At 49.3% G+C, this 56,509-nt stretch carries 56 protein-coding genes (2 of these 56 only partly in view); 15 read left to right on the forward strand and 41 right to left on the reverse strand.

Features of this window, described 5'->3' with window-relative positions; genetic code table 11:
• The 16 genes from AC1XUF_RS00550 to AC1XUF_RS00625 form a co-directional block, all read right to left on the reverse strand.
• On the reverse strand, window positions 1–569 hold the beginning of the coding sequence (locus AC1XUF_RS00550; RefSeq protein WP_483339602.1) for an NAD(P)/FAD-dependent oxidoreductase. The gene continues 679 nt to the left of window position 1, outside the view; only the first 569 of its 1,248 coding nucleotides appear in the window; it begins with the start codon at window positions 567–569; its stop codon lies beyond the left edge, outside the window.
• Between the two features lie 8 nt (window positions 570–577).
• Window positions 578–1,225 (reverse strand): flavin reductase family protein, encoded by a 648-nt coding sequence (locus tag AC1XUF_RS00555; protein ID WP_483339603.1) that lies wholly within the window; start codon window positions 1,223–1,225, stop codon window positions 578–580.
• Window position 1,226: 1 nt separating this feature from the next.
• Window positions 1,227–1,946 carry an SDR family NAD(P)-dependent oxidoreductase gene (locus AC1XUF_RS00560; protein ID WP_483339604.1) on the reverse strand — a complete coding sequence of 240 codons (720 nt, stop codon included), beginning with the start codon at window positions 1,944–1,946 and terminating at the stop codon, window positions 1,227–1,229.
• Entirely contained in the window at window positions 1,943–2,623 is a 681-nt protein-coding gene (gene folE / locus AC1XUF_RS00565) for a GTP cyclohydrolase I FolE (protein WP_483339605.1), read from the reverse strand. The genes AC1XUF_RS00560 and folE overlap by 4 nt, the downstream gene beginning before the upstream one ends.
• Window positions 2,624–2,987: 364 nt before the next feature.
• A complete protein-coding gene (locus AC1XUF_RS00570) occupies window positions 2,988–4,556 on the reverse strand; it encodes an ArnT family glycosyltransferase (RefSeq protein ID WP_483339606.1) in 1,569 nt (522 codons plus the stop codon).
• Entirely contained in the window at window positions 4,553–4,924 is a 372-nt protein-coding gene (locus tag AC1XUF_RS00575; protein ID WP_483339607.1) for a hypothetical protein, read from the reverse strand. The genes AC1XUF_RS00570 and AC1XUF_RS00575 overlap by 4 nt, the downstream gene beginning before the upstream one ends.
• Before the next feature lie 402 nt (window positions 4,925–5,326).
• Window positions 5,327–7,828 (reverse strand): cation-translocating P-type ATPase, encoded by a 2,502-nt coding sequence (locus tag AC1XUF_RS00580; protein ID WP_483339608.1) that lies wholly within the window; start codon window positions 7,826–7,828, stop codon window positions 5,327–5,329.
• A gap of 43 nt (window positions 7,829–7,871) precedes the next feature.
• Window positions 7,872–8,366 carry a DUF6790 family protein gene (locus AC1XUF_RS00585; RefSeq protein ID WP_483339609.1) on the reverse strand — a complete coding sequence of 165 codons (495 nt, stop codon included), beginning with the start codon at window positions 8,364–8,366 and terminating at the stop codon, window positions 7,872–7,874.
• Between the two features lie 57 nt (window positions 8,367–8,423).
• Entirely contained in the window at window positions 8,424–9,293 is an 870-nt protein-coding gene (locus AC1XUF_RS00590) for a HEPN domain-containing protein (protein WP_483339610.1), read from the reverse strand.
• A 20-nt stretch (window positions 9,294–9,313) separates the two neighbouring features.
• Window positions 9,314–9,634 carry a helix-turn-helix domain-containing protein gene (locus AC1XUF_RS00595; RefSeq protein ID WP_483339611.1) on the reverse strand — a complete coding sequence of 107 codons (321 nt, stop codon included), beginning with the start codon at window positions 9,632–9,634 and terminating at the stop codon, window positions 9,314–9,316.
• Window positions 9,635–9,636: 2 nt separating this feature from the next.
• Window positions 9,637–9,984: a type II toxin-antitoxin system RelE/ParE family toxin gene (locus AC1XUF_RS00600; protein WP_483339612.1), complete on the reverse strand. Its 348-nt coding sequence runs from the start codon at window positions 9,982–9,984 to the stop codon at window positions 9,637–9,639.
• Window positions 9,985–10,096: 112 nt separating this feature from the next.
• Window positions 10,097–10,321 (reverse strand): hypothetical protein, encoded by a 225-nt coding sequence (locus tag AC1XUF_RS00605; RefSeq protein WP_483339613.1) that lies wholly within the window; start codon window positions 10,319–10,321, stop codon window positions 10,097–10,099.
• Window positions 10,322–10,395: 74 nt separating this feature from the next.
• On the reverse strand, window positions 10,396–10,707 hold the full coding sequence (locus AC1XUF_RS00610; protein ID WP_483339614.1) for a helix-turn-helix domain-containing protein: 312 nt from the start codon (window positions 10,705–10,707) through the stop codon (window positions 10,396–10,398).
• Window positions 10,685–10,828, reverse strand: a complete 144-nt coding sequence (locus tag AC1XUF_RS00615; protein WP_483339615.1) for a type II toxin-antitoxin system RelE/ParE family toxin — start codon at window positions 10,826–10,828, stop codon at window positions 10,685–10,687. The genes AC1XUF_RS00610 and AC1XUF_RS00615 overlap by 23 nt, the downstream gene beginning before the upstream one ends.
• On the reverse strand, window positions 10,798–11,040 hold the full coding sequence (locus tag AC1XUF_RS00620) for a hypothetical protein (protein WP_483339616.1): 243 nt from the start codon (window positions 11,038–11,040) through the stop codon (window positions 10,798–10,800). Before AC1XUF_RS00620 ends, AC1XUF_RS00615 begins: the two co-directional genes overlap by 31 nt.
• A 133-nt stretch (window positions 11,041–11,173) precedes the next feature.
• Window positions 11,174–11,386: a hypothetical protein gene (locus AC1XUF_RS00625; RefSeq protein ID WP_483339617.1), complete on the reverse strand. Its 213-nt coding sequence runs from the start codon at window positions 11,384–11,386 to the stop codon at window positions 11,174–11,176.
• An 80-nt stretch (window positions 11,387–11,466) separates the two neighbouring features.
• Here AC1XUF_RS00625 and AC1XUF_RS00630 point away from each other — a divergent pair, with 80 nt between their 5' ends.
• Window positions 11,467–12,213, forward strand: coding sequence for an SDR family NAD(P)-dependent oxidoreductase (locus tag AC1XUF_RS00630; protein WP_483339618.1), 747 nt, complete (start codon window positions 11,467–11,469; stop codon window positions 12,211–12,213).
• Window positions 12,214–12,431: 218 nt separating this feature from the next.
• Here AC1XUF_RS00630 and AC1XUF_RS00635 read toward each other — a convergent pair whose 3' ends face one another.
• Entirely contained in the window at window positions 12,432–14,855 is a 2,424-nt protein-coding gene (locus tag AC1XUF_RS00635) for an outer membrane beta-barrel protein (protein ID WP_483339619.1), read from the reverse strand.
• 186 nt (window positions 14,856–15,041) lie between these two features.
• Between AC1XUF_RS00635 and AC1XUF_RS00640 the strand changes: the two genes are divergently transcribed.
• Window positions 15,042–16,112: a sensor histidine kinase gene (locus tag AC1XUF_RS00640; protein WP_483339620.1), complete on the forward strand. Its 1,071-nt coding sequence runs from the start codon at window positions 15,042–15,044 to the stop codon at window positions 16,110–16,112.
• A complete protein-coding gene (locus AC1XUF_RS00645) occupies window positions 16,109–16,813 on the forward strand; it encodes a LytR/AlgR family response regulator transcription factor (protein ID WP_483339621.1) in 705 nt (234 codons plus the stop codon). The genes AC1XUF_RS00640 and AC1XUF_RS00645 overlap by 4 nt, the downstream gene beginning before the upstream one ends.
• Before the next feature lie 54 nt (window positions 16,814–16,867).
• Here AC1XUF_RS00645 and AC1XUF_RS00650 read toward each other — a convergent pair whose 3' ends face one another.
• The 3 genes from AC1XUF_RS00650 to AC1XUF_RS00660 form a co-directional block, all read right to left on the reverse strand.
• On the reverse strand, window positions 16,868–17,281 hold the full coding sequence (locus AC1XUF_RS00650) for an EamA family transporter (RefSeq protein WP_483339622.1): 414 nt from the start codon (window positions 17,279–17,281) through the stop codon (window positions 16,868–16,870).
• A gap of 181 nt (window positions 17,282–17,462) precedes the next feature.
• Window positions 17,463–18,095, reverse strand: coding sequence for a class I SAM-dependent methyltransferase (locus tag AC1XUF_RS00655; RefSeq protein WP_483339623.1), 633 nt, complete (start codon window positions 18,093–18,095; stop codon window positions 17,463–17,465).
• A 387-nt stretch (window positions 18,096–18,482) separates the two neighbouring features.
• Entirely contained in the window at window positions 18,483–19,346 is an 864-nt protein-coding gene (locus AC1XUF_RS00660; RefSeq protein ID WP_483339624.1) for a helix-turn-helix transcriptional regulator, read from the reverse strand.
• A gap of 5 nt (window positions 19,347–19,351) precedes the next feature.
• Between AC1XUF_RS00660 and AC1XUF_RS00665 the strand changes: the two genes are divergently transcribed.
• Window positions 19,352–19,570 carry a hypothetical protein gene (locus AC1XUF_RS00665; RefSeq protein ID WP_483339625.1) on the forward strand — a complete coding sequence of 73 codons (219 nt, stop codon included), beginning with the start codon at window positions 19,352–19,354 and terminating at the stop codon, window positions 19,568–19,570.
• Window positions 19,571–19,722: 152 nt separating this feature from the next.
• On the opposite strand, the gene AC1XUF_RS00670 is transcribed toward AC1XUF_RS00665, so the two are convergent.
• Window positions 19,723–21,195, reverse strand: a complete 1,473-nt coding sequence (locus AC1XUF_RS00670; protein WP_483339626.1) for a porin family protein — start codon at window positions 21,193–21,195, stop codon at window positions 19,723–19,725.
• Window positions 21,196–21,369: 174 nt separating this feature from the next.
• Here AC1XUF_RS00670 and AC1XUF_RS00675 point away from each other — a divergent pair, with 174 nt between their 5' ends.
• Entirely contained in the window at window positions 21,370–21,843 is a 474-nt protein-coding gene (locus AC1XUF_RS00675; protein WP_483339627.1) for a hypothetical protein, read from the forward strand.
• 77 nt (window positions 21,844–21,920) lie between these two features.
• Here the strand turns inward: AC1XUF_RS00675 and AC1XUF_RS00680 are convergent, their stop codons facing one another.
• The 14 genes from AC1XUF_RS00680 to AC1XUF_RS00745 all read right to left on the reverse strand — a co-directional run bounded on the left by AC1XUF_RS00680 (window position 21,921) and on the right by AC1XUF_RS00745 (window position 38,981).
• Window positions 21,921–23,036, reverse strand: coding sequence for an AI-2E family transporter (locus AC1XUF_RS00680; RefSeq protein ID WP_483339628.1), 1,116 nt, complete (start codon window positions 23,034–23,036; stop codon window positions 21,921–21,923).
• A gap of 62 nt (window positions 23,037–23,098) precedes the next feature.
• The gene (locus tag AC1XUF_RS00685; RefSeq protein ID WP_483339629.1) at window positions 23,099–24,424 is read right to left on the reverse strand and encodes a HAMP domain-containing sensor histidine kinase; all 1,326 of its coding nucleotides are present in this window, start codon (window positions 24,422–24,424) and stop codon (window positions 23,099–23,101) included.
• Window positions 24,421–25,104, reverse strand: a complete 684-nt coding sequence (locus tag AC1XUF_RS00690) for a response regulator transcription factor (protein ID WP_483339630.1) — start codon at window positions 25,102–25,104, stop codon at window positions 24,421–24,423. Before AC1XUF_RS00690 ends, AC1XUF_RS00685 begins: the two co-directional genes overlap by 4 nt.
• A 22-nt stretch (window positions 25,105–25,126) precedes the next feature.
• Window positions 25,127–25,831, reverse strand: a complete 705-nt coding sequence (locus AC1XUF_RS00695; RefSeq protein ID WP_483339631.1) for a hypothetical protein — start codon at window positions 25,829–25,831, stop codon at window positions 25,127–25,129.
• Window positions 25,828–27,033, reverse strand: a complete 1,206-nt coding sequence (locus AC1XUF_RS00700; RefSeq protein ID WP_483339632.1) for an MFS transporter — start codon at window positions 27,031–27,033, stop codon at window positions 25,828–25,830. The genes AC1XUF_RS00695 and AC1XUF_RS00700 overlap by 4 nt, the downstream gene beginning before the upstream one ends.
• Complete coding sequence (locus AC1XUF_RS00705) at window positions 27,033–27,407, reverse strand: DMT family protein (protein ID WP_483339633.1); 375 nt, start codon at window positions 27,405–27,407, stop codon at window positions 27,033–27,035. The genes AC1XUF_RS00700 and AC1XUF_RS00705 overlap by 1 nt, the downstream gene beginning before the upstream one ends.
• Window positions 27,408–27,461: 54 nt before the next feature.
• Entirely contained in the window at window positions 27,462–28,175 is a 714-nt protein-coding gene (locus tag AC1XUF_RS00710; protein ID WP_483339634.1) for a hypothetical protein, read from the reverse strand.
• A 129-nt stretch (window positions 28,176–28,304) separates the two neighbouring features.
• Complete coding sequence (locus AC1XUF_RS00715) at window positions 28,305–28,622, reverse strand: hypothetical protein (RefSeq protein WP_483339635.1); 318 nt, start codon at window positions 28,620–28,622, stop codon at window positions 28,305–28,307.
• A gap of 24 nt (window positions 28,623–28,646) precedes the next feature.
• Complete coding sequence (locus AC1XUF_RS00720) at window positions 28,647–31,145, reverse strand: hypothetical protein (RefSeq protein WP_483339636.1); 2,499 nt, start codon at window positions 31,143–31,145, stop codon at window positions 28,647–28,649.
• A 34-nt stretch (window positions 31,146–31,179) separates the two neighbouring features.
• On the reverse strand, window positions 31,180–32,886 hold the full coding sequence (locus tag AC1XUF_RS00725; RefSeq protein ID WP_483339637.1) for a RagB/SusD family nutrient uptake outer membrane protein: 1,707 nt from the start codon (window positions 32,884–32,886) through the stop codon (window positions 31,180–31,182).
• Between the two features lie 9 nt (window positions 32,887–32,895).
• Entirely contained in the window at window positions 32,896–36,357 is a 3,462-nt protein-coding gene (locus AC1XUF_RS00730) for a TonB-dependent receptor (protein ID WP_483339639.1), read from the reverse strand.
• A 184-nt stretch (window positions 36,358–36,541) separates the two neighbouring features.
• Window positions 36,542–37,663, reverse strand: a complete 1,122-nt coding sequence (locus AC1XUF_RS00735; protein ID WP_483339640.1) for a FecR family protein — start codon at window positions 37,661–37,663, stop codon at window positions 36,542–36,544.
• A gap of 80 nt (window positions 37,664–37,743) precedes the next feature.
• Entirely contained in the window at window positions 37,744–38,301 is a 558-nt protein-coding gene (locus tag AC1XUF_RS00740) for an RNA polymerase sigma factor (RefSeq protein WP_483339641.1), read from the reverse strand.
• A 299-nt stretch (window positions 38,302–38,600) separates the two neighbouring features.
• Window positions 38,601–38,981 carry a winged helix-turn-helix transcriptional regulator gene (locus tag AC1XUF_RS00745; RefSeq protein WP_483339642.1) on the reverse strand — a complete coding sequence of 127 codons (381 nt, stop codon included), beginning with the start codon at window positions 38,979–38,981 and terminating at the stop codon, window positions 38,601–38,603.
• 136 nt (window positions 38,982–39,117) lie between these two features.
• Between AC1XUF_RS00745 and AC1XUF_RS00750 the strand changes: the two genes are divergently transcribed.
• A complete protein-coding gene (locus AC1XUF_RS00750) occupies window positions 39,118–39,915 on the forward strand; it encodes an SDR family NAD(P)-dependent oxidoreductase (RefSeq protein ID WP_483339643.1) in 798 nt (265 codons plus the stop codon).
• 142 nt (window positions 39,916–40,057) lie between these two features.
• Here AC1XUF_RS00750 and AC1XUF_RS00755 read toward each other — a convergent pair whose 3' ends face one another.
• The 3 genes from AC1XUF_RS00755 to AC1XUF_RS00765 form a co-directional block, all read right to left on the reverse strand.
• Window positions 40,058–40,840, reverse strand: coding sequence for a helix-turn-helix domain-containing protein (locus AC1XUF_RS00755; protein ID WP_483339644.1), 783 nt, complete (start codon window positions 40,838–40,840; stop codon window positions 40,058–40,060).
• A 17-nt stretch (window positions 40,841–40,857) separates the two neighbouring features.
• Complete coding sequence (locus AC1XUF_RS00760; RefSeq protein WP_483339645.1) at window positions 40,858–41,898, reverse strand: SDR family oxidoreductase; 1,041 nt, start codon at window positions 41,896–41,898, stop codon at window positions 40,858–40,860.
• Window positions 41,899–42,024: 126 nt separating this feature from the next.
• Window positions 42,025–42,282: a hypothetical protein gene (locus tag AC1XUF_RS00765; protein ID WP_483339647.1), complete on the reverse strand. Its 258-nt coding sequence runs from the start codon at window positions 42,280–42,282 to the stop codon at window positions 42,025–42,027.
• Window positions 42,283–42,415: 133 nt separating this feature from the next.
• Here AC1XUF_RS00765 and AC1XUF_RS00770 point away from each other — a divergent pair, with 133 nt between their 5' ends.
• Window positions 42,416–43,366: a DUF2268 domain-containing putative Zn-dependent protease gene (locus AC1XUF_RS00770; protein ID WP_483339648.1), complete on the forward strand. Its 951-nt coding sequence runs from the start codon at window positions 42,416–42,418 to the stop codon at window positions 43,364–43,366.
• Between the two features lie 69 nt (window positions 43,367–43,435).
• Here the strand turns inward: AC1XUF_RS00770 and AC1XUF_RS00775 are convergent, their stop codons facing one another.
• Together AC1XUF_RS00775 and AC1XUF_RS00780 are read right to left on the reverse strand one after the other, a co-directional pair.
• Complete coding sequence (locus tag AC1XUF_RS00775; protein WP_483339649.1) at window positions 43,436–44,125, reverse strand: LytR/AlgR family response regulator transcription factor; 690 nt, start codon at window positions 44,123–44,125, stop codon at window positions 43,436–43,438.
• On the reverse strand, window positions 44,122–45,267 hold the full coding sequence (locus AC1XUF_RS00780; protein ID WP_483339650.1) for a sensor histidine kinase: 1,146 nt from the start codon (window positions 45,265–45,267) through the stop codon (window positions 44,122–44,124). The genes AC1XUF_RS00775 and AC1XUF_RS00780 overlap by 4 nt, the downstream gene beginning before the upstream one ends.
• A gap of 194 nt (window positions 45,268–45,461) precedes the next feature.
• Between AC1XUF_RS00780 and AC1XUF_RS00785 the strand changes: the two genes are divergently transcribed.
• Window positions 45,462–47,933, forward strand: coding sequence for an ABC transporter permease (locus tag AC1XUF_RS00785; protein ID WP_483339651.1), 2,472 nt, complete (start codon window positions 45,462–45,464; stop codon window positions 47,931–47,933).
• 346 nt (window positions 47,934–48,279) lie between these two features.
• Window positions 48,280–49,431: a M57 family metalloprotease gene (locus AC1XUF_RS00790; protein WP_483339652.1), complete on the forward strand. Its 1,152-nt coding sequence runs from the start codon at window positions 48,280–48,282 to the stop codon at window positions 49,429–49,431.
• A gap of 279 nt (window positions 49,432–49,710) precedes the next feature.
• On the opposite strand, the gene AC1XUF_RS00795 is transcribed toward AC1XUF_RS00790, so the two are convergent.
• A complete protein-coding gene (locus tag AC1XUF_RS00795) occupies window positions 49,711–50,952 on the reverse strand; it encodes a sensor histidine kinase (protein WP_483339653.1) in 1,242 nt (413 codons plus the stop codon).
• 501 nt (window positions 50,953–51,453) lie between these two features.
• On the opposite strand from AC1XUF_RS00795, the gene AC1XUF_RS00800 reads away from it, so the two are divergent.
• The 6 genes from AC1XUF_RS00800 to AC1XUF_RS00825 form a co-directional block, all read left to right on the forward strand.
• Complete coding sequence (locus AC1XUF_RS00800) at window positions 51,454–52,476, forward strand: sensor histidine kinase (RefSeq protein ID WP_483339654.1); 1,023 nt, start codon at window positions 51,454–51,456, stop codon at window positions 52,474–52,476.
• Entirely contained in the window at window positions 52,473–53,249 is a 777-nt protein-coding gene (locus AC1XUF_RS00805; RefSeq protein ID WP_483339655.1) for a LytR/AlgR family response regulator transcription factor, read from the forward strand. The genes AC1XUF_RS00800 and AC1XUF_RS00805 overlap by 4 nt, the downstream gene beginning before the upstream one ends.
• 113 nt (window positions 53,250–53,362) lie before the next feature.
• On the forward strand, window positions 53,363–54,178 hold the full coding sequence (locus AC1XUF_RS00810) for a sterol desaturase family protein (protein ID WP_483339656.1): 816 nt from the start codon (window positions 53,363–53,365) through the stop codon (window positions 54,176–54,178).
• Window positions 54,179–54,538: 360 nt separating this feature from the next.
• Window positions 54,539–54,937, forward strand: coding sequence for a hypothetical protein (locus AC1XUF_RS00815; RefSeq protein WP_483339657.1), 399 nt, complete (start codon window positions 54,539–54,541; stop codon window positions 54,935–54,937).
• Window positions 54,938–54,975: 38 nt separating this feature from the next.
• The gene (locus AC1XUF_RS00820) at window positions 54,976–56,025 is read left to right on the forward strand and encodes an alpha/beta hydrolase (protein ID WP_483339659.1); all 1,050 of its coding nucleotides are present in this window, start codon (window positions 54,976–54,978) and stop codon (window positions 56,023–56,025) included.
• A 13-nt stretch (window positions 56,026–56,038) separates the two neighbouring features.
• A protein-coding gene (locus tag AC1XUF_RS00825; RefSeq protein WP_483339660.1) for a serine hydrolase domain-containing protein crosses the window boundary here: on the forward strand, window positions 56,039–56,509 show its 5' portion. It continues 594 nt past the right edge of the window; 471 of the gene's 1,065 nt are visible here — the first part of the coding sequence; its start codon is at window positions 56,039–56,041; the stop codon falls past the right edge of the window.

The following is a 56,509-nucleotide window of genomic DNA, read 5'->3' on the forward strand; positions in this document are numbered from 1 at the left end:
ATTTTGAAAACAAACTCAAACATCCGGCTGGACGTGCTCAGTTGATCTTCCAGAAAAATCCCGGTCATGAAAGGTTTGAAAAACTGGCTGATGATCCGCTGGCTAAATCCGGCATCTTCCAGATAGGCTATCGTGGTCGATTCATTGCTGGCAAAAATCTCGTCAATGCTTTTAGCAGTCAACTTTAACTTTAATCCAAGCATCCGGATTTTATCGGCGAATGTGCCGGCGGGGGAGGTTAAAGTGCTCATTAAGGCACCGGGCTGCCTGAGCGGGTCGCCGATTTTTGTGATGCCCTCCCGATTTAGGATCAACGCGCCGGGATCGAATCTGTGCAGGTCCAGCGCATGATAATCTAAAAACCGTTGTGTTTCTGGATAGGCCGTCAATAAAACCTGGAATCCTCTGTCCAGCAGGAAGCCGTCTACTTCCTCCGTTCTCACCCTGCCCCCTGGCTGGTCAGAAGCTTCCAGTACCTTTACTGATTTTCCAGCTGCTTTTAAGACTTTTGCAGCCGTTAAACCTGCTAGTCCTGCACCGATAATGATGACGTCCGAGTGATCTTCCATCGCGTTTTTTAGCTGGTCTGGTTTAGTTCGTGTGGCTCAATCCCTGGTTTGGCGTAGGCCAGCCGAGCGATAGCTTGCGGAAGAAAATAGGCGTCCAGACCTGCTACGGTCATTGTTTTGGCTGCGACATGGTCTATGGTACCGTCTTTGCCAACAAGCAAATCATTCACGATCACTTCAACAATTTCCCCGATGACGATGCTGGTATGATTGATTTCCATAGGAATAATCTCTCGAAGCCTTAAGCCGATCCGGACGGTTGACTGTTCAACGAAAGGGGCATCGAATCCAGCGACATAGTGTTCATCAAACCCACAGGTCTCAAATTCTGAAACGCCCGAAGGATAGCTGGCGCTGGTTTGGTGTGCCTGTTTATACCAATCGGGCAATACGTTGTTCAGGGTGAATTGCCCGGTTGCCCGTATGTTCCGGAGCGTGTCGTTATGCTCGCGCCCGGGGCGCATGACCAGTCCTACCAGCGGGGGATTGGCCCCCAGGTGAAAAGCTGAACTGATTACACAAAGATTGGTCGTTCCGGCTTCACTGACTGTGCCTAACAGGTTAAGGGATTTGTAGCCAACCAGGCTGTTGATGAAACATATACGGTATTGCTTCTCCAGTGCGGCAATGTGCCCGCTTTTGATATTTGTTGTCATATTAAGCTGTTTTCAACTTGCCCAGACCACCATCTATTCCCAGTACCTGCCCGGTGATCCAGCTGCTGCCGTCCGAGAGCAGAAATGCAATCGCGCTGCTGATATCTTCTGGTTGTCCATATTTTGCGAGAGGGTGCCTTTTGGTCGAGGCTTCCCGTTTTTCCGGCGAGCTAAGCAGATTCTTTGCCATCGGCGTATCGGTTAGTGAGGGCGCAACGACGTTGACCCTGATCTGCTGCCCGGCCAGCTCTGCTGCCAGCGATATAGCCAAACCCTGCACGGCGCCTTTCGCCGCCGACACACTTGCATGATAGGGCAGGCCGGTATTAGCGGCAACAGAACTGATCAAAACCACGGAAGCACCTTCCGCATTCTTCAATTGCTTGTGCGACTGCTGAATAACTTTGGCGGCCCCCAGCACATTGAGATGGTAATCGGTTAAGAAGTCATCCGCAGAAAGCCGGGTGAACGGTTTTAGATTGATGCTGCCCACTGCGTAAACCAGGCCGTGCAGCTTGTCGGGCAAAAATGCGGGGACCCAATCCAGGCTGCCCGTCACATCGGCCTGCAGGTGGTTGACGTCCCCGGGAAAATCAATCGGTTTGGTACGGGAAATCACGTAAACCGTCGCGCCCGCCTGCCGCAATTGTTTAACCAGCGATAAACCGATACCGGTACTTCCGCCCACTACCAGGATGTTCTTCCCACTGAAATTCATCATTGGAGGTATTTTAGAAATTCATTTTTAGTTTCGGCATTCAAAAATCTTCCGGAGTACTGGGCTGTGAGCGTAGTACTGCCGATATCCCTGACCCCACGGCTGGAGACACAGAGGTGATGTGCGTCGACAATCACCGCCACGTCTTCGGTCCCGAGCGCCTCTTTCATCAAATCTGCTATTTGTACGGTCAGCCGTTCCTGTACCTGAGGCCTTTGAGAGCAGTATTTTACGATCCGGTTGAGTTTTGACAGGCCGATCACCTGCCCGTTGCTGATATAGGCTACGTGCGCTTTACCGACAATGGGTACAAAATGATGTTCGCAGTTGCTGAATACCGCGATATTCCGCTCGACAAGCATTTGATTGTAGCTGAATGTGTTGTTAAAAAGGGTTGGCTCTGGCTTGTTGGCAGGATTCAGCCCGCTAAAAATTTCTTTCACATACATTTTAGCCACGCGCCTGGGCGTATCCCTCAGGCTGTCGTCTTGCAGGTCCATCCCCAGTACCTGCATGATACTGGCAAAATGTCCTGCAATCAAATCCATTTTTTCGTCCTCGTCCGGCTCGGGTTCAAGTGCGACAACCGGCGTACTGCTTAATGACTTTTGCTGGTACTCCGTGTGGCCTGCTCTGACTTGTTCCTCTTGTTGTTGACTTTCAATATCGTTTTTTGACATGAATTTAGGTTGCATTGCTTGATGTAGACCGGAGTGGTTTCTTTCATTTACCTACGATCACCCTTCAAATATAATACGATATCATATCAAAAATACAGTTATAGAATAAAATTGTATTAAATGAAAAGAGGGAATTTTGGCCCTCGGCTGGCGAGGCTTTACAATTAGCAGGCACAGCTTTTTATGATCATCCGTGTCCTCTGCATTTCCGATCAGCTTAGGCGGCGAAAGGATCGGGAAATGGTGTTTCTGAAAGGGTCAGCGTTCCTGGGCCCGGGGCGCCTGCCCGGCGGTAAAAGCGACGATTTTGTTCGATTTGATTGTGTTAAGCTCGCCGCAGCAGGCTGCAGTTTGCCCATCTTATTCAAAAAGGAGCGGTAGCACCCTTGAGACGATAGACATACCAGTACCTCGCGATTTTCCCGCCACGCTTTTGCGGAATGGTCCCCACTTGTTCAATGCTGGTAAAACGGGCGGAGAAAATTTCGGAAGGATCTGTAAAGTTGTTTGAGGGAGTGATGTAATAAGCATTGCTTCCGACAGGAAAGCTGGCGGTCATCTTGTTCATCCATTGGAATTGATGCAAATCGAGCAGGCTTCCAATGGCACGTACCGGAATTTGCAGAGGGTACGCGACATAGTAATAAATATGGCCTGCGGGAAACCATTTATGCACAACAATCGGCGCATTGGCCGGCATACGGTTTTGTGCGATCTCTTCATTCCTCAATACTTCGAAGCCGTCACGCAGCTCTTCCCAGCGATACATATCCAGTGTAACATCTCCTTTGCCTGTTTGCTGCCCCGATTTTTCAGATAGCGTGCCGGGAAAATGAAGGATCATCATTAATCCCGCAACAAAAACCACTAAGATCAATGCGAGACTGGCGTTGGCGAACCCTTGAAAAAAATGCCTTTGCTCCCATTTCGGGTCACTGACAAAAATTGCTGAGAGCAGTATGATTGCAATGTACCCCGGCCCGCTCCAATGCGGTAATGTCGGGCGGAACAGCGATACAATGATGGTAGCCGCAATGATCGGGCAACCCATCCAAAGCAATAGACGAAGCGCGTCATTTTTGATGGCATGCCATTGCTTTTTGATCCCGATCAGGCAAAATGTTGCGAGCATAAACAAAATCGGATTGAAATATAGTATTTGCCCGACCAGGTTGACGAGCAGCGGTTTCAATTGAATCCCCTGGTTGATTTCCACCCTTTCGCTATGAAATTGCCAGGAAATAAAGTCATTGTTGACGTTCCAGATCAGGATAGGAGAAGCGATGAGCCCTGTGATCGCGCATGCCAGGTAGAGTATTGGATTTTTTAGCCAACTTTTTTTTCTTAAAATCACAAAGCCTGCAAAGCCAAACCATAGAAAAATGCCGTGAACCTTACACATCATCGCGAGGCCGGCCCAGATGCCAAACCATAGCAAATTGGCACGCTGGCTTTTTACGTGCTCAGCAGAAATGGCGGTCAACGCTGTCTGTACAGCCAAGATCCAAAATGTTAACTGGATCGAGTCGGGCAGGATAAAAGCGCCCGAGATGATGCTTGTGTAAATGCTGACATTGTAAAACAGCGCCGCTTTCAATCCGGCGCGGGTGCCTGCGATTCCCCTTGCGCAGCGCGCCATGAGGAACGTATTCAAAGCTGCGCCCGCCAAAGCCGGCATTCTTAATGTTACTTCATTGATCCACTGTAAATTAATTGTAAAAAGCCTTATAAAAACACCTACCAGCGGCGGATGGTCGAAATGGTTCCAGTCGGGCTGGACGGCGTAAGTGAAGTAGTAAACTTCGTCATTTCCCAAGCTGGTCAGCGAGGCGACGGCAAATCTGAGCATGCTAAACCCGGCGATAAGTATTGCCATGCGGATGTGGTAACTGCGTTCCTGATCAGCATCAGGCAGTTTTGTGGTGATGATCATTTGAAAGCCGGCCTCCACCGACGATATCGCTGTTGCCTGTTGCCGCCAAAGAGTTCACATACCAATCCTAACCAATGGCTTATGGGCGCAATGCCCGGAAGGTGGTGGGGCTGGCCCGTGTGGTAACCATGCTCATATACAGGGCGGTACTCACAGTCGGCCTCCTCGCTGGCGTCGATATAAGGATAATGTGAGACGCAGCGGATGCCGTACCGGACCGACTCATATGCGCAATGCATATCGCGCGCAGCGCCCTTTCCATTAGCTAATTTGTTCCATGCCCGGGCATGCGCGTAAAAGGCACATTCGCCCCAGCCCGAGTGAGTGAGTAAATCGTCAGGATTGAAAGCAGCAAAGACGGAGTTCATGCCGGCAGACGGTTTAGGAATTTCATACGCAGCTAACGGTATTTGATATATTCATCAGAAAATGAACCCGGTGGTCGGGTTCCAGGTAATCATCAGCACGCATTTCCATTCTTTTCTAAAATGGATACGCTCAGCTTTTGCCGTCAGAAAGATAATCGCTCTCTGAGTTTTTTCCGAATATAGCACACCGTAGCCATCAAGCGCATCATGACATTCGTCGTATCAGATCGCGCCTTTGCTGAAAGAGAAAAATGAAGACCTGTCTGGTGGGGCTGTCACAGCGTGGGAGGTGGCCAATAATGACACAGCGTGCACTATATCTTTGTTAAATTTCATTTACTAAAATCCTTCTAAATCTGCCCAAGGCAGGGAGAGATTTTGTACTGACGGTTACTTTGTCGATTAAGTTTTGCCGCGTTTGCGATTATAAAATTTAACCCCTTCATACCAAACTGTAAATACAAACCCGGCACTGATACTGATCAGCAGCTGCGCCAGATTCACAGCTTCCAGACTAAAAAACCGGGTCACACCCGGAATCAGGAAGATGAGCGTCGAGAGGAATACCGTGACGCCAATAATCATCGGGACCAGGTTGTTTTTGTAACGTAAAGTGGTGAAAATGGAGTGGGAAAACGACCGGTTCACCAGTGTCAGACAGATATTGGCAGACAATAACCCAATAAAAACCATAGACCTCGTAAGCGCCTCATCATAAGACTGCATTACTGAGTACTGATAAAGCACCAGCATTCCAATTGTAATGACCATACCCTGCAAAATACTCACCGACAGCTCCTTTAAGCTAAAAAATGTGGAGGTGAAAGGCCTTGGTTTTTGTAATAACAAATCCTTTTCCATCGGCTCGTTTTCATAGATGATCGAGCAGGTCGGGCCCATGATCAGCTCGAAAAAGATAATATGTACGGGTGTGAAAATGTTCGGATAGATCCAGCCCAGCGCCAAAGGAATAAAGACCGTCAGAATGATCGGTATGTGGATGGAAATGATGTAACGGATCGCGTTTTTTAGGCTGACATATATTTTGCGGCCCATCGCCACGGCGTCCACCATTCTGGCCAGGTCGTCGTCTGCCAAAATCAATGATGAAGCCTGCTTTGCTATTTCCGTGCCTTTTTTGCCCATGGCAATCCCGATGTGCGCAGCTTTCAGTGCGGGGCCGTCATTGACGCCGTCGCCGGTCATAGCCACAACCTGTCCCTGTGCTTTGAGTGCATTGACGACTTTTAACTTGGCTTCCGGGAACATCCTGGCAAAAATGCCCGTCTGCATCACCTTTTGCTGCAATGTCTTATCGTCCATCGCCACCAGTTCGTCGCCCAGCAAAACAGTTTCAGCTTCTTTGAACCCAATTTGCCTGGCAATGTTCTGCGTCGTGGCCGCATTATCCCCTGTTATGATCTTTACCTGGATGCCTGCCTTGTAAAATGATTCAAAAACAGACCAGATGTTTGCTTTCGGAGGATCATAAAAGGCGACCAAACCAAGAAATTGAAACGAAAGCTCCTGCTGCTTTTCGGGGAATGTGTCTCCCGAAAATGTACTTTGGCCCACGCCCAATATCCGGTACCCTTTGGCGGTCAGCTCATTGATTGCATTTGCTATCTCGCTTTTCTGGCTTTCCGATAACCCTGAAAGAGCCATCAGCGCTTCCGGTGCCCCTTTGGCTGCCATAATGCGCACCCCAGCTGCATTTTCAAACACATGCGTCATCATGGGCGGCTTTCCTTCCAGCGGATATTCATGGACCAGCTTGAATTCGGGCCGTCTGTCGGTCCTGATCAGTTTGCCGTACGCTTCATGCAATGCCGTTTCCATGGGATCGAAGGGCTCCGGCTCGCTCGACCACATCGCAATCGCGAGCAGCGCTTTGCCATCGTCGCCCAATGCGCTGTCGGGTAGCTGGATCGCGTTTTGGGCCTCGACATATAAATTAACCAGCTGCATTTTATTCTCGGTGATCGTTCCCGTTTTGTCGGTACAAATCACCGTCGCGCTGCCCAGGGTTTCGATGGTCTGCGTTCTTTTGACGATGATCCCCATTTTCATCAGCCGCCACGCACCCAAAGCCATAAACGTTGTAAAAGCCACCGGGATTTCTTCCGGCAAAATGCTCATGGCGAGTGTTAATGCTTTTAACAGGCTGTCTAAAAACTGCCGGGTATGCATGTAGTTGATCCCCCAGACGATCAGGAAAACCACACCACCCACGATCGCCATTTTCTTTACAAAATTGGTGATCTGTATCTGGAGTGGCGTAGGCTCCTGCTCAATGGATTCCAGGCTTTTGCCGATCAGCCCCAGTTTTGTTTTGTTACCAATCGCATTGATTTCCACAACTGCCCTGCCGCTGGTGACGAGCGTTCCCTGAAAAACCTCGCTGGCGGGGTCATTTTTGGCAACCGCCATGGACTCGCCCGTCAGGATGGATTCGTTCACCGAGAAATCATGTGCTTCCAGAATAGCGCCGTCCGCAGGGATTTTATTTCCTTCTTCCAATATCAGGTAATCGCCGATCACGATCTCCTCCCTGAGAATTTCGATTTCGATGCCGTTGCGCACGACTTTACATTTGGGCTGCGTCAGTGTTTTCAACTCGGCCAGCGCATTCCGGCTTTTGTTATCCTGGTAGATCGAAATGGCGGAAATGACAATAATGGCACCCAGCATAAACAAACCCTCTCCCTGCGAGCCTGTCAGGAAATAAATGGCGGAGGCCGCGATCAGCAGGATCAGCATCGGTTCTTTTACCAAGCCCAACATGGCCGCCAAAAGGCCGTTTTGGCTGGTATCTTCCATTTTGTTCTCGCCGTGAGTGGCGCGGGATTGTTCGACCTGGTCGGTATTGAGGCCCTGGTGGAGGGTGGCTGGGGAGGTGGGCATCAGGGTAGATTTACAAATCTTGAAGTCTCTTGTCGTATGATGTTCACAGGGCTTTTATAAAGTAGGCTGAGAGTAAAACAAAGATCAGTAAGTCAGTCCACATCGCAAACTGTTCATTGATGCCGGATTTTTTTTTCAGTGCATGTTGAACGCCTGCAATGCCGTAATAAAGTCCGCTTGCAAATGCACTTACCATTCTCCATTCAGGCCTGAATAAAGAAACAATGCCTACCAATCCAAAACAAATGTTGGCGAAACCCAGCTCCCGAAGAATTGGAAAACTGTCGGGGCTGTCGATGTGAAAAATTTGTTTTGCTGTGAACTCCGGGTTTTTCACTTGCTTGATACCTGCTAAAAACAAACGAAGCCCGACGGCCGAAAAAATAAACCACTTGCCAAACAGCTCAAAAGTCAACGCCGTGCTGGCTGCGAAATGTTCTCCCAAACAACCGATTGTCGGCACAACAAAAGTCAAAGCCGTGACACTGATGATGTAAAACCGGTTCGGTTTGTCTTCGATGTGGTTTGTCGTCGCCATTCTTTATGGTCTGTTTGTTTTATGCAGTCAATTTAAAGTTTGTAGTTTTTCTCTGTCTCATCCTTTCCCAAATTGTGCAATCCGCTCTTTACAAATGCTTTCCGTCAGGTCTCTTAGAAGTTTAACCCGTTCACCCAGGTATTCCAATTCTTCTTTTTCGATTTTGTAATTCATTTCATATCTCGCGTCGATGTATGCTTTTCGCAGGAGTTGAAATAGCCGCTCTTCGTCGGGTGTATTTCTTGGAAAAACGGTACCAAAATCAGGGTGAAATTTTTCAGCTTGATTTCCCAGTTCCTCGATGTCGTGAATTTTTGGTTTGTAGTCGGTGAAAACAAGAAGGATAACGGTATAATATCTTTCAGTCGCTTGGTGAAGCTCAAACGCCGCATTTGTGTAAAAGCCTGAATCTTCCTCTCCCTGTTCCCAATAAAGTTTAAAGCCTACCAAAAATTGATTTGCCGATTTGAACCAATGCGTAAATGCATCATTTGCTTTTTTCTGCCTTTCTCCCGGATTCATGGATTTCGGTTCCGACAAGCTGAAATTTCCAGAGTCAAATAACAAAATCCCCTCTTTCAAAATGTCCACAAAAAAATAGTAATTCCGTTCAATTTTATCGTTCACAAAACCAATGCTATGCGCGATAATGCTGGTTCTGGTAATGTCTTTATTGGCAGCCAATTCCTTGTCCAGCTCTTTCCATTTTTTATCTCGTTTGGCGGAAATTCTGTCTTTGGTAATAACGAGAATGTCGTAATCGCTTACATATTCGGTGTGCTCCTGAAAATCCTCCACCCAATCGCCACGGGCATGACTGCCGAAAAGGATGATCATTTCGGCTTGGACTTTGGATAGAATGATTTCGGTGAGGGTTTGTAGTTCTTCCTGTTTGTCGTCGGGGAGGTGGGAGAGGGTTGATTTCATGCGTGTGTAAATGTGTGATTTCAGGAGGCCAATTTTTTATGATTGAGTTCTACGTTAAAATTAACTTTTGCTCCTAATGCGTCAAATACTTTTAGAATGGTTTCAAATCTTGCATTTTTTACACTATTCTCAATTTTGGAAATCTGAGCTTTCTGCACGCCTACAAGTTCGCCCAATTGTTCCTGTGTTAAGTTGCGTTCTTGTCTTGCCTGTTTAATTGCGTGTCCCAATAAGTCAATTCTCAGCTCATTTTCAAAAGCTTCCCGTTTTTCTGTTCCAGGCTTGCCAATATGCTTGTCAATCATGGTATCAAGCGAAACTGTTTTGAATTTATCATCCATAATTATTTCCTTTTTGCTTTGTTCTCCAGATATTGTTTCCTTATCTCTTCCGCTTTTTTTATTTCTTTAAGTGGTGTTTTCTGCGTCTTTTTTAGGATACCGTGTGTCGCCACAACCAATGTTTCTTTACCATCAATTTTATCCCAAAACGAAAAAAGCCGATAAGCCCTGCTTTTGTATAGCGTCCTAAATTCCCATATGTAGTCATTCAGTTTTTTAAAAAGCTCATTGTCGTTCACAAATTGAGATTTCTTGATGTTGTAATAGATTTTCTCTCTTGTTTTTTCGTCGACGGTTTCTAAAAACTCGACAGCTTCGGGCAAAAATGCTATCTCAAAGTTCGGCTTCATTCACAAATTTGTCAAAGGTATGAAATTTCCCAATTGGGAAACCGTGTGTGGTTTTGAAAATTTAGTTTTGTCTCCTGCAGAGTCCCCAAAAAAGGCTGGTGGAAAGGTTTCTCTAGCGTGTCTCGTCGTCAATTGCGTCGAAATCAGCATGAACTTCACGAATGTCGGCAAGAAACAATGGATCCTTTGCAGCCATTTTCAACGCGTCAAGTTTCTGAGATTTAACATCGATCTGATCATCAACATATACCGTCACCTCCTTTTTATCCCGAAAGTCAGGCGGAAGGGTCAGGATGACCTGGTTGTTTTTTACCGGACAAACGATTTTATAAGTCATCGCAAAGAATTTTTAGTCATGTACAAAATTTCGAGTTTGGTAGGATAATGCTGGCATTTTGCCACCAGCAGTCCTCAGTGGGTCACACTCAATTTCAAATTCCCACCCAAACCTTCTCTAACAATCCGCATCAAAGTGGAAAGCCTGATGTCGCTTGCATTGTTCTCAATACGAGATATATAGGTTTTTGTCGTGCCGCATTTGTCAGCAAGTTGTTCTTGTGTCAAACCCTGCTTTTTACGCAACTCCTGGATCATAGCCCCCAATTTGAAGGCTTCAAATTCTTCTTCGTATTGCTCTCTTGTTGCTGTTCCCGGCTTTCCGTACTGGTCGTCCAAATGCGAAGTAAAGGAGGTTGACTTTTTATTTACTGTTTCGTTGCTCATCGAAGTATTGTTTTTTTAGTTTTTCTGCGAGGTCTAGTTCGCTTTTAGGTGTCTTCTGCGTTTTCTTTTGAAATCCATTTACCAGTATAATCAGGTTCCCTTTGTCAAAAAAGCTGAACACACGGTAAATGTCAGACCCAACTTCAACTCTGACTTCATAAATCCTGTCGAGTCAGTCATATGCTTGAAATATTTTTCAGGCACTCTGTCCATCGTGGCAATGAGCTGTAATGTCCAGTTGAACTTCTTTCTTACTTCGGGTTTCAACTCCTCAAAAAAGTCGAGATAGTGGTTCTCGTAATAGAAAATGTCCCTGATAAACCTTTTGCTCATTGATGTTTAGTGTGTTAATTTTTCATAAAGTTAGCTAAATAGGTAACAAATGTGAAATCATAGGTAGACTTTTTATGACTGAGCAAATAGCCATAGCATCGCCTTCCATCATGCTGTTTATGTCACGATTCCCCTACACCTTCCCAAAAACCAACAAAGGCACCGTCGGATGGTACGAATACTCCGCCGATTTACTGGACGGAAATGCCTCCTCGAACAAACTCGTAAGGTGCTCTGTAGACATCACCAAAATTTCGGGCATATCTTCCCCGTGAATGTCAATGTGTGGGGCGAGGCCTTGAACATGGAAGTGATGATCGTCACCATATAAACTTATGGAAATCATTAAAATCGACTAAGATTGCTTCTACCTTAGACCCATCTTTACCGGACGTTCGGTGGATTCATTTTAATGGCCAGAAGTTTATGGAACTATTTAAAAAAGTAGCAATCGTTACCGGGGCAGCATCCGGTATAGGAAGGAGCGTGGCCCTGGCCTACGCCGCCGCCGGAGCACGCGTTGTGGTGTCCGATGTTCAGGAACATGACGCCCTCGAAACCGTCGACCTGATTGCAAAAGCGGGTGGGGAGTCATTCTTTTTTAAAGCCGATGTTTCTTCTCCGGCTGATAACGAAGCACTGGTAGACGCGGCGGTCCGGACTTATGGCGGGCTGCACATTGCCTGTAACAATGCAGGTATCGGAGGCACAGCGGCCCCGACGGGCGAGTATCCGCCAGCCATGTGGGACAAGGTAATCGGGATCAATCTCTCCGGAGTATTCTACGGCATGCATTACCAGATTCCCGCCATGCTCAAATCCGGCGGGGGCAGTATTGTGAATATGGCCTCCATTTTAGGCAGCGTGGGTTTTGCCAACAGCCCCGCCTATGTCGCCGCCAAGCACGGGGTGGTTGGGCTTACAAAAAACATCGCCCTCGAATATGGTTCACAGGGTATTCGCGCCAATGCGGTGGGGCCTGCATTTATTAAAACACCACTTCTGAAAGACATGGACACAGCCACGATCGACTGGCTTGTAACCAAACATCCCATCGGCCGGTTAGGCGAACCAGAGGAAGTTGCCGAGCTGGTTTTGTGGCTAAGCGGCTCCAAGTCATCATTTGTAACGGGTTCCTATTATCCAATAGATGGCGGTTATCTGTCCCAGTAGCCTGAGCTCCATGTTCCGGATCACTTAGGCTTCGGCATATCCGATTGCATTCCGGTGCCTGTATTCCCATAAAGTGTCCGTAGCGTACTTTCCAGGATGCAAAATGCCGGATAACCATCATCCCGCCCGGATTGCAAGCCGGATACCTGTATCGCCGAAACGACCATCAAACATAACAGCCGGCTTAGTCGACCAAACCATAATAAAGTCGGTCGCTGTCACATTGCAGCCCGTTTTTGCTCGTCCGATGTGTCGTTTCTTTTTGGCTTATCCGGCTTTCCCGAGCCAAACCTATAGGAGAAATTCAGACCGATGCGCCTTGAATACCGTTTGAAATACGTCTGCTGGTACAGGCCCAGGTTAAGGTCGGTCACACCATAATTTTCGCTTTGCAGCAGGTTGTTCATGTTGAGGGATACCGAAGCCTTCTCACGCAAAAATGGATATTTAATTCCCAGGTTCAGCGTGTAATAGCTGCCAAAAGTGGAGGTTGCAAACTTCCTTTTGGAACTGTATTGAAGCTCAGCCTCCGCGGAGAACCTGCTGCCGAGCTGAAAATTGTTGCCGGCTGTCACGTCTGCCGAAACCATGCCAGGGTTATTTAAGCTATATCCGTTCGCCTCGCCGCGGAATGTGGTCCGGTAAATCACAATGGTGTTATTGGTAGTCCACCAGCCGGTGAGTTTTCTGGTATAAACCCAGTCCGTTTCCCAGGTACGGGCGCCCTGTATGTTGATCGGCCTGCGGGTGAGGGTGGTTTGGTTACTGTCCAGAAACGGCAGTGTCCGGATGTAATTGGTGTAGGAATCGTAATTCACAGTGACGGTCAATGTGCTTTTCCACGACCACGAAAATTCGCCGTGCCAGGAAGTTTGCGGCCTGAGGAACGGGTTGCCCTGAAAAAACAATGTTGCGGATTGCGGTCTTCTGAAAGGTACCAGCTCACGGTAATCAGGTCTTTCGGTGCGCCGGCCCAGGCGGGCGATCAGGGTCTGTTCGTCCCGGAGTTCTTTGCGCAGGAATAAGGTGGGGAATAGTTGTACGTAATTCCGGTGTACCAGCATGCCAGTCAGGCGCTCTTTTCCTTTCATCACCGTTTGTTCGGCGCGCAACCCTGTTTGGATGGTCAGCTTGCTGAAAGTTTTGTTCAGATTGAGATAGGCAGCATTGATATTTTCGGAATTAAATGTGCGGTCGCTTTGCGACGGATCGGGTACCTGTCTATCCCCGTCTATGTGAAAAAATAAATTATCATTATCCGCTTTGACATAACTGGTTTTCACACCTGCCTCGAAACTTCCCTGCTCACTGAGCGGCCGGGTGTAGTCAATTCTTGAGCCGTAAATATCCAGGCGCCTGCGCTGGTTGAGCAGGTTGTCCGTTTCACTTTGGAAACGGCCTGCCGCATCCTGCTGTGTGCTCCGATTAGTCTGCATCGGGACATTGCGATACATTGAATAGTCAAGATCGAAACGCACGGAAGCGCCTGTCGTATCGAGCTGATGCACCAGTTGCATTCCCGCACTGGAATTGAACGGACGGTCTTTTAGCTGGCTCTTAAATCTGATTTGATTGATCTTGGTCTGCGTGCTGTCCAATACGTCCATTTTGGACAGCACTTCATTGCCGGAAGTGCCTGTACCGACATTGCCCGACCATGTCCATGTTGTTCTTTTGGAGAGATAGAGGTCAATGCCCCATGTCGGCCGGTAGCTCCGCGAGATGCCCGACCGGTCATTTTCCGAAACCTGTACATTCACCAGGTTATTGTTTGCGTCACTCATGCGGCTGTTCAATGCGCTGGTCAGAAAATCGCGGCTTGCGACGTAGGTATGGTTTGTAAAAAAATTGTAATGCTGATTTTTAAAGCCCATCGAAAAGCCGCCATGATAACCACTGTAATAACTTTGGGCAAAACTGCCATTCACCGCGCCGCTGAGGCCCTCCTTCTGGTTTTTCTTTTTGACAATGTTGATCATGCCGCCTGTCCCCGCAGCATCATATTTGGAAGAAGGGTTGCTCATCAGCTCGATCTTCTGGACGGTGGAGGCGGACATGCTGCTCGGCAGGCTGCTCAGGTCGTCGGAGGACAGGTATGTCGGTTTGCCGTCGATCAGGACATTGACGCCCTGCTTACCGTTCATCGTGATCCGCCCGTCCGGTCCAATGCGGATGCCGGGCAGTTTTTTCATGAGTTCCAATACCGTAGCTCCTTCGCTGGTTATGCTGCGCGACAGGTTGATCACCGTTTTATCGGTCTGCCGGTCAATCAAAGGCGCATTTGCTCTGATGGTTATGTCTTTGAGCTGCGTGACGGCATCTTGCAATGTTAAGGTGCCGAGGTCCAAATCTCCCGGCGCGGTATCCACTTGTTTTATGAATTTTTCAAATCCCACCCTACTGATTTCCAACTGATAGCTGCCCGCTGTTACCGGTGTAAATCGAAAATGCCCGTTCTCATCGCTCAATGTGGTGATGTAACGGGTGGAATCCGGTTTTTTCAGCATTACCGTAGCAAAGGGTACCGGCAGGCGCTGCGGGTCTTCCAGTTTTCCACTGATTGACGGGCCGGTTTGCGCCCAAAGTGTCGCCGATAAAAGTACCGGCAGCAGGATTGAAAAAAGGTGTCTGAAATGTTGCATGACCAATGATAGCGGGCCCGCAGATGCGAAAAATGGCTGGTGCTTTTAAAGGTAGCTACGACAGCCGGAAGGACGACTTTGCCCTTCAAACCCTGTTTGGGATAGCCGGGTGGCCTGTTCAGGGGTCGAACCCGCCGGTTGGTCGACAGGGGTGCTGGGAAATGCTTTTTAAACGTATTTTTGTTGATGAGCCTTTCCGAAAAGCTGCTGGAATTCAATACCCGTCACCGGCTGGTCAGCCACGTGGTGTTCTGGGTAATTCTTTTGTCGTTGCAACTCAGCTCCAGCAGCTACTTCAATGCGGGCGAGGTGCCATTTACCAGCAACCTTTTGGGCGACGGTACCAATCTGCTGGCGCAGGTACCCGCCGCCTATTTCCTGGCCTACCTCATCGTGCCGCGGTTCATTTACAGGGAGCGGTACCTGTCGGCAATCATTTGGTTCATGCTGTTCGCCTATGTGATCTGCGTGCTTTCCAGGCTTTCGGTGGTTTATATTGAAGAACCCTGGTACGGCACCAAGCCCAAGCCCAAGGAAACGCCGACGGAGATTTTCACCAACATTCCCAAGCTGATCTATGTGTACTTTTTTCGGATCTTCTCGGTATCGTTTGTTTTTATGCTGCTCAAATTGCTCAAAGACCAGCTTATCATTCAAAAACGGACCCTTTTACTGGAAAAAGAAAAGGCGCAGACCGAGCTTAAACTCCTTAAAACACAGCTGAACCCGCATTTTCTGTTCAATACCCTCAACAACATTTATTCGCTTTCGCTCTCCGGCTCACCTGTCACTTCCAGCTCTATCGGCCGGCTGTCCGAAATCCTGGATTATCTGCTGTATCGCTGCGACAGTCCGTTTGTCCCTTTGCAGGGCGAGGTTACTTTGCTGAAAAATTACATTGGTCTGGAAAAGCTACGCTATGATGAAAGGCTGCGGGTGAATTTTGATTGTCAGGTTGCGGCTCATGTTGAAATAGCGCCCATGATCCTGCTGTCGATCGTGGAAAATGCTTTCAAACACGGTGCAGGCAATGATGCGGGAAACCCGGAGATCAGGATAGACCTGCTGGCTGAGCGAACATTGTTGACATTCAAAGTCAGCAATACTTTTCAGCCCGCCGGCGCCAAAGATTCGGGGAACATTGGCCTTAATAACTTAAACAGGCAGCTCAACCTGCTATATCCGCAAAAACATAAGCTGGAAATACGGCAGACAGAAAGCTTATTTACCGTAGAACTTCAACTCTATTTCACATGAAGATCAGGTGTGTCATCGTGGACGACGAGCCGCTGGCGATCAATTTGCTGCAAAAGCACCTGGCCCAGCTGGATTTTTTTGAAGTTGTCGGCACGGCCAATCATGCGGTCAAAGCACTTGAAATGCTCCGGAGGCAACCAGTTGATCTTTTATTTCTGGACATTAAGATGCCGCAGATCTCCGGGCTTGATTTCCTGAAAAACCTGCAACATCCCCCCAAAACCATTTTAACAACCGCCTACCGGGAATTCGCACTGGACGGTTTTGAGCTTGGCGTGATCGATTATTTGCTCAAACCCATCACATTCGACCGTTTTTTCAAGGCCATCGAGCGTTACCTGAGCTCAGTCCAGCACGCCATGCCCGAGGTGCTTTCGTCTTCCGAACCCCAATCGATCTATCTGAAATCGGGTCACAAGTTTTTCAAAGTAGATACCCGTGACATTTTATATGCGGAAAGCCTGAAAGATTACGTGCATGTCCACACGGTGGACAACCTCATCATTTCCAAATACAAGATCAGCGACCTGGAAAATAACCTCCGGGACAAGGGCTTTTTACGCATTCACCGCAGTTTTCTGGTTAACCTCCGGCACGTCACCGCTTTCACCGCCCATGATGTCGAAATCGGGAAAACAGAGCTGCCGGTAGGGGATACCTACAAACGGATTCTGGCAGGGGCTTTAAAGGGTTTGTTTTGACAGCGGATCTTTTTGATTTCGGGTCCGGCTCAATCCGCGCGGGCGCGGTCGGTGCTACCAGATGATCACGATCGTACCGCCGACGATCATCACCGCACCGAGGATTGTTTTCAGGTCAACCGATTCTTTCAGGATCAAAACGGATAGTCCGATGGCGATCGCGACACTCAGCTTATCGATCGGCGCTACTTTCGAAACATCACCGGTCTCCAGAGCTTTGAAATAGAATATCCATGAAAGCCCGGTGGCGATCCCGGAAAGCAAAAGAAAGACCAGGTTATTCCGGCTGATCTCTTTCAATTCCTTCATTTGCCCGCTGAAAAGTACGATTCCCCAGGCGATAAAAACGATCACGACGGTCCGGACGGCAGTGGCCACATTGCCGCCAATCCCTTTCATTCCGACTTTCGCCAGGATGGAAGTCAATGCTGCGAAAATGGCAGAAAGTAATGCGTAGTATTTCCACATAGGTTGTTAGCGGTTGGTTATCAATCACAAAGTCCTGAATGCTCGCTTTTGAACAAAATTCTGATTTTCTCTTTTTTGTTCAGGAAGCCGATGGTCAACAGGAAAAATTCAGAAGGGGAATGTACTAGGATTGAACCCCAAAAACTAAGTCGGACCCGAAAGGAATTGATAAGCAACATTCCTACCATTTTTGCGCCACAAACCTGACTACTGCGCCCGTGCCGTTATGGTAAAGACCTTCTTTTAATTCGGTTTCAGTTTCTTCCAGTAATTGAATGTCAAACCCTGGGAAATCCGCTTTGAGCTCTTCGGTCGAAAACAACATTCTTTCGTCCATCGTACCGCCCACTTTCGGGTTGGCCTGCACCAGGGGCAGATGTCCTTTGCCGAAGGCTTCAAAAATGATGACGCCGCCTTTTTTAAGGTATGTACTTAACTTTTCAAGCACCGCAGATTTTTGGTCTGCCAGAAAATGTGCATAAATGAGACCGACTGCATCAAAGCTTTCTTCTTTAAAATGAAGCTGCCCCGCATCACCAACCAGATAGTGGATTGCAACACCGTATTCAGCAGCTAATTGCGAAGCTTTTTCTTTACCGCTTTCGCTAAGGTCAAAAGCCGTAACGTTCCAGCCTTTGGTAGCCGCGTAAACGGCGTTCCTTCCCTCGCCTTCTGCGGGCAAAAGGATATTTCCGGCGGGTAGCCTGTCAAGCTGCTTTTTGAAAAAGAAGTTGGGGGATTTGCCGTAGGCATATTCGGGATTGGCATACCGGCTATCCCATAGCCGTTTGTATGCTTCGTTTGCTAGGTTCATAAAGTAGGGTATCTGATGGGTTGATGGTCCGAGTTTTCAATTCGATCGAGATCCTTCCGGGGATCTTTGGTAAGGCACTTTTGGTCAATGGTTTGATGACGTTAACCTTTCTGTCATATCCAGGTGGTGCCTGGTGTACCCGTATGCCAACTTCCCGGCAATGATCCCAGAAACTGTCATGCCCGGAAGGTAAGCGGTCACTGCCGCCGCACCGTCTGAAAGTCCGCGTAAAAAGGAGTCTTGAAAGAAGGAAAGGCCACAGTCAGTTCCCGCGATGCCGTCAGCCGTGTTTTAGATATAATTCCCATATGCTTTTGTCTGATTGTATCGCAAAGGTATTACCGCGTATTGCCTCTCCGACAGGACAAAAATGAGCTTGTGTGGGACTTATTTGAAATAATTCCGGAAAGCTTCGGGCGAATAGCCGGTGTGCTTTTTGAAGAAGCGGATAAAGTAGGAAACGTCCTCGTAGCCAAGGTGCCAGGATATTTGGTTCACCTGGCTGGCAGTAGCCAGCAGGTAGCGTTTGGCTTCCAGCAAAATGTAGTCGTTAATCAGCGCAGCGCTGGATTTACCTAAAAGTGTTTTCGCGATCGTATTCAACTGGTAGCTGGTCAGGTGCATTTGCTCTGCATACCAACGTACCTGCTTGTGGCTGGCAAAATGCTCCGCTATCAACTCCCGGAATACTTCCAGACGCTCCAGCTGATAGGACGTTTTCTCGTCAGACGTCCCTGCGATCGTATACGCTTGCCGCAATAATTCAATGAAGAACAACTGAAGGTTCACCTGGATAACGTATTCGTATTGTTCTTTTTTCTCCGAAGTTTCCTGAAATATTGTCTTCATGAAGGACAGTATTTTTTCTGAGGCGGCAGGATCTGGCAGGTAATAATTTTTCTGACTGACCTTTTTCAGGATCCGTTTTGCAGTGTTGTCGCCATTCCAATAAAATTCGTCTGTAAATTGTAGCAGATAGCCTTTGCAATCGGACATCAGCCTTAGTTCGTGGACCTGACCGGGACGCATGATGTAAACGCTTCGGTCGACCATCGGATAAGACGTAAAATCGATAATGTGTTCACCCGTTCCTTTTTCGATCACGAGCATGAAGTAGAAACTATGTCTGTGAAGTTCCTGCTCCATATCGTTGCCAGACAACAATTCGCTCAAATTCCAGACCACAAGATGGCCCGAAGAGTCAGGCTCTTTCAGGCCAGCTGCAAGATGCCTTACGGGGATTGTTTGCATTATTAATGAGAATATCAGACACAAATTTAGCCAATACACAGGCGGTTTATGATATGGCGTCTACTTTATCGCTTCGGCAAGGAGACACGCTGTACCAGGAACGTTTTATTTTGCCTTCCGGAGAGAAGGTAAAAATTGAGGCCGCAGCAGGGAGGACATGCGGGGTGAACTCTGATGCAAATGATGCGACAACCCAAGGATACGACGCCTGGCTGATTAAGTAATTTACACATACCGCCGGATAGCCTGGCGGTCACGGCGCTGAGCCGATTAGAAATTTCAAGGCTCTTGATCTGTACAAAAAAAGGCGTGACCGTTTTAATGAACGATCACGCCTTTTTATACAAAGTATTTCAAACCGGGCTATCTGGTCCGACTATAGTTTTAAGCCTACAGTCGCCCTTAACACGTTGTTTTTGATATTATTCTCCTTGAACAAGGCACTCATTCCCCATTCATGGGAAATGTCAAATGTGATCAGCCCGAATTCCAGGCCCAGGCCTGCATTCAAGCCATAAGAATACTCCTCGATGTTATCTTTTGAAAATTGGGCGAGGTTACTTTTATCCACGGCGATCACATAAGTACCCGTCGCGCCGCCTTTGATGTTCATTTTGAAAAAACCTTTGTTGGCCCTTGTCAGATAAAGACCCAGTAACACAGGAACTTTCAGTGAGTGGATTCTCGGGCCGGTGAGCAACGGCGCATCGGCCAGACTGTCTTCGCTGCTCACACGCATGGACGAACTAAAATAATGTGCGCCCGGCTGTATAAAAAACCGTTTTGCGTGGATCCGGAAATCCAATCCAGCGTTCCAGCCGGTCCGGCCCTCTGCTTTTCCCTTGCTGACGTCCGCGTTAAAGTTCGAAGCATGCACCCCCACCATTGGGATCACCCACAGGCCGGAATTGCGAGCAGGCTTTTCACCAAAACGCTGGCGGAAAGTCATTCTTTCCGAAGAAGCTTGTTGATCGTCATTTATGATCTGGTCTTGCTCGCGTACACGATTTTGCGATGGGTTATTTTGATTTCCATTAAACCGGCCGCTAGCCTGGTTTTGTCTTTTCCAGGCCTTAAAATCTTCAAAGTCCTGTCTGTCCTGCTGGCTTAAAGTAGCGTTTTCTCTGTCCGGGCTACCCACCGGCGCATTCACTTTTTCGTAACCTGGGCTGATGATATTGTTGATAATGATCGTGGGCTGACCGGCTTGTTGCGGATAACTGCGATAGGTAGATTCGATTATTTTCTGTGCCATCCCGGGTGACATCACATGAACCTGACCATTGCTTTCGGAAGCCGGAACGTTATTTACTGTACCCTGCGAAGAGGTGCTAACCATTGTTTCAGGTGCCTGCACAGGTTGGGGTTCCACTGAGGCGGGTTGCGCAAAGGAGATGGGCGCTTGCACGCTCACGATACCTGCTTCTGACTGATCTTTTGTAATTTCTTCTTTCAGGGACGCAATTTCTTTTTTAAGATCTTCCGTTTGTTCCTCCGCTTTCCGGGCTGACTTCGCACTGCGTTCGGCAGCCCGCGCTGATTTTGAAGCCTGGCCGGACAGTTTCTTGTTCTGAGGATCGCTTTGAAGTTTTTCAGCTAAACTTTGATTTTCATTCGCCATCTTTTGCGCTTCTCCTGCTTTCTTTTCGGCGTCGGCAATTTTTTCGACCAGCTCATTTTCGAGTTTCGCAAGCTCGATCTTGCGCTCGTTTAATTTTTTCCCGGCCTCAATCTGCTCTTGCTGCTTTTTAAGCAGATCGATGGAATCTTTGGATACCTGCTGGGCACTCAGTGGCAATGTTAAAAGTAGGATGGCACACGCGTGTGCCAACACGATTTGAATTTTCATGATTTGGTTTTTAGAATTGTATTTTCTCTATTCACCTATTTAAATAACCATGCCCCGGAGCGTGCCAATTTGTACTTTTGCGGCTTTGGACAGTGTACGCACCGGAAGTTTGGCGCGGTATTAATAAGATGCTTTTAACCACAATCCCCGACTTGAAGAATCCAGACCAGATAAATGATGAAACTTTGTGTCACCTTGCTATTTTTTGTTGCCTGCTATGTGCAGCAAACCGGACCAACTGTCGGCCAGCTTCGTAAGTCTTATCAGGAGGCATCGACAGACAAACAGGCTGCCGAAAATTTGAACGACCTTGCGGCAACCATCGATGCCGATGGACCGGCCACGCTTGTTTGTTATAAGGGCGTGGCAAGTATGCTGATGGCAAAATACGGCAGCAACCCGATATCGAAATACCGGCTATTCAGCGCTGGAAAAGCTTTGATCGACCGGGCCGTTGACAGAGACACTTCAAATATCGAAACCCGGTTGTTGCGCTTTACCATGCAGTATCATGCGCCCGCTTTTTTGGGGTATAATTCAGATCTGAAAGCCGACCGGTACTTTCTGGCTAAAAACCTGGTGCAGATTAAAGACACTGAACTTAAAAAAATGGTCGAGAAAATGCTGTCGCTGAGTGCCTCAGAATGATTAACTGAATGTTTAAATGGTTTTCCGATTTTGAGGAGCCGGGAGTGGTTTTCCGCTTTTCGGTCACGTTGAAACGATTATGGCTTACGGCCCTGATTGTGCTCATCCTCGATCACTTCCCGGACTGCAGGTTTTGACCCCGGCTCACTGTCATCTTCTCCCAGTAAAATACCCCAGGAATTAAGACCATTGACCCTGTCGAAGATCACCTTGAAGATAGCAATGACCGGAATCGAGAGGAACATGCCCGTAATTCCCCAGATCATTTCCCCAAGTACCAGCCCGATCAGCGCGACAAGCGTATTGATTTTTACTTTGGAACCCACAATTTTTGGCATGATGTAGTTGCTGTCGACCAGGTGAATGGCCACGATGGCTACTGCAACGAAAATCAGCTGGCTGGTCCCGGCTGTTGCGAAGGTGATCAGGCTGGCCAGCAGCAGGGCGGTGAGAATACCGATATAAGGGATCAGGTTCAGGATCCCGGTGATCAGCCCGAGCAGTAGCCCGTATTTAACACCCAGCAACCAGAACGCGATACAGGCAAGGCCTGTCACCAGAAGCATTTGCAAAAAAAGACCTACAATGTACTTTTTGACAATGTACTGGATCTGGCTCACGATGTCGTAAACGATCACACTATGCTCCTGGTCAAAAACCGAGACGATGAAGCGCAGCAGTAACCGCCTGTGCAGGAGTACAAAAAATGTGTATAAGAATGTAAAAAGCAGAAATAACAGAATAGACGACACGGAAAGGATCGTATGTCCCAGAATGCTGGTGCCGGTGTTCACTGCTTTTGACGCGGAGTCATTGATATAATTCATCTGCTCCTGGCTATCGACATGAAAGGTTACCTCGATCCATTTTTGGAGATCAGTGGTGGTATCCAGCACCTGTTGTTTGAATGCCGGCCAGTCCTGGGCCAGGGCGGTAAGTTGTGAGCCCAGGAGTATAAATATCCCCGCAATTGCGCCGATCAGGGTAAACAACGAAACCATGGAAGACAATGCCCTGGGGAAATGAAACCGGTATTCCAGAAAACCGGCGAAAGGCAGCAGCAGCAGTGAAAACAGCAGCGCAAAGATCAATGGGGCCAGAAGTGTCTGACCAATGATGGCAATATAAACGAGACAAATGATGCTGATCAGGACCTGAGCGAGCCGTGTGTAAAAAGGGGTAGAGATAACCATAGCGGATTACTTTTTAATTTATCTATCGATACTACATTTATAATCGTGCCCGATAAAAAGGGTCAGTGAGCCGGAAAGGAAATTTGGGAGATAAAACAGGGTTGGGTAAAATGAACCTCAAACTTTGCGCCGACCGTCCCGGCAAGCCTGGATACAATCCAGAGCCCAAGTCCAAACCCGTCGGTCGACAAATCCTGTCTGTTGAATTCCAGCAAAAGCTGAGACGGATCTTCAATATAGGTCTTCGAGATATTTCTGACCGTCAGCGATATCTGGCCGTGTAACTTCTCAATGCCGATATCCACGGTTGAACCGGGCTGTCCATGTTTGACAACGTTTTCCAATAGATTCAGAAGCATCGTAACCAGATGGGACCTGTCGGTGTAAATTTCAAATTCGCCGTCTTCGGGCAGTAATTCTATTTTGAAAACCTGCGCATTTTCGAGTGCCCGTGAGGTAAAACGTTCCAGCAATTCTATCGTCATTTCTGCCAGGTTGACATTCATTTTGCTCAGGACCAACGCTCCTGATTTGAGCTGGCTGAGCAGCAGAAATTCATTGACGAGCTTGTTCAGGCGCTGCACCTCGCCGATCTGATTTGCAATAACCGGCTTAATGTTCGGAGGAATTTGGTCGTTCTGAAGCGTCTGCAGCTCGGTGAGCATGACACTCAGCGGGGTCCTGAGCTCGTGCGATGCCGACGCGAAAAATGCATTCTGATTTTGCGCCTGTTTTTGGATCTGGTTCAGCATCCGGTTTAAAGATACTGCCAACTGGTGCAGCTCGTCGCGTACGGCAGGCTCTTCGAGCAAATGGATCTGGCCTTGCAGGCTGATGTCGTTGGCTTTTTTTACAATGCTTTCGATCGGGCGCAGCAGAAAACCGGAAAGCAGATAACCAGCAGCCAAAGCCGCGATAAAGGCAAGCGGAAAATAGAGGAACAGAATGGTCTGCAACCTGTTGATATCGCCAATCAGCTCAGTGGCAGGCAATACGTAAAGTATGTTGATCGTCCCGCCGGTTTCCAGATTTCTTGCCAGAAATGCGCTCCGCCAGCGCGATGTGTCTGCCATGATCTGTGCCCCCCGGAGGTCGGCAGGCAGGTTGTTGAAGAGGGTATCCTGATTGTGATTGGCATGATAAATCAGGCGAAAATATTCTCCCGAGGCCGGAAAAGGAATGGTGAGCGGGTTGATTTCGGTTTCCTGAAGAATCAGGTTGCCTTGTGTTTTTAGCCGGGCGGCAAAACTTTTCTCGAACTGCGCTTTGACATTGGAATAAAGAATAACCCCGATGATCAACAGAAAACACAGGAATGTAAACCCAAAAATAAGCCCGAACCGGAACCTGAGACTGGTATAAAAAGGGTAGGAGGCCAGCGTTTTCACAGTGAAGATTTTGTGCCTTTCAATTTATAGCCCACCCCGATAATGGTTTCGACAACCGGCTTATCAAAACCTTTGTCAATCTTTTTGCGCAACTGGTGCATATACACTTCCACAATGTTGCTCTCAGGATCGAAATCCATATTCCAGACATTTTCAAGAATCTGGTTTTTGCTGACCACCCGGTTTGCATTGCGGACCAGATATTCGAGCAATGCAAATTCTTTTGCGGTAAGCTGAACTGCCTGTCCGCCCCGGGAAACTTCCCGCGTCATCAGGTCCAATACCAGATCGTCAATGCTGATCCGGGTACTTTCGCTTGCAAAAACCTTCCGCTGCAAAATGCGGATCCTGGCCAGCAGTTCCTCCCATTCAAACGGTTTTTTAATGTAGTCGACCGCGCCGAGGTCAAGTCCTTCCACAACCTGGGAAGTTCCGCTCAATGCACTTACAATGATCACGGGAGCAGGAATGTGGTACGCACGCAGGTTTTTCAGTACGTCAATACCCGTCATGCCCGGCAGCATCAGATCGAGCAGGATCAGGTCGAATGTTTCGGATGCGGCTTTGTGAAGTGCATCTGATCCGTTACCAGACCATTGGACCAGATATCCGGCTTGCTGCAGGCCCTTCTGTATAAAACCCGCCAGTTTTTGCTCATCTTCAACAACAAGTATCTTCATAAAGTCGGTGTGCTGGTGTGCATTATCGTATTTTAAAGGTTGTGCCGTCAAGCTGTATGGAACTGGCTCTTACCACCGGCAAACCCGAAGCGGATACAAAACCGTCGACGGAGTCGCGAAGGAATCCTTTTACCAGGACCGTTTTGGCCTGGCTGACTAAGGGAAATAATGTATGTGCCATGTGAGGCGGGACTGAGATGAATTTCCCTGATAAAATAAAATGGTGGGCCGGCGCTTGCCCGATTTTTAGATCCTGTGGGGCGTTTCCTGTAACCTCAACTTCAACCCCTTTCCGGGGAAGTGGGGTGGGGATGCCTGTCAGGTCAATGCTTGCCTTGCCGCCCGGACCGGCTACCTGTTTTAATTCAAAAACAGGATCGAGATGGTCATGAACAGCAGGCCCTCGCCGATCCACCATTGCTTCAATGACGCTGTTAACCGGTGCGGTCGCTTTTATGGATCGCGCCGCATGGGGAGGAAAGTGCAGCCAGAACTTTTCTTCGCTTGTTGCTAAAAGCATTTTGTCAATGTCACCGTCCGGATTGCTGCCATATTCCAGCACGGTGCCTTTTAGCTTGGATTGATCCTGTGCAGGCGGTCCAAAATGCGCAGGTCTCGCGGGGCCCAACCCTGATTCCTTCGCCCCTGTTTTGTAAAAAAACCAGCCTGCCGCGATCAAAATCAGCAGCAGGATAATTCCGCTCCAAACCGGGGTTATACTTTTCACCGTGAGTCAGGGTTATAAGTTTCTTTCATCAACAGCAGGCAAATTACAAATGCCAGACCAGCCGTAGCACTCAGGAATAAAAATGCATACCTGAAAGAATACAAATTCGCGATATACCCGGCTACCACGTTGCTTAATGAAGCCCCAAGCCCGACCGCGGTGATCAGGATCCCGTTAGCCAAATTGAAGTGCCCCGAACCTTTAGTAAGGTCAGCAATGATCAGAATGCTGACGACACCGAAAATACCCGCGGAAAGCCCGTCCAGGATTTGGACAGAGGTAATGAAATACGGATTCGGGCTTAATGTGTAGAGTACCCCGCGGATAGGCAAAGCCGCAAAACAAACTAGCATCAACCATTTTCGCCCGTTTGTGGACTTGTGGCTGCACCACGCGGCGGTGGGTACCATGACTAGCTGGGCAATCACAATGCAGGCTGACATATATACTGAAGCATCCACTTTGTTGGCTGAAACAATATACTGCCCTGCCAGCGGCAGCATCGCAGCATTGGCAAAATGGTATAGCACGCAGCAGGTGGTAAAAATCAGGAAAAGCGGATTTGAAATGATGCCGCCCGCAGATTTGATATCTTCATTTTTGTTGTCGGACAAACTGCCTCTCGAAAGTTGATAATCAATCTGTTCGTGGTCGATAAAACGCAGGAAAATCACACTGGCAAAGGAGAGCAGGAATGTGAAAATGAAGATCGCTTTCAGGCCCAGGTAGTAGCCGATGATGCCGGAAATGAGCGCCGAGGCCACATTGCCGCCGTGGTTAAACATTTCATTGCGTCCGGTGCGTGCTTCCAGTTTGCCGTATCCGACCAATCCCAGCGTCATGGCGGCAATGGATGGGCCGATGAAGGTGGCGGCTATCCCCACGATTACCTGACTGGCAATGACAACGGTGTGGCTGGGCTGGATCAGGATCAGTAATGTCCCAAAACCGACCAGCAGGCTGGCAATGGCTACGATGATCTTTTTATTCTTAAAACGGTCAACAAATGCGCCGGCGGGTGTTTGTACGACCACGCCCGCAAATGTGGCCAGCGAAGTGGCGATGCCAATATCTTTCAAATTCCAATGCTGGGACGAGAGCAGGAAAATGCCCAGAAACGGGCCGATGCCGTCGCGTACGTCAGCGAGCGTGAAGTTGATCAGGTCCAGTCCCCGTAAGGACCGGGCTTTCAAGGCATGCATCAGGGCTTAAAAATAAAGTAAACCGCGCCCACCAGCAGCCCGAAGCCAATCAAATGATTGGTCGTAAACTGGGTGTTTTTAAAGACCGTGACGGAAAAGATCATGAAGATCACGAGTGTAATGACCTCCTGGATGATTTTCAACTGGACCAGCGAAAATGGGCCGCCCATTTCGGAAGAGCCGATACGGTTGGCCGGGACCTGAAAGCAGTATTCAAAGAAAGCCAGTCCCCAGCTGAGCAGTATAATCATCCACAGCGGTGTGGAAGCATGACCACCATCTTTACTGAAAAATTTGAGGTGGCCATACCAGGCCATCGTCATGAAAGCATTGGAAAGGACCAGCAGTCCGATTGTTGAAATGTATTTGCTCATAAAAAGGAAGAAATAATATGGCAGCAAAAAGCTGCTGCCATATGGTACTATCAATTATTTTACCAGATACTGCTGACCGTTGACGGTGATCGTATTGCATCGGACGATCTTATAATCTTCCAGCTGGACTTCTCCCTGCGCTTTGCTCTTCTGAATGCCTGAGTAGGAGATTGTACTGCCTTTTGCGGTCAGATTTCCCAGCTGCGATCCAATGTGCGGCGGGAAGCGGAGCAAGGTTTTATTGTCTGTGAAAATGCCGGTAACAATTCCTTCCTGGTTGGTTTGCAGCGCGCTGACCTTACCTGAGCCGGTTAGTGCATTTTCCTGCGGAGCGGCGGTCGGTATGGCAGGAGAGGTCTCTGTCCATGTTTTATCTCCAGCCGTCAGGTTTACCATTTTCAGCTCCCTTGTGCCGGAAGGAGTATTTTCCATAACTCCGGAAACTGAAATCTGTGATCCTGTTTTCGCCGCAGGCATGATCTGCGAACCCATGTGTGCCGGAAATTTTACCAGTAAACTGTCACTTCCGGTGAGCAGGTAGAATCCGTCGAATGTAAAATCATCGTTCGCCTTTAATTTGACAACTTTCCCCTGAATGGTCGTGACCGGCCGCAGACCTTGTTCACGTGGAGCAGCAGGGCCGCCAAAAGGAGGCCGCGGGCCCGGGCCTGGAATACCTGCTGCCAAAGGTGCTGGTTGCTGGGCAAATACATTTGCACTGAATGTCAATGCCGTCGTGATCACAACAGCTAATGCTAATTTTTTCATAATTTGTTAATAGTTTGATCCGTGTTTGAATGGATCAAAACTATCGCTGCCAGATAAGGCATGTATGAAGGAGAAATTAATTTTTCCTTATCCCGGATTTCACCGGCAGCAAAAATTACAGACTGATAATTACAGAAGGGAAATCACTGGCTTACCGAAACCTTGAAGCCAGTGACCCGACATAAAACCCATCGTGGGTTTTAAATTAAAGTAATACCGTGATATAGCTGATTCTCCAATCGGAACGCGTGCCTTCCTTCTGTCCATTTGCAGGACCGACCCGTATTCCGCCATTATTTCTTCCTGGCGTATTCCCCGGTGCCCTACTTTACCGGGCATGGAGTCGGCAATGTGGCTGGCGGCATCGATGCCATGCGTGTTCTCTTCTGCAATGGGATAACCTCGGCAACATTTCCGTAAATATTCATACCGGTTTGAGTAAGGCATATGCTACAATGTTTCGAACCAGGATCAAAGCCCTGCCATTTTTAATACCTCCGCATGGCCCATGGATTTAAACTCAAATTTCAAAACCGGCGATTGGCTATCGGAAAAATTGCTTTTAACACTGATTTCATTTGCCCCCTGGCGCCATATCGGCAATTTTACGCCACCCAGCTCCTTGATCGTCTTCCAGTTACGGTCGCAAAGTAAGATCTTCGTTCCGTCGCACACCACTTTGCTTCCCGCTTTCAGCGGCTCCGTGAGCTCGACCGTCTCCTGGTTGATTTCTATGGAAATTTGCGATGCTTCCGCGGTTGTATTGCCTTCTACGGCCTCAGCGGTCATGTAAAAACGTGCAGGTTGGGCCGCGTAGTCGTTTTTGAAAGTGAAGCGGCTGATGATCGGCTCGCCCGTCTGCACTTGCCGGTATTTGTGTTCAAATGTGCCCGACAACGTCAACGGTATCAGGTCCCAGGTTTTATCGGAGGTTTTCTGGAGATGGAATTCATTGAGCGGACTTTTCATGCGCTCTTTCTGCTCCTTGCTGAAAACGCCTGCCTTGCGCGCTTTCTGCCACTCCCTGATTGCCTCGAACAATGCGTCTTTATACCCGTTGCTTTCTATCGATTCGTCTACCCGCAATAAGTATCCGGCATCAAAGCCGGTGCTCCGGGCCTGGATCCACTCTATTTCTTCCGGGCGGTAGGTTTCTTCCAGCTTGAACCAGCCGAGCATACCTGGCATCAGGTTTCTTTCGAAATATCGCTGGTTTTCAATGCGATAGTTAACCTGACTTTTTCGCAACGCGCTGTACCAGGGTTCTCCCCAGTTCATAAATGTATACACATGCCAATAGTAATGGGACGTGTTGGAACCGCAGGTCATGCGGTAACGGTCGAGGTTTTTATACCAAAGGTCGATAAACTTGTTTTCCGCAAATGTGCCGTGGCCTGTCGCGTCCAGCGCCTCGAAACCGTCGAAATCCATCAGGTCGATGCCGGTTTCATTGCTGACCTGCGCCAGGCGTTTCGCGTATTGGTCTTGCAGGTAGATATCCGGCAGGAAGCCGCCGTATCCGTTGTTCATCAGCTTGTCCACCACCTCGCCGGCCTTGTGCGCTGCTATTTGTGTCTTAAACTGCCCCCTTACGCAGCCAGTCAGTTGCCAGGGGCCTGTTCCTGAGACACTTTTGTAAGCGATGAGCTCCTTTCCGATCTTAATGGTGCGGGTAGACGCAGGGTTTTGAAAAAAAGCGGCGTCTTTGATCACGATCACATCGTCATTTTCGCTCACGTCTGCAGCCAATACGGTACTACCCGCTTTTTGCAGGCTATCGCTCGGAACCGGTGTTACATACGAATCATTGGTGCCTGTAAAAGTTGTGAGCGTGTGGATCCCGATGGAGATGCCATCCTTCCTGGCTTTGTCGGTAAAGGCTTTGATGGCTCCGGCACCGTGAAAGCGATCCGTATCGAGCCCGAAATGGCCCCAGCTTTTGAAAACATCCCCCATGTGTACGAGCTTAAAATTCAGCTGTTTGGCGTATTCGAGGCTTTGTTCTGCGTTCTTGCCCTCATACAACATGTAGGGGTCGGCTGTTCGGGGCGATTTTTTTACCCATACACCGTCGAGCATGGGATGCGGCAATCCCTCTCCTAATTCGATCTTTTCGATCAGGTTAAGTGTTTCGGGCTCGGGACAGCCGAAGACTGCGATCGCCGAGCCGGATAAGTCGGAGTCCAAAGGCTTTATTTCCTGCAATATTCCGCCCGACCGGACCGTCCTGGGTATGCGGCGGTCGCGCGCATAAAAACGCAGCTCGCTGCCGTAGTCTTTCTTCACTGCGGCAGTGCCACGATAGAGTCTGACATAGTCGGGCATGTCGCCATCCTTATTGACATCCGTTGTCACCGGCTTTCCAGCCATATCTTTCAGGTCATCCGGGAGCTTCTGCCCGGGCAAGGGATCAAAGAACGAGCCGCCTCCCGCGTTATCGCCGTCGTCGGGGATCCCTTCAATGGTATTGATCTTAAGACTTTGAATACCTATCGCAAATTGATCGTCGCGTACGATACCTACCGTTTCGCCGATCAGCTTGCCGATCGCAACCGGGTACGGCCCCCAGACCGCAGCTTCCACACCGTTACGGGGGGAGAGAGAGACCAGCTCAAATCGCAGGTACGGGCCTTTGGTTTCCAGTTTCAATGTAGCTACCTGGCCACCTTCGAACCGTAATGCGGCTGTTTTCTTTTTGCTGTCGAAAGCCATAGACACAGGCTTCATGTAGTCGCCGTTTTTATACAACGAAAGCAAGGGGCCGGCCTGTCCGGCCGGGACGTACTCCTTACCGGTTCTTTTGTCTTTTATGCTGGCGACAGTCCCGCTTTTCTCAATTCTAAATTCGATGTAGGTGGTAGTCAGCGTGGTTTGGGCTGCCAGGCGGACCGAAAGCGACAGCATGGCAGCCACCGACCAGATTTTGAAAACTGGTCGGTGGGCCACATTGCTGAAAAGAAAGCGTTTCATTATAGATTATAAAGGGTTTAGGAATATTCAAATATCAATGCAAAGTCGGGTCGAAGGTGCCGCCCCAGTCCTTATTCTGTTGCAGGCTTGGGTTCTTTTCTATCTCTCCCTGTGAAATCGGGAAAAAATAGTAGCTGTCGGGTGTGACCATATTTTTGGGCCCGTTAATGATCAGCTCGCTTACGGTGTAAGTGAAGTCCGACGGCAGGAAAGTCCTGGTGTGGTCTGTTGGGTCGAGGCCCGGCTTCAGTTGAGCGAGAAGGCCATGTTTGGCCTTTCCGTTGATCTGGCCCAGTCTCCGTGCGCGTCTCAAGTCCCAGAACCGCTTTCCTTCAAATGTAAATTCAAGATATCTTTCGTTATAAATGGCATCACGGAGCTGATCCCTGGTCATGCCTGTGTCGAGTCCATACATCCCGTCGGTTCCTGCTTCGATTTTGGCACGCTGGCGGATCTGTTTCAACACCGCAAGAGCTTCATCAGGATGGCCGGTTTCATTGGCGGCTTCGGCGAAATTGAGCAATACTTCCGAGAAACGGATTTCCACCCAATCTACCGCATTAAGATCGACCTGGGCCTGTGACAGCGAGTTGTCGACGCCTTTTCTGGTGTAAAAACCCGATCTTGTGAAGGTCTGTCCTACGCCGAAACCGTCGTCGATCGCGCCCACTTTGAGGTCGGTATACTGGCGGTGGTCGGCGCTTACGCCCAGCGGAAAGATCGAGCCGTTATAAGCGATCGTCGCGTCGAAACGGGGGTCGCGGTTTTCCCAGAATGTTTGCAGATCGTAGGCGTATCTCGATTTTCCAGCGGGCTTTCCGTCTTTCATGGGATACGCTTGTACCAGTTCCCAGATCGGATTGTCGCCGCCCGTGCAGTTTTTGGACTGGGACAATGGACGTACACAGCTCTCGCTCCGCCCGTTGACTTTACCGGGGTTCTGAAAAATGATGGTCATGACATTTTCCTTGTTGCCCTCGCTGAACCAAAGGTTTCCATAATCCTCGAACAGGCCGAAACCAAGACTTTCGAGTGTCGTCTTGGCGAGCTTATTGGCGTCGTAAGCCTGCTGCCAGTATGCATTGTTGTAAGGGTCGGTGGGATTGAATTGCGGACTGGCTTTATACAGCAGTACCCTTCCTTTGAACGCCAGTGCAGCTGCCTTGTCCAGTCGCCCGTAGTCGGCACCTGTATAATGGTCGGGCAGGGAGGCTATGGCGTTGTCCAGGTCGCTGATGATAAAATCGAAACATTCGGAAGTGGAGCTGCGCGCTACATTCAGCGTGTCGGTGAGCAATTGGGCCCTGGTAATGATAGGCACTCCGCCGTGGTAAACCACCGCCTTGAAATAATGAAAGGCGCGAAGGAAATAAGCCTGTCCTTTGATCGCCGCTTTTTCGGATTCGGAAAGACTCCCGCCGTCGATTTCGTTGAGCAGGATATTGAGCTTCCTCACTACGGTATAGGGCCAGTACTTAAAATTTTCGTTGGAAGTCGTCACATAATCCTGGGTGATGAGCCCAAGGCTTTCGTCGGCCCAGTCTCCCTGATTGAGCGGCCAGGCGGGCAGGGAAGCGTAAGTATCGATCAGATATGCATTCGCGAGCTTGGAATCGTACCAGACGTCTTCCGGGTTGTAAGCCGCGGGATTCTCCATGTTGAGCAGCGAATCATTTTTACAGCCTTGCGAAATGAGCGTCAGGCCGAGGGTAAGGTAAGTCGCGTATAGGAACTTTTTCATAAGGGCTGGTTAGAAAGTAATGTTTAAGCCTGCGGAAAACGTCTTCATTACCGGATACGAATCCAGTGTCTGCTGCTCGGGGTCCATGACCTTGATCGGGGAAAGCACAAACAGGTTGGCGCCGTTGACATACAATTTGCAGGACTGGATTTTGAGCGGTGTCAGCCAGCTTTTGGGCAATGAGTAGCCGAGGTTGAGATTACGGAGGCGCATATAGGCCCCGTTTTTCACCCAGAAACTGGAAGCGGCCGGCCCAAATTCCTCGGACCACTGGCCTGCCCTCGGATAGGGGGCGTTGGGATTGGATGGCGTCCAGTGATTGGTCCAGAGTTCGAAGTAGGGGCGGTCGCCTGTCTGGAACACGCCTCCGCCGTTGATGGTGCTGATCATGCGGTCGTAGGCGCCCACACCCTGAAAAAGGGCGCTGAGTGAAATGCCCTTCCATTCGCCGGTGAGGGTAATCCCATAATTGATGCGGGGTATCGCATTGTCGGAAAGGTAAACCTGGTCGTATTCTGTGATCTTGCCGTCGGGGGTATTGCTGTTCCAGTCGGTGCCGCGAATGTCCTTGTACAAGATCGTTCCCAGCATTGGTGCGCGACCGAATTGCGTAAAATTGTCGGGGAGCGCGTCGAGCGTCGCCTGGTCGCGGATGATACCGAGCGACTGGTAGCCGAACAGCCGGTTCTGTGGCTGACCGATGGTGCTGCGCCACGGCGCAAGGCCCGCGGCTTCGTCCTGGTAGACGATCTTGTCTTTGGCAAACCCCATATTCGCTCCCACCGAGTATTTGAAATCGCCCACGCGATTGTTGTAGTTCAATGAAGCCTCAAAACCTCTTACATCGATCTTCGCATAGTTCTCGCTGCTCAGCTCCGCACCATAGGTACCCGGGACCGCCCGCTCGCGGCTCCTCAGGATGTCATACGTGTGGCGGTAGAAATAGTCGAATTCCCCGCTGATCTTTCCGTTGAAGAGGGCGAAGTCGAGACCTCCGTTGTAGGTGGCCGATTTTTCCCAGGTAATGTTTGGATTGGGAGGTGTGCCGGCGGTGATCCCATTATAGACGGTGTTTCCGATCACATAAGAATTGCCGGAAGTATAATTGTTCTGAAACTGGTAAGGATTTACGTTATCATTCCCCAGCAAGCCCATCGACCCTCTCACTTTCAGGAACGATATGGCGGGTATATTAAAGAATCGCTCGTTGGACATGACCCACCCCAGCGAACCGGAAGGAAAAAATCCCCAGCGCTTGTCCTCAGGAAATATATACGAGCCGTCGTAGCGGAATGAAAACTCGGCGATATACTTGTCGCTGTACTCGTAATGGAGCCTTCCGACATAAGAAGCGCGCGACGCCTGGTATTCTTTTCCGTCAAAGCTTCGCTTGGTAGGGTCGGTCGAGGCATTGAAAATCTGGTCTACCGAAGTGGTCAGCAAATCCTGTGCGGAGCCTGATAATACATTGCCCTGAGAACGCTGCTGCTCATATACTGCCAGCCCTGTAAAATGGTGTTTCCCGAAAAAATGGTCGTAGTTGATAAACCAGTCGAGTTGGTACGAATGCTCGAAGGTCGCGGATTCGGCAATCTTTTCGTAGGAGCTGGACAGGTTATGCACGTTCACCTGGCTGGGGTCTACCGGCCCGGGAAGGTATTTGTTGGTGGTAGAGGCTGGTTGGAACTTATAGCTTTTGTTGAAAAGGATAAGGTCTTTCGAATTCCGGTCGCCCGCATTATAGTTGTATTGAAAACTGGTGCTCAGGCCCTCTACAAACGGAATTTTGAGATCGAATTTCCCGATGGCGTTCAGCGTCCGGTAAGTGAGCCTGCGGTAACCGCCATTCTCTACCAGCTCCACCGGGTTCCAGCCGCCGTTGGTGACGGGCAGGCCGTTCCGGGTATCTGTGGTCGGATTGCCGGCGGCGTCTACGAAAAAAGGATACAGACGGGTCCAATTGAATGTGGCACGGTAAAAATCAGCAACGGTATAGGATTCCGCATCGTCGTAAGGCCAGTAAAAGCGGTTCGACTGGCGCTGGTTGCCGCTGATATTCATGCTCAGGTTCATGTAGTCGTTTATTTTCGCGCTTACATTAGACCGAAAGTTGTACCTGCCGAAATCGGTGTTTTTGAAGGAACCAGTTGCTTTATTATAGCCTGCCAGCATGTAATAGGTGATCGCATCCCCGCCTCCGTTCACGCTGAAATCGTGTTGCTGCGAACCGGGGTTCTGCCAGATATAATCCATGATATTGTAGCTCTTGTCCTTGAAATAATCAAAGATCTCGGGCGTGACCGGCTTGGGATTGTTGAATGTCTCGGCCTGGTCGTTGATGTACTCCAATTCCTGGGTGGCTGTGTAGCTTTGCACCGGCCGTGTCGTTCTTTGGGTAGAAAAAGAATTGGAGTAACTGAAAACCGGCTTATGTGCCTTTCCTGATTTGGTTTTGATCAGTACCACCCCGTTGGCACCCCTCGCCCCATAAATGGAAGCGGTCGCCGCGTCTTTCAGAACACTTACGCTTTCAACCTCGTTTGGGTCGAGGACGTCGAACTGCGCTTTCGGCTGGATGATACCGTCGATGACGAACAATGGTTCGGTACCATTGAACGTCCCCAGCCCACGGATCTGGATGGAAGACGGCGCCCCTACAAAACCGGAGTTGTTGACGATCGTCGCGCCCGGGATACGTCCCGCCAGCGAGTTGGACAAGGCGGAAGAGGGGATTTCGGAAATTGCCTCACCCTGCACCGTAGACACCGCGCCCGTGAGGCTGGCTTTGGTCTGTGTGCCATAACCCACCACTACGAGCTCTTTCAGGGAATGGGCGTCGGGGGCCAGGGCAATGTCGATCTGCGTCTGAGCGCCAACGATCACCTCCTGCGACACGTAACCCACAAAAGAAAAGATCAGTACGGCATCCTTCGCCTCAAACGACAGGCTGAAATTTCCATAACTGTCGGTGGTGGTACCCTGGGTTGTTCCTTTGAGCACCACGCTAACCCCGGGCAGGGCCTGCGCCTGCTCGTCGGTGATCTTACCCCGCACCTCTTGCAGGACCAGGGCTTTCACCGGGAGCGCCTCCCGGATGACCGCGCCCTGATCTGGGCGTTCGGCTTTTTTCAGGATGATCTGCCGCCCGGCTGGCTCATAGGAGATCTGAAGAGGCCTGAGCAGGCGGTCCAGCGCTTCGCCGAGTGGTACGTTGCTGACGGAGAGGGAGACGGTGCGTCCAGACTGGATCACCTGCGGACTATACGAAAAGCGCACGTCCGCAGCCTTCTCCATGTCTTTCAGCACAGATTTCACCTTTTTATCCACGGCCTCGATGCTCACCCGGCGGCTGAGCAGCTCTTGTGCCGAGAGGTCATTGGCCCAGGAAATGCCTGCAAAAATGCAGCAAATGCAGGCTTGTACCAACGAAATCTTCATACATCGCAATAGTAAAGTTCTCGCTTGTTTCATAAATTTGATTGTTTTGAACGTTTAGGAATAATTGGGCAAAACGATTCCTCTCAGCCGTAGGAAGCTGTCAGAGAGGACTGAAACCGGCCAACGATGCTTGCTCCATCGTTGGCTTTTCATTTAAAACTGGCGGGGGAATGTAGTTATGTAACCATAGGGTAAGGGTTTAGGAATATTTAAAGGGTTAAGGTGTCGTGCATCCCTGCGAATCGACGATGATTTTTGCCTCCACAATGTCGTAGGTCGCATTGATCGACTTGCATATGATGTCCATCTTTTCGATGAGGGATTCTTCGGTAAGGGAAGCGCTGAGCTGGCAGTGCGCCAGGGCCTGCTCGTTGAATACGATCTCGACGCCGTACGCAGCGGACATTTCTTCAAAAACCTTGGCCACGGGTGTTTCTTCATACACAAATAAGTGGTTCCCTTTCGGTTGCGTCAGAACGGCTGGCTTTTCTACAAGTTCCTTGCTGAACTGCTTTTCCGACCGGCTGAACACGACCTGCTGGTTGGGCAGGAGCAGTACGCCGCCACTTTCGGTATGCACAGCCGTGTCGCTGGTTTTCTGTCTGTTACGGTAGACCGTCACTTTCCCGCTGGTCACCTTCACGATCACATCCGCATCCTTTTCGAAAGCCTTTATTTCGAAGCGTGTTCCCAAGACACGGGTCACAATCTCGTTGGCGTATACCAGGAACGGACGCGAAGGATCTTTTACCACGTCAAAAAATGCCTTGCCGGAGAGGAATACGGTACGGTCGCTTTTCCCAAAGTCGGCCGGATAGCTGATACGGCTACCCGGAGAAAGCAGGATTTGCGAGCTGTCGGGAAGATAGTAGGCCTGATCTGCGGACGATCTGTTGGTTTGCTCGGTGAACGGCACTTGCGACTTGCTGGTTTGCTGATCGTAGGCAGAGTACCCCCCCTGACCGTTTTTCCATAGATAAACGAAAGCAACCAGCATGATGCTGATGGCAGCTGCCGCGAGGGTGGTTGCAAAATATCGGCTTCTGAAAGGATGAAGTTTTACGATTTCGGGCTGGAAGTGATTGGTTAGCCTGATCCTCTCCAGCAGAGCTGCCTCGGCCTCTTCCGTCAGGAAGTTTCGAGAATAGGCGGTAAGCCCTTCCATGACAGCCGCCACAAGTAGTCTTGCATTTTCCCAGTTCTCAAGTTGCTGGGGGTTTTCTGCAAGCCATTGTGCCCACTGCTGCTCCGATTCGGGTGTCGGGCCCAGATAGTGCCGGAGAAATGCCCCGTCGCTCGCGAAGTCCGTTACCGTATAGTGCCGATAATTATTTTCCACTGAATAAACGCTATGTTTTCAGTAGATTACAAAAGGGCGCCCGGCATACTCACCTTACCCCAAGGTATTTTAAAAAAAATTTAAAAAACCATCCAGGACCTTAACTTTTCCATGGCCCGGAACACCAGGTTCTGGGCCGACTGACGATTCACGCGCATCACTTCGCCTATTTCCTGGTAATCCAGATCTTCGGTAAATCGCAGCCTCAGAGCTTCCTGCTGCCGGTGCGGCAGCTGGCTGATCAGCCTTTGCATGAGGTCGCGCTGTCCTGTGGCTTCTTCCTTCTGGGTTAAAATTTCTTCGGCCGAAGGTTCCATCCAGAAATTCTCAAAATCGGCCTGATCCAGCGGCTGGTGCGGGTGTTCGTTCCGGCTCAATGCGTGGATGATCCTGTTTTTTAGTGATTTAAGAAGGTAATATCTGACATTGTCGGGAACCGCAAGCTTGTTCCTTCTTGCCCATATTTCGGCGAAGACATCGTGGATACAATCGAGTACAAATGCCTCCGACACAGGCACTAAGCTCATTCCATAGCGATACATGGCTTTAATATGCAGCGAATAAATCTTTTCGTAGGCCGTTTCATCGTCCAGTTGAAAGGATTCCCAAAGCGATCGGTCGGTTTCGATTGGGTTCATTTTAAAGTGGGTTTCTTCAAATTAAGTCAAAAATTCTGACAGCGCGCACCCGTCTTATCCTAATATTTCTTTCAAACCCGGCGTGCTCCGCACTACAGCCCGTGCAGATGCATACTTCCTCAGGATGTGTGTGGACCGGCCTACCTGGGACAATACAAGGCCGATTGCCGGGGACAGCGATCCAGCTCAAAACACGGGAAACTGATTACAGAAATGGACAAAAGACAACTCATCCCTCGTGGTAATGGGCAATGTTTGCCGGTGCGTTGAATCCCGGGAGGTTTCTAAAAAGTATGTCGTCAAGCAACCGCCTTTTCGAACTTTTCCCGAGAGGCTTTGATCTCCGGCATATGGGCATTCGCCCAGTCGTACAGGTGCATCAATGGTACTACCAGGCTTTCACCGAGAGGTGTCAGTGCATACTCTACTTTAGGCGGGATCTGGGGGTACATTTTCCGCGTCAGCAATCCGTCAGCTTCCAGCGTTTTGAGGGTTACCGTCAGCATCTTTTGGGAAATGCCGTCAATCAGCTGGTGCAGTTCATTAAAGCGCAGCGTGCCATGATCGGACAGCATAATGACCGTTAGCATCGACCACTTGTCGCCCACCCGGTTTAACACATCTTTTACCGGGCAGTTGTCGCGGTTATTTTCGCATTTTCTTACAATTTCTTTTTTCATATCAAGCTGATTTTCAACATTTGTTACCTGCGCGTAAGTGTCTGACTTTTAGGTTCCTTCTTGTTTTTCGATCGCTGGTCGCCTAGTTTTGACTTACTAAAAGTAAGTTAATTAACAAAAGTAATAAAAGAAAACAATGGATTTACAACTGAAAGGGAAAAGGGCCTTGGTTACCGGGTCCAGCGCTGGTTTGGGTGAGGCAACTGTGCGCTTACTGGCGTCCGAAGGTGCTGAGGTAATCGTGCACGGACGCAATGAGGAACGTACTGCCACGGTTGCAGAAAGTATCAACCAGGCAGGAGGGAAAGCTATTTATGTATTGGGCGACTTGTCTACTGACGAAGGGGCTGACGCAGTAGCAGAAGGTGCTTTGGCAGGCGGTCCGGTAGCTATATTGGTTAATAACGCCGGTGCCTACCAGCCAAAGCCCTGGCTGCAGGTAAGTGTGGGCGAGTGGCGGGATAGCTACAACGTGAATGTGCTGGCTTACGTGCGGATGATCCACCGTTTACTCCCGGCCATGAAAACGCTCGGCTGGGGACGAATGATCCAGATCGGCTCTTCGGGCGGGATCGAGCCATTTGCGCTACAGCCGGATTATTTGGCAGCCACAGCTGCGCGCCATAATTTGACGGTTTCGCTTGCACGGGAACTCAAGGGTACAAGCATTACATCCAATACGGTCGCACCCGGACCTATGCTGGTGGAAAACACGCGCCGGATGCTGCTGGGGATGTCCGCGCAGTTCGGCTGGGGTGACGATTGGGCCGCTATCGAACACAATGCAGTCGAACAATTTGTACAGAATGATGTAGGCCGTTTTGGGAGACCAGAGGAAGTTGCCGCTGCAGTGGCATTCCTTGCTAGTCCCTTAGCCGACTATGTTACCGGTGCGCTACTGCGTGTCGATGGAGGTCATACCAGGTCAGTCTGACCTCTTAGACGTATGATCATGCACGGTAACATACGGAACATCATCAGCCGGGCGCTTAGCGGGATCATCCTGCTGAGCGCCCGGCGGCTCCGGCGAACCGCGAGATCGGCAGACGCAAGTCAGTAACGGTTCGGATGGCCTTTTACCTTTTGCTTGGATTGTAGCCGAAATACTTTTTGAAGGCGAAGGAAAAATGGGAAAGATCCTCGAAACCGGTGTCCAGATAAACATCGGAAGGTTTTCGTTTCTGCTCGAAGATCTGGTAATGGGCAAGCTCCAGCCGTTTCTGCGTCAACCACCTGCCAGGCGTGTCCTGAAAAACCCGCTTGAAATCCTTTTTGAAAGTGGTCAGGCTCCGGCCGGTCAGGTACCCGAATTTTTCCAGCGGCAGGTTGAACATATAGTTCTGCTCCATGAAATCCGCCAGGTCCAGTTTGCCGGGTTCATCGAAATGCCCGAGCAGCCCATCCACATCGGGGTCGATCGCACGAAGGATACGGACAGCTTCTTCGATCTTGAAGGCGGCAATGTCCTCGGGCAGGGCGTCTGCCAACTCAAAATAGGGCTGCAATGAGGCGAAGAGGCTTTTCAACAAGGGATGCGACCCGAATTTTTTAAGCCCGTGGCCATGTTGCGCCTTGAATCGGTCTACGTTGGCTGTATAAAAGTGCTGCAGCCTTTCCCTGCGGAACAGCACGGATACCGCGATGCAGGGCTGACCGTTCAAAGGGAGCTTGCTCATCCTGCCCAGCTGGTTGCGCGGCAGCAGTATGGTATCTCCTGCAAAGAAATGGTAGCTGTGTTGCGCGGTGACCACCCGCATTTCGCCGGAAACGACATGCACAAGGGCTGGCTGCGGCAGTACCAGTTCCCGGCTGTAATGGGCTTCTTTCTTGCAGGCAATAAATACTTCGGCTACTTCCATGGTACAAATTAATGTGATCAATCAAGCAGTTGCAAGCCGATCAGACTTTCAGCCGAGGCAACGATCGCTTCTTCGGCAGAGCGGGGCGACCAGCCTAAAAGGCTGATCGCCTTGGCGCTGGTCACGTTCATCACCCTGCCCAGCAGCGGCACCATCGACCTCACCATCGGGTCTTTCAGTGCCGCAATGCGCAGCAGGATATTGGGCAACTCCCTGGCCTTTACCTGATCGGCAGCAGTGCCCAGGTTCTCTTTCAAGATTCTCGCCACGGCTACCAGCCAGATGCTCTCGCCCGCAGTGGCGATAAAACGTTCGCCATTCGCAGCCGGATCTTCCATTGCCCGGAGGTGCAGGTCGGCTACATCACGCACATCTACAAAACCCGAGTTTATCCTGGGGCAGCCCGGCATCTTGCCGTTGAGCAGGTTTTTGATCAGGTACAGCGAATGGGAATAGTCTGGCCCCAATGCGGGGCCCGTCACGGTTACCGGGTTGATGGCGGCAAGTTCCAGTCCGTTCCCTTCTTCACTGATAAACGCCCAGGCCGCTTTTTCTGCCAGGGTTTTTGATTTTTGGTAGGCCGGGGCATTCGCCGTATCGGTCCATGTCGTTTCGTCAAAGGGGGCCTTTTGGTTGGGATGGCCGTAAACTATCGCGCCGATAGCCGAGGTTAGCACCACGCGTTTGACACCGGCGTCCCTGGCGGCACGCAACACCCGCAGCACGCCTTCCCGCGCCGGCACGATCATCTCATCCTCGTGTTTGAAATCCAATTTCGGCGTAGGCGAAGCCACGTGCATGACGTAGGTGCAGCCGCTCATCACTTCAGGCCAATTCTGATCCGAGGACAGGTCAGCTTGTACAAACGTAATCCCGTCAGCAGCTTTGATGCCGCCTTCTTTCAGCATGGATCGTACCCCGGCTTCGCGGTCCGGGGAGCGCAGAGTAGCCCTTACCCGGTAGCCCGCATTTAATAACTGAATGATGCAATGCACGGCGATGAAGCCGGAGCCGCCGGTAACCAGCACTAATTTTTCGTTGTTTGAATTGATGTTCATCTTCTTTTGATTTGATGGGCCAAAATTCGCTCCGGAACAACGAACCGGTTTTGTTTAAAAGGCGCAATGTACTTTGTTCAAAAGGCGCGGTCGCTGTTCCCGGGTGGACGACACTTTCCCGATTGGTTATTTTTGATTTTCCATGTGCATGGCAGCAAGGGCGACAGACAGGCGGCTCCGGCGACAACTGGCTATCGGACTTTTTTGTATCAATGACGCCACCACGGCAGGCAGCATGCTGAGAGGCGTTCTCCGCCGTGCCTTCCTTTCGTCCGGTGCTTCCACTACTTGCTTGCCCGACCCCGCACGGTCTTTCAAAGCAAAGTCACAAACAGAAGTGGGGAAGTCATCCTTGGGAGATTGAGTAGGGTATACGGTCGGCATGAATATCCGGTGCAGTTCTGCTGACTTCTTGCGGAAGGGAATTGACTAAATTGTAGGGCGGTGTGATCCGATACCATGCAACGTTAGAGCTGGAATACGCATCATGGGTAAGCTACAAATCGGACTTATTCAAATGCGGCAAATTCTCATCCTGCTTTCTTTTTTTGTGCTGAACAATTGTTGTATCGGCCAATCCGTGCCCATACATACTGGTGACATTCAGAATTTCTGGCATGCCTATGACATGGTCAAGGCGGAAAAAGATGAACAAAAACAGGAACTGATTATTCAAAATGCCTATCTCGATAAAGCTAGCCCTGGTTTAAAAGCTTTTATTAGCCTCCGCGGCTGGACCTCCGCGCGATTTCGCGAAAGTATTGCGAAGTATAAAGACTTTTGGGAAACAGTGCGTCCCAAGACAGAAGCGATCCGGGAGCAACTTCCGTTGATCGAAGATTTGTACAGCGCTTACAAGAAGTTGTACAGCGACTTTGTCCCGCCTGAAATTTATTTTGTCATGGGCTTTATCGAAACGGGCGGCACTACTACGCAAAGCCAGATTCTGATAGGCGCGGAAATTGCATCCGCGGACAGTTCTGTGAAAGCTTCCGGCTTAAACCCCATGGTGCAAAGGTTCATGCATACCAATCAAGGTGTTTTTGCAATTGTTGCCCATGAGTTAACCCATACGCAGCAAAGGGGCGGGGATCTGGAAAATAGGCGGAATTCTAATTTACTGGGTTTTTGCCTGGCGGAGGGCAGTTGTGATTTTATCGCCGAGCTGCTTACCAATACCCCCATCGATCGCCCTTACATGGTTTCGGGGCGACGGCGCGAACAAGCGTTATGGAGTAAATTCAAGCCCGTAATGCATGATAAAAAGTTTTCCGACTGGCTTTACAACAGTTCCTTCAAAGAAAGCGACGATGCAGACTTAGGATATTATGTGGGCTATGCCATTTGCAAGGCCTATTATGAACAGGCACAGGATAAAGCAGAAGCGATCCGTAATATCATATCGCTGGATTTTGAAAATATGAAAAGTCTGGATTTATTTTTACTTGATTCACGATATAATCCTTGACAGGACTTCCCATACCGCAAAACTTCTCCATCGCTGGTTAATCGGATTTGGGGCAAGCCTGCTTCCGACTCATGTTAGTCCAAACCTCGCTCTCACCGATGACCGATAGCTGTTCCCGATAGGTATGATTTCGCCACCAACCGTTAGCTGATGGGCCTCGATCAGGGTAACATGCGTAATAGCCACCACATAAGACTTGTGCACCCGGATGAAATCCGAAGCGGGAACCAGGTCGAATACGCCACTCATATTTTCGCGGATTAGGATTCGTTTGTTCTTCAGATGGACGGTCAAATAATTGCCGTCCTTTTCCAGATAAAGGATGTCGCCGGGCTTCACCGGGTACGTTTGCGGCCCGCTTTTCAGGTTAATGGTAGCCTCATTCGCTTGAATGCTGTTCTGGAGGAAAGCCGCTTTTGCTGCTTTATCTATGGCCGTGAGGAAACGCTCGAAAATAACGGGTTTCAGCAGGTAATCCACCGCATTGAGGTTGTAGCTTTCCGCCGCGTAATGACTGTAGGCGGTTGTAAAGACGATCATTGGCCTGGGTGACAGCGACTGCACCAGTTGCATTCCGCTGATTTCGGGCATATTGATATCCAGGAAGATCAGGTCGACCTTTTCGCGGTTCAGATAGGCGATGGCTTTTAACGGTTCACGAAAAGTGGCTTTCAGGTCCACGAGGTCGGTACGAGCGCAATGATGCTCGATCACTTCCAAAGCCATCGGCTCGTCGTCAATGGCGATACAATTGATCATGAAATGTCAATTTGCAGGTTGATCATATAGTTGTTGTTCTGCAGCCCGGCGCGCAATTGATGCCTGCCGGGATAGATCAGTTCGAGGCGGCGCTTCACATTTTCCAGCCCAATGCCGCCCTTTTCCTCTTCCAGCTTTTTTACGTCACGATGATCCGTATTTGCGCAGGTAAAGACCAGCTTTTGCGGGCCGAGGGAGATCGCCAGATCGATATGCGAGCGCTGACCGATCACCACACCGTGCTTAAAGGCATTCTCAAGAAAGGGTATGAACAGCATGGGTGCGACCTGTACAGCTGCGACGGCAGCCGTTCCCGGGTACCGGAAACGCACATCTACCTCGTCGCGGGCAAAACGCATCAGGTGAAGCGCGAGGTAGTCTTCCAGGCAGTCCACCTCTTTCTGCAAGGAAACACGGTCGGTATCACTTTCATAGAGCATATAGCGCATCATGTTCGATAATTTGGCGATCCTGTCGGCGAGGTCGCCTTTCCCCTCTTTCAAGGCCATCGAATAGAGATTGTTGAGTGTGTTAAACAGGAAATGCGGGTTGACCTGGGCGCGCAGGAACCGAAGTTCGGTGCTGACCTGAAGTGCTTCGATCCTGCTTCTGATCAGCTCGTTCCGTACCCATTCTTTTATGAAAAAATACGCCGCGGCGGCACCGAGCACCGCCAGGAAGCTGAGCGCCATGACGATCTGCACCTGCGAGTGATTCTCTGAAAAAAAAGCCGCCAGGTCCGGCGAGGGGTGGAGCTCCGGCAGAGCGGGCTTGTCTGGCACGATAGCGAAAAGCCCTGAACGCAAGCTGATCAGTCTGCGGACCAGCAGGTAATTGGAGCTGTAGATCAGTAGCAGCCACCCGGCCAGCACCGCGGCCCGCGTAAAATGGCTTTGGTACCGGATGAGCCTTTTGAACAACCAAAAAACACAGCTGTAAAACAGCAGCATCAGAAAGACAAGCACCACGCCCGCGTAAGGAAACCTGGCAAGCCCGGACGTCACCCATCTATCGCCGGCAGGAGAGCGGTCTGTCAGCTCGAAAGAAGACTCGAAGAATCCCTGTAATGCGTAGTACATCACAAGCCAAAACAGGCCATGTGCGAAGAACTCGATAAAGTAGCGGGTTTTAATACGTTGCATGCCAGTAAAAATAATAACCGTGGCCGATCCAAACTTAAGGTTGTGATGAACAGGCGATTTTTGTGATCGGTCAGCAGGCGTATTTTCCGGATAAGAAATCCGGGTCGTTCATCACAAAAATTGGGGGAGCAGGAAATGACCGCCTACAATTGCCTTGAAAATCAGTGAAATGATGAAACGATTTACGACATTTTATGCTTAAAAACTATTGGATCGTCGCATGGCGCAGTCTTGTCCGCAACAAAATTTACAGCCTCGTCAATGTCCTGGGCCTGGCGCTGGGAATCTGTACCTGTCTGGTCATTTATTTGATCGTCAGCTACGAATTCAGTTTCGATAACTTTCATCCTGAGCGGGACCGCATTTTTTGTGTGGACGCCGTTTTGCGTGGCGGTCACTGGAATTGTGTGCCTGGTCCTGTGCCGGCGGCCATGCGCCGCGAACTGACTGGCTTGCAGACAGTGGCCGCCTATCATACCTATGGTGCCAGCGTGACCATACCGGGCGACCAAATTGGCAATCCGACGCGCTTCGGCGACGACGGCAGCATTGCTATCGTGGAGCCGCAGTACTTCGATATATTTCGCTACCAATGGTTAAGCGGAAGCGCTGCGACTTCCCTCAACATACCCAACTCAGTTGTGCTTACCGCGGGAAGGGCCAGGAAATACTTCGGCAATCTCGACCCGGACAGGATCATCGGCCGGACTATTTATTACCAGGATTCGCTGATCGTGAGGGTAACAGGGATCGTCGCCGATTGGACAGGCAACAGCGATTTTAATTTCAGTCAATGGATTTCTTATGCCACGATACCTGCCAGTTTTCTGAAAAATGAGATCATGCTGGACCGCTGGGAGGATCTGAATCGTTCCAGTCAGGTCGTGGTCAAACTGGCTGACGGGGTGACGCCTTCACAGGTAGACGCGCAGTTTATCGACTTTGCCAAAAGGCACTACGGGCAGAAACCGGCGTTCTCGGCGCGTCTGAAACCGCTATCGGGAAGCCACTTTGATCGGGAATATGGCGGTGCCGGCAGAAAAGCCAGCCTGCCGGTGTTGTACACGCTCATGGCTGTGGCAGGCTTTATCCTGATTCTTGCCATAGTCAATTTTGTCAATTTGTCGACTGCGCAATCCATGCAGAGAGCGAGAGAAATCGGTGTCCGAAAGGTGCTGGGAGGCAGCAGGTCGGGTATTGCGGTGCAGTTTTTTACCGAGACCTTGCTCGTGACGGCAGTGGCGGTGGTGCTTGCCGCGCTGATGGTTACGCCGGTGGTCGGCATGTTCTCCGATTTGATACCAAAAGGAGTTCATTTTCGTCTGAATGGCGACACGCTTTTATTTTTGTTGCTGGTTATTGCCGCGACTACGCTTCTCGCGGGGTTTTACCCAGCGAAGGTGCTGGGGAGTTACCAGCCCATCGTGACGCTGAAAGGGATCAATGCGGCGCCGGGCGGCGAAACAGGAGTGCTGCGCAGAGGACTTATCGTGTTCCAGTTTTCCATATCGCTGGTGTTTATCATAGCCTCCTTCGTCATTGGCTCGCAGTTGAGGTACGTGCTTCATACGTATCTGGGTTTCAGGACGGATGCCGTTATTACGCTCGGTGGTCGGAGTGCGCATAGTCTGAGTAATTCAATGGTCTTGTCGGATGGGAACAAAAATCGGCAGCCCGCTCAAATAGAGACGGGCAAGATAGCGGTGCTGGTGGACAAAATCCGGCAACTGGCCGGAGTGGAGCAGGTGATCAGAGAGTGGAAGTCGCCTATGGACCAGATGCATAGTGGATTCGGCGGCGGCAGTCTGAAGAACAGCAGTGAGAAGCCCATCGACATATCCTTTCATTTCGGCGATCAGGATTACACCCGTTTTTATGGGATAAAGGTGATCGCGGGGCGAAATTTCTTTCCCGGCGACAGTGGCAGGGAGCTGCTGATCAGTGAAGCTTGTGCGCATGCATTGGGTTTTGCGGATGTGAACAAGGTTGTTGGCCGGGAGATGGTCGTCAGTCCTGTCGAAGCCTACCCCATAGCGGGAGTGGTGGCCGATTTTTACGAGAACTCTTTTCATCAGGCGAGCTGGCCGGTCGTCATCAGGCACGATCCCGCAAAGGAGACCCTCATTGCCGTCAAAATTGCGGCAAAGACCATGACCGCCGACAGGCTGAAGACGCTCATCGGCAAAATAGAAGAAGACTGGAAGGCCGTCTTTCCCGAGAAACCGTTTGCCTTTTCTTTCCTGGAAGACAGCATCGCCGATATGTATGCGGACGATCTTCGGACCGAGCGGCTGACCAATCTGGCCATGGGGGTCACCGTTTTTATTTCCTGCCTGGGCCTGCTCGGCCTGGCCATTTTTTCTACGGAAAGAAGAGCCAGGGAAATTGGCATCCGAAAGGTGTTCGGCGCTACCGTGCCGGGTATCATGGTCATGCTCTGCAAGGAGATCGTGCTGCTGATCGTCCTCTCTCTGCTGATCGCCGCACCGCTGGCCTGGTACCTGATGGATAAATGGTTGCAAGGTTTCGCTTACCGGACAGCACTTAGCTTCTGGATGTTTATCGCAGCAGGAGCGGCGGCCATCGGATTGGCGTTGCTTACCGTAGGTTTCCAGGCAATGAGGGCAGCGAAGGCGAATCCGGTCAAATCATTGCGTACCGAATGACCGCTACCAGTGTTGCATTTAAACCATCTCAATACCCCCGATATCTGACTCGTTGCAATGCACTGCTGCTCAATATTATCATGTATGTTTTCCACTTTCGCGGTCCCTATTCATACCGTATAATAAAAACGTAAAAAAATATTTGCATTGTGCTATTTTAATTTATAGAATTACTACGTATTTAAACAATAAATAATTCTACAAACAGGATGAACGTACGCTGTCATGGGACGCTTTTAAGATCAATTTATCCAGAAAAACTTACAGCATAAGTAATGATTCGCGCTTCTGACGGCGCGCGTTCTGTCAACCAGCAATTATTCATTTACTCTAAACCTAACTTCTGATGCGAAAAAAAACTACGTACGGAATCTTCCTTCTGGCCCTGATTACCTTCCAATGTACGACCCAGGATCAAGAGCCAGTTTCGAAAAATGCTGCTTTGAATTCTCATGATCGCGAGATTTCTGACTTTCTGGATTGCCAGGGCTATGATGTAAATGGAGCAGTATTCTATTCGGACCACGTGGTCATAGAGGGCGATATGATCATGCGGCTTGACGAAATTAAAAGGTCGATGGATGGTGGTCAGGAACTGCAAAATCAAAGAACCTCCCAGTATGTTGTTAACACCGGAGGGGTTGTTAGCACTGCCAATGTATATGAAATATCCTTTTTCATCGATGCTAGTGTCGGTCCTATTGACGGAGATTGGGAGGCTGCCATCCGAACGGCCACGCAAAACTGGGAAGATATCCCCAACTGTCGCGTCAGCTTTAATGAAGTAAACAGTGCGGCCCTGGCCGATCTGGTGTTCTATGCAAACACTGCTCCCGGTCTTCCGTCGTGTGCTCCGAATATGCAATCCAATGTCGTGGCCATTTCCGAATTTCCAGGGAACGACCAGCCAGGCAGATGGGTCGCTATCAACACGAATGATGGTTCGGATAACCAGGCGAACCGCGAAACTTTCATGCGCCATGAGCTAGGGCATGTCCTTGGTTTCAGGCATGACAATGCCCCGACATTTGAACCAACCGATTCGCCGTCAAATTATAATTGTGGCAATGCCGTATTTGGGGCAAATCAACTGATCGGAACACCGCAAAATGATGCGCCATCCATCATGAGGCCTGGATTTACCTCAACCGAATCCGTTGGTTTCTCCGGTAATGACACAAAATCGGCAACTTTTTTATACCCTGACGGATACTTTAATTACACCATAACCAATGTTACCCAATACTATAAGACGCCAACCACAAGGGATGTGAGCGTGACGATTTCTTATAACCCGGTTGCCATGTACCGTTTCTTTGTTGAAAGGACAAACCCCTGGGGAGGCACGGTCCTTCAAAGTCAGGAGTATCATGAAGCCCTGACTACCTATAGCTTACGGGATGTTCCGTTGGGCACTTGCAGATTCCGTATCAGGTCGCAAAATTACCGTGGAGATTTCAATATCACCGGTCCTGATTTCTCGGTAACGATTCAATAATATATTACTCTCTTTGGGCCATGCATGCGCGACCCATTTCAGGACGCTCAAAAAGAGTGCAGGATTAAAATTCCTGCATTCTTTTTGAGTCTCTCGTCAAATCCCTGTGCACACGGTAAAGTCTGATATTCCCGGCGGCTTACAGATTAGTCGGGGATGCGACATTACATTCAAAAATAGCCTTAGGGCGCAAATCTGGCTGTTGTGCCAATGGAGAAAATACAGCGGACACCCTGGGCGTCGTGTAATCATAGCGCGATGGTCGTATCAACGTCTCGGTCATGAAGGTTGCAGGCGATCTGCAAAAGTCAGTCGGGCAGTAAACATGGCCGGTGTGTGTTCAATAAGAAATGCGATGTCGAGCAGGGAGGCGATATCGTTTACCAGCATCAATCCGATACCACGCTCAGACCTATTTGACATGGGATCGTTTTCCGAAAAATGAGGGCTGCCGGGATCCTCACGTAGATTGCTACCTATTTTTTTGAGAGAATTCTCAATGACCAATTGGAATCCCGTGCCTTTTTTTTGTATTGCTATTTTAATCACCCCGTCTGTGGTGAACTTGGTCGCGTTGTCCAGCAGATTGTGTATGATGACAGCAAAAAGGTTATCGTTTGAAATAACCTCGATCTCTGCACCTATATTGATTTCTAAAATGTTCTTTTGGGAATCGATTATCCCTTTAAATAGCTTTATTTTTTCTTCAACAAGACGCAACACGTTTACCGGCCTGCGGTAAATGGTTTCTTTGTTGATCCATCCTTTGGAAAAGGCCAATAGATTATCCATCAGAGTGGAAATATTTTCAAGAGAGGTTGCGAGTTCACCGGCAATATCTGTTACCATGCCGATGTCATTTTGAGTCAGCAGGACATTTATTCTTTTGGCGATCAATGTGCCGTATTTAAGGGGCGAATTTACGTCATGCGAAATCGATGCAACCAGGCGGGATAGCAAGTATACCTGATTATCAAGCTCTTTACGGGAATTTTCCAGTGTGGACAGGGTATCCTGGAGTGCTGCCGTACGATCAGACACCAGGGCTTCCAGCAACCGTCGTTGTTGGATGGCCTCATTTGCTACTTGTCGCTCGCGATCGAGCCTGGCCTTTTGGTTTCTTCTCTCATTGTCGAGCAGGGAAACCATCGGCGCAATGATCAAACCGATCAGCAGACCGCGAATCGATAGACGAACCGTTGCAAGCCATAGGGGGAGATCGCGCATGGGCGTCAGCGGATAATCTTCAAAAGCAATGTTGGTAACATAGTAAAATAGGTTTGAAAAGACAGTGCAAATGAGCATAACCAGTGCAATTTTCTGCCAGTTTGCAATCGTTGTCCGATAGAACGTCAGGCTGGCTATATACCATAATGCCATGCACATGACCCAGATCATGATCTCTGAACCTGTTAGATTGAGGGGATCATCTCCCTGCCCTTGAGAAAGCCTGATCGGTAGAACGGAAAGGGACAGAAACGTTGATATGAGGGCTCCCAGCTTCAGGTTGACTGCTTTCATTTATTTGAGGGGCGTATTTTTAAGTTATTATTTGCGATGTCAGGCCCATGTTCAGAAACGTGAGGCAAAAGAGGAGCAAAATATGGGTCGGACGGGAAAATCCGGGCGTGAGATGGAATATACCGGCCGGGAATGAAAAACATGTATCGCATCTCTGTTGTTACCATTCAAATGGGCCTTATAGTCAATAGATTACTTTGTTCACTCAAATGGCTGACCAAAGAAAGTAACTGAGTCGTTTAACTTATTGGGATATGTTCCGACGTCAAAATGAATCGCAATTGCAAAAATTGGATTTAATCTTGAACATAGAAACTAATGGGATATATTTTTTGGACAAAATTTAGAAGTGTAGTTTGAAATGGCAGGTGTCAACTCAGATTGTCGATAGGCCGGAATGGAAGGCTAAACTGACAGTTGAAATATTCCAGCTTACCCCCTGATTTGTCTAACTGACAGCCGTGGCTGTCGCAGCATATCAATTTTTCTCTAAGTTTAAAGATGGATAAAAATGAGCGCCGTATTTGCTGGTACAGTTCCCTGCTGATCTCCCTGATGGTAAATTCACCGAAACTTTTGGCTTTGCGTGAAAACGGGCTCATGGCCCAATACTGGCATTTCAATCCCTTTGAACTTCTATTCCAGTGCGCATTCAACCTGTTTTTTTGCGCCTTTCTTTTCAGCATTAACCTGTGCAGGGGAGAAGGGTTGTCATCTTACAGGGAAAAGGGGAAGTACTTCTTCTATGCGACCTTCAACTTCCTTGCTTTCCTGGTTTTATTAACAGCCGGTACGGTATCTCAGCGTTTGTTTTTTCCGGGTCTTCAATTGCCGCGTCTGATGTTCTCCGGTGTCTTTTTTCGACTGACCCTGAGTGCCATATTGACCGCCATCATCGTCAAGATCATTTTGCTGATGCGCAATTCCAGTAGCATGGCAGCGGAAAACCAGCAATTGAAAAATACTAACCTGGCTTCAGAACTACAATTATTAAAAGAGCAGATGAACCCGCATTTCCTGTTCAATTCCCTGAGCAGCCTTTCGGCGGTAGTCCGTGAAAATCCGGAGCAGGCCCAAAAATACATTCGTGACCTGTCTGCTGTTTTTCGTTACGCATTGGTAGGTTCCCATACGGATCTGGTCAGCCTTGCCGACGAGCTGACAATGCTCAGATCGTTCGCCAAACTGATTTCCATGCGGCTGGAAGATGCATTTGAGCTCACCATCGATGTTGCCGATGCATGCCTGCCGGTTAAAATACCGCATTTATCTTTGCAGCCCCTGCTCGAAAATGCAGTGAAACATAATGCTGCAACAGCAGAAAGGCCATTGCAGGTAGTCATTGAATCAAATGAGGATCAGCTTATTTTCAGTAACAGCATTTGGGAAATACCAACACCGGATGCGAGCAATGGAATGGGCCTCGCCAACCTGAATGAACGTTTCAGGATCATGATGGACCATGAAATTGAGATCAGCAGGTCTGATACACACTTTATCGTAAAAATCCCTTTAAAGCGATGACCAATATCCGTATCGTGGTCGTGGAAGATGAAGCAGCTACTGCCCGCAGCCTCGTCCATATCTTAAATGAAGCAGACGAACACGTCACTGTTGTTAAAACATTGAGTGCGGTGTCCGGCGCAGTCGCATGGTTCAATGACCATCACGCAGCCTATGACCTGATCTTTATGGATATCCGTCTGGCAGACGGCGTTTCATTTGATATTTTCAAACAGACAGCGATATCCCGCCCCGTTATTTTCGTGACGGCCTTCAACGATTACGCGATTACCGCGTTCAAGAACAATGGTATCGACTATATTCTGAAACCATTTGACCCCGATGAGATCAGAGGTGCGCTGGATAAATATAAAAACTGGACCGGCGCTGCTGAAAAGCCAGGCGGACCGGAGTTGGCTGAGCTACTGGCACAACTGGGCAACCTGACGAGGTCCTATAAAAAATCCTTCCTGGTGCACTATCGGGATAAGCTGATCCCACTGGCAACAGATAAAATAGCTTGGTTCTATACCGCAAATGAAGTGGTTTATATCCGTACTACCCATGACAAGCAGTATGTCGTGGAATCAACCATGGAGCAATTGGAGCAACAACTGGACCCAGCGCTATTCCTGAGGGTAAGCCGACAGTTTATTGTCAACCGAAATGCGGTGGTCGAAGCCGAGTTTTATTTCAGCGGGCGTTTGCTGGTTAGGGTAAAGCCCGAGCCGGACGAGCAGATCCTGATCAGTAAAGCCAAGTCTGCCGAATTCAGAAAATGGATGAACAGCTAGGTCAGTTCACCCCCACGTTTTTCTATTTCACCGGGTTTAACAAGGTCTGAAATCTACTTTCGGGCCAATTTTGCAGTAAGGCGTCAGGCCAATACAAACAAAAAGCCAAGGCAATGAAAAACGACATCGGACCCTACCGGATCTACCTATTGTTGGTTGTGACCGGGCTGATTTCCGCTGAGATCATCTGGAGCTGGAAAAAAGACAAAGGCGCTTATCATGTAAAGGAGACTGTTTCCAATCTGGCTGTCTTTGCAGGCTTCCAGCTTTCCAAATACCTGTTTGCCGGTTATCAGTTGAGCTTGCTCGGTTTTTTTGCTAGTCTTTCCCCATTCATGCTGCCGCATAGAGGCTGGGTCTTCCTGGTCACTTTTATCACGGCCGATTTTATCTATTATTGGTTCCACCGCATATCACATCTTTGGAAACCCTTATGGGCCTTTCATATGACGCATCACTCGGCGATGCACATGAACCTCACCGCAGCTTACCGGCTCAACTGGTTCTCAGCACTTGTCAGTCCGTTGTTTTTTGTCCCCGCAGCTTTGCTGGGTATGCCGCCCGACTTTATTGTGATATCCTACTCGCTCAATCTGGCATATCAGTTCCTGTTACATACCGAAGCTGTGGGCAGGCTTGGCGCAGTTGAAAAGGTAATGGATACGCCCTCGTCACACCGGGTACACCATGGCAGTAATCCTATGTATATCGACAAGAATTTTGGAGGTGTCTTCATTATCTGGGACAGGTTGTTTGGTACTTACCAGCCTGAAACCGAGAAGGTAATGTACGGCCTTACGACCGGCTTTTTAAGCCATAATCCATTTAGGCTCGTCTTGCAGGGTTTTATCGACTGGTTTAAACCGGCCAGTTCAAGAAGCGCCACAGTCAGCTCACTCCCAGTATCAGACACTTCTCCGGAAAAATGATAAACAAGCGGCACAAAAAGGTCATACTTATAAATATCATTTTAGAAATTCAACATTATGAAAAAGGTCATTTTATTGATTTGCCTTGCCGCCGTCGGCATGGCAAATACAAAAGCGCAAACACATGTCATTGTACGCAGACCCGTCGCCCGTGTTGTAGTCGCTCCGGTTCGGCCGATTATTGTAGCCTTGGTAAGACGCGTAACAGTAAGACCGGCCGTTGTTGTGCGGCCAGCGGTCGCTGTGGTACGGTCGGCAGCATACAGGCGTGTAGTAGTCATTCACCGCTGACCAGACCCGCTATCATATGCCGATCCAAAGAGTATTGTATCAAATCAAAAAAATAGAAAATCAACAAATATGAAAACGAGCATCTCCACAAAGGGAATAATCCTGACAATGAACCTATTATTTATGCTGTCCGGTCAACTGATTATCGCGCAGAACGCTTCGGTAATGCAGGATATGACGCCGCAGGAAAGGGCAAAACTTCAAACGGAAATGATGAAAAATAAGCTCGGCTTGGATTCCGTACAGCTAAACCAGGTTGAAGCCATTAACCTGAAATATGCATTGAAGAACGAGCCGGTCATTAGAAGTGGCGACAGTAAGTTATCTAAGTTCAGAAAGATCAGCGCATCGAAAAAAGAGAAGCAGGCAGAGCTGAAAAAGGTCCTCACCACCGAACAGTACAGACAATACCAGGCTTTTCAGGATGAGATGAAGGCAGGCTTGAAAGAGAGAAGGAAAAAACGGTAAATCTGAACAAACCAAAAATAGAGCATCAACAAAAGAAAATGAAGACGATATTATTCAGTTTATACCTGCTGGCATTGATCCTCTCAGGCTGTTCCAAAAATACGGACGCGCCGACGGCAGAACCGGTCGACGATGACCTTGCAGGGCCGATTTCCCGTCCGTCGTCGGGATATGGTGCCGATGGTACTTATGCGGTATCGGAGATTGAGTTTACCAATACCGAATATCCGGGAACGAATGTTACCGTGTTTTATCCGGCGGGCACTACCTCGCCCAGGCCGGTGATCTTATATTCGCACCCTTATGGAGGCGAAAGCAAAGAATATAACAGAGGCCTGTTCGAATTCATAGCCAAGAAGGGTTACGCAGTTGTATTTGTTCCCTATGCGACTAATGATACCAGTATAGACCACCGTTACACCACTTTATGGACGGGCTTCATCAAAGCGGCCGCCGATTACCCCAATATTATCGATACCGGAAAAGTGGGATTCATGGGGCATTCATTTGGTGGTGGCGCATCAATTGGCCTGGCCTATAAAGCTTTCACCGAAAAAGGCTGGGGGCAGGACGGGCGTTTCCTGTTCACAATGGCGCCCTGGTACAGTTATCAGATCACTCCCGACCAGCTCGCCAACTTCCCGGCCGATACGAAGATGATCACCCAGGTTTATGACGAGGATGTATATAATGACCATAGAATGGCCATCGATATCTTTAAGAACATCTCTATTTCCAATGCAGAAAAGGACTACTATTACCTGAAACCGTCAACCGTGGCAGGCTATAAATATGCGACGGACCATACGCTGCCCAACACCCGCACCGCCTACGATGCATATGACTATTACGGGGTTTATCGTTTGCTGGATGCACTGATTGATTACAGTTTCAACAAAAATGCAGCCGGCAAGAACGTGGCTCTTGGAAATGGTTCAGCTCAGCAGGTGACCATGCCCGGGTACAACCGCGAATATATGGCCCCTCTGGAAGTTACAGATGCGCCGGTGCCCAGGTACAACCAGGATAAATACCAATTCAAATGCAATAGTACCCGCTATAACCCAAGGATTGCTTACTGCGAATAAACGCCTGAAAAAAATGAAAAAGATAATAGTACTGATAACAATGCTGCTGGTGCTCGGCGATGCTTGTGCCCAGCCATCATTTACTCAGTTGGACCAATGGCTTGCTGCTCATGCCGGCGAGATGGGTGGACGGCTGATACTGGTGGTCTACAAAGATGGAAAGGTGATTTACAATCGAGCGGTCAATGAAATGAGTGGCAGGCAGCAGGCACTTGTCCGGCTGATGGCCCAACGGAAGGGAGAGAAACCGGATTTAGGTGATTATACCCAGACAACAAAACAGCAGATCGCCAGTTGCAGCAAATGGCTGAGTGCAGCGCTGGTGATGACTTTTGTGGACGAGGGCAAAATACAACTTACCGATACGGTCGGAAAATTCCTTCCTGTTCTTTCAAAAAATGGAAAAGGCGGCATTACGATCGCAGATTGTTTGTCCCACATGACGGGGATCCTGTCTCCGGATTTAAAGGAGGACCTGAAAGAG

It is taken from the genome of Dyadobacter sp. HNCC25DJ185, from assembly GCF_056895195.1.

What these genes read in the sequence shown, in the direction of transcription:
- AC1XUF_RS00555 (WP_483339603.1), bottom strand. Translation starts at nt 1,225, where the DNA reads ATGACAACAAATATCAAAAGCGGGCACATTGCCGCACTGGAGAAGCAA.
- AC1XUF_RS00560 (WP_483339604.1), bottom strand. Translation starts at nt 1,946, where the DNA reads ATGATGAATTTCAGTGGGAAGAACATCCTGGTAGTGGGCGGAAGTACC.
- folE (WP_483339605.1), bottom strand. Translation starts at nt 2,623, where the DNA reads ATGTCAAAAAACGATATTGAAAGTCAACAACAAGAGGAACAAGTCAGA.
- AC1XUF_RS00570 (WP_483339606.1), bottom strand. Translation starts at nt 4,556, where the DNA reads ATGATCATCACCACAAAACTGCCTGATGCTGATCAGGAACGCAGTTAC.
- AC1XUF_RS00575 (WP_483339607.1), bottom strand. Translation starts at nt 4,924, where the DNA reads ATGAACTCCGTCTTTGCTGCTTTCAATCCTGACGATTTACTCACTCAC.
- AC1XUF_RS00580 (WP_483339608.1), bottom strand. Translation starts at nt 7,828, where the DNA reads ATGCCCACCTCCCCAGCCACCCTCCACCAGGGCCTCAATACCGACCAG.
- AC1XUF_RS00585 (WP_483339609.1), bottom strand. Translation starts at nt 8,366, where the DNA reads ATGGCGACGACAAACCACATCGAAGACAAACCGAACCGGTTTTACATC.
- AC1XUF_RS00590 (WP_483339610.1), bottom strand. Translation starts at nt 9,293, where the DNA reads ATGAAATCAACCCTCTCCCACCTCCCCGACGACAAACAGGAAGAACTA.
- AC1XUF_RS00595 (WP_483339611.1), bottom strand. Translation starts at nt 9,634, where the DNA reads ATGGATGATAAATTCAAAACAGTTTCGCTTGATACCATGATTGACAAG.
- AC1XUF_RS00600 (WP_483339612.1), bottom strand. Translation starts at nt 9,984, where the DNA reads ATGAAGCCGAACTTTGAGATAGCATTTTTGCCCGAAGCTGTCGAGTTT.
- AC1XUF_RS00605 (WP_483339613.1), bottom strand. Translation starts at nt 10,321, where the DNA reads ATGACTTATAAAATCGTTTGTCCGGTAAAAAACAACCAGGTCATCCTG.
- AC1XUF_RS00610 (WP_483339614.1), bottom strand. Translation starts at nt 10,707, where the DNA reads ATGAGCAACGAAACAGTAAATAAAAAGTCAACCTCCTTTACTTCGCAT.
- AC1XUF_RS00620 (WP_483339616.1), bottom strand. Translation starts at nt 11,040, where the DNA reads ATGAGCAAAAGGTTTATCAGGGACATTTTCTATTACGAGAACCACTAT.
- AC1XUF_RS00625 (WP_483339617.1), bottom strand. Translation starts at nt 11,386, where the DNA reads ATGATTTCCATAAGTTTATATGGTGACGATCATCACTTCCATGTTCAA.
- AC1XUF_RS00630 (WP_483339618.1), top strand. Translation starts at nt 11,467, where the DNA reads ATGGAACTATTTAAAAAAGTAGCAATCGTTACCGGGGCAGCATCCGGT.
- AC1XUF_RS00635 (WP_483339619.1), bottom strand. Translation starts at nt 14,855, where the DNA reads ATGCAACATTTCAGACACCTTTTTTCAATCCTGCTGCCGGTACTTTTA.
- AC1XUF_RS00640 (WP_483339620.1), top strand. Translation starts at nt 15,042, where the DNA reads ATGAGCCTTTCCGAAAAGCTGCTGGAATTCAATACCCGTCACCGGCTG.
- AC1XUF_RS00645 (WP_483339621.1), top strand. Translation starts at nt 16,109, where the DNA reads ATGAAGATCAGGTGTGTCATCGTGGACGACGAGCCGCTGGCGATCAAT.
- AC1XUF_RS00650 (WP_483339622.1), bottom strand. Translation starts at nt 17,281, where the DNA reads ATGTGGAAATACTACGCATTACTTTCTGCCATTTTCGCAGCATTGACT.
- AC1XUF_RS00655 (WP_483339623.1), bottom strand. Translation starts at nt 18,095, where the DNA reads ATGAACCTAGCAAACGAAGCATACAAACGGCTATGGGATAGCCGGTAT.
- AC1XUF_RS00660 (WP_483339624.1), bottom strand. Translation starts at nt 19,346, where the DNA reads ATGCAAACAATCCCCGTAAGGCATCTTGCAGCTGGCCTGAAAGAGCCT.
- AC1XUF_RS00665 (WP_483339625.1), top strand. Translation starts at nt 19,352, where the DNA reads ATGAGAATATCAGACACAAATTTAGCCAATACACAGGCGGTTTATGAT.
- AC1XUF_RS00670 (WP_483339626.1), bottom strand. Translation starts at nt 21,195, where the DNA reads ATGAAAATTCAAATCGTGTTGGCACACGCGTGTGCCATCCTACTTTTA.
- AC1XUF_RS00675 (WP_483339627.1), top strand. Translation starts at nt 21,370, where the DNA reads ATGATGAAACTTTGTGTCACCTTGCTATTTTTTGTTGCCTGCTATGTG.
- AC1XUF_RS00680 (WP_483339628.1), bottom strand. Translation starts at nt 23,036, where the DNA reads ATGGTTATCTCTACCCCTTTTTACACACGGCTCGCTCAGGTCCTGATC.
- AC1XUF_RS00690 (WP_483339630.1), bottom strand. Translation starts at nt 25,104, where the DNA reads ATGAAGATACTTGTTGTTGAAGATGAGCAAAAACTGGCGGGTTTTATA.
- AC1XUF_RS00700 (WP_483339632.1), bottom strand. Translation starts at nt 27,033, where the DNA reads ATGCATGCCTTGAAAGCCCGGTCCTTACGGGGACTGGACCTGATCAAC.
- AC1XUF_RS00705 (WP_483339633.1), bottom strand. Translation starts at nt 27,407, where the DNA reads ATGAGCAAATACATTTCAACAATCGGACTGCTGGTCCTTTCCAATGCT.
- AC1XUF_RS00710 (WP_483339634.1), bottom strand. Translation starts at nt 28,175, where the DNA reads ATGAAAAAATTAGCATTAGCTGTTGTGATCACGACGGCATTGACATTC.
- AC1XUF_RS00715 (WP_483339635.1), bottom strand. Translation starts at nt 28,622, where the DNA reads ATGCCTTACTCAAACCGGTATGAATATTTACGGAAATGTTGCCGAGGT.
- AC1XUF_RS00720 (WP_483339636.1), bottom strand. Translation starts at nt 31,145, where the DNA reads ATGAAACGCTTTCTTTTCAGCAATGTGGCCCACCGACCAGTTTTCAAA.
- AC1XUF_RS00725 (WP_483339637.1), bottom strand. Translation starts at nt 32,886, where the DNA reads ATGAAAAAGTTCCTATACGCGACTTACCTTACCCTCGGCCTGACGCTC.
- AC1XUF_RS00730 (WP_483339639.1), bottom strand. Translation starts at nt 36,357, where the DNA reads ATGAAACAAGCGAGAACTTTACTATTGCGATGTATGAAGATTTCGTTG.
- AC1XUF_RS00740 (WP_483339641.1), bottom strand. Translation starts at nt 38,301, where the DNA reads ATGAACCCAATCGAAACCGACCGATCGCTTTGGGAATCCTTTCAACTG.
- AC1XUF_RS00745 (WP_483339642.1), bottom strand. Translation starts at nt 38,981, where the DNA reads ATGAAAAAAGAAATTGTAAGAAAATGCGAAAATAACCGCGACAACTGC.
- AC1XUF_RS00750 (WP_483339643.1), top strand. Translation starts at nt 39,118, where the DNA reads ATGGATTTACAACTGAAAGGGAAAAGGGCCTTGGTTACCGGGTCCAGC.
- AC1XUF_RS00755 (WP_483339644.1), bottom strand. Translation starts at nt 40,840, where the DNA reads ATGGAAGTAGCCGAAGTATTTATTGCCTGCAAGAAAGAAGCCCATTAC.
- AC1XUF_RS00760 (WP_483339645.1), bottom strand. Translation starts at nt 41,898, where the DNA reads ATGAACATCAATTCAAACAACGAAAAATTAGTGCTGGTTACCGGCGGC.
- AC1XUF_RS00765 (WP_483339647.1), bottom strand. Translation starts at nt 42,282, where the DNA reads ATGCCGACCGTATACCCTACTCAATCTCCCAAGGATGACTTCCCCACT.
- AC1XUF_RS00770 (WP_483339648.1), top strand. Translation starts at nt 42,416, where the DNA reads ATGCGGCAAATTCTCATCCTGCTTTCTTTTTTTGTGCTGAACAATTGT.
- AC1XUF_RS00775 (WP_483339649.1), bottom strand. Translation starts at nt 44,125, where the DNA reads ATGATCAATTGTATCGCCATTGACGACGAGCCGATGGCTTTGGAAGTG.
- AC1XUF_RS00780 (WP_483339650.1), bottom strand. Translation starts at nt 45,267, where the DNA reads ATGCAACGTATTAAAACCCGCTACTTTATCGAGTTCTTCGCACATGGC.
- AC1XUF_RS00785 (WP_483339651.1), top strand. Translation starts at nt 45,462, where the DNA reads ATGCTTAAAAACTATTGGATCGTCGCATGGCGCAGTCTTGTCCGCAAC.
- AC1XUF_RS00790 (WP_483339652.1), top strand. Translation starts at nt 48,280, where the DNA reads ATGCGAAAAAAAACTACGTACGGAATCTTCCTTCTGGCCCTGATTACC.
- AC1XUF_RS00795 (WP_483339653.1), bottom strand. Translation starts at nt 50,952, where the DNA reads ATGAAAGCAGTCAACCTGAAGCTGGGAGCCCTCATATCAACGTTTCTG.
- AC1XUF_RS00800 (WP_483339654.1), top strand. Translation starts at nt 51,454, where the DNA reads ATGGATAAAAATGAGCGCCGTATTTGCTGGTACAGTTCCCTGCTGATC.
- AC1XUF_RS00805 (WP_483339655.1), top strand. Translation starts at nt 52,473, where the DNA reads ATGACCAATATCCGTATCGTGGTCGTGGAAGATGAAGCAGCTACTGCC.
- AC1XUF_RS00810 (WP_483339656.1), top strand. Translation starts at nt 53,363, where the DNA reads ATGAAAAACGACATCGGACCCTACCGGATCTACCTATTGTTGGTTGTG.
- AC1XUF_RS00815 (WP_483339657.1), top strand. Translation starts at nt 54,539, where the DNA reads ATGAAAACGAGCATCTCCACAAAGGGAATAATCCTGACAATGAACCTA.
- AC1XUF_RS00820 (WP_483339659.1), top strand. Translation starts at nt 54,976, where the DNA reads ATGAAGACGATATTATTCAGTTTATACCTGCTGGCATTGATCCTCTCA.